Origin of the sequence: Subtercola frigoramans, from assembly GCF_016907385.1 — a bacterium.
In the GTDB taxonomy this organism is placed as follows: domain Bacteria; phylum Actinomycetota; class Actinomycetes; order Actinomycetales; family Microbacteriaceae; genus Subtercola; species Subtercola frigoramans.
In genome coordinates this window covers 284,383-342,053 of record NZ_JAFBBU010000001.1, presented here as the reverse complement: position 1 = coordinate 342,053, position 57,671 = coordinate 284,383, and the positions used below count along the sequence as shown (strand labels likewise).

The window sequence follows — 57,671 nt, the reverse complement described above, 5'->3', positions numbered from 1 at the left end:
AACGTCATGGAGGGCCCCGTGCAGGTGCTCAGGATGTCGAGGAAGGCAGCCGCCCTCCATGCCGGCGACCTGCTCGAACAAGTGGGCCTCGGGGATCGCAGAGACCACTACCCCTCCGAGCTCTCCGGCGGCCAGCAGCAGCGGGTCGCCATCGCGCGAGCCCTGGCCATGAAACCCGAAGTCGTTCTCTTCGACGAACCCACCTCCTCGCTCGACCCCGAGCTGGTCGGCGAAGTGCTCCGCGTGATGAAAGACCTCGCCGAGAGCGGCATGACCATGGTGGTCGTGACGCACGAGATGGGGTTCGCCCGCGAAGTCGCCGACTCGCTGCACTTCATGAGCGATGGGGTACTCGTCGAGTCGGGCAACCCGGCAGAGATGCTCGCGAACCCGCAGAACGAACGCACGAAGTCCTTTCTCTCGAAGGTTCTCTGAGCTGCTCGGTTCCTCCACCCACGAACGCACCCACGAAGTGAAAGCAGCACCATGACGGCATCCGAGCGGATGATCGGCGAGCAACGACCACTCGACGTGATCGACCTCCTGCGGGAGATCGAAGACATCGGGCGCGATACGGTTCGAGGCGGCTACTCCCGCCATGTGTACACCGAAGCCGAACTCGCTCTGCGTGCCTGGTTCCGTGGCATCGCCGAGCAGCTGGGCCTCGAGGTGGAGACCGACCGCAACGGCAACATCTGGGCACACTGGGGTACCCGGGGCCCGAACACGATCGCTGTCGGTTCGCATCTCGACTCGGTGCCCGGAGGCGGGGCCTACGACGGGCCGCTGGGTGTCACCTCGGCTCTCGCGGCCGTGTCACAGCTCATGATCGAGGGTTTCGCCCCCTCACGGCCCATCACCATCGCGGTGTTCGCAGAAGAGGAGGGCTCGCGGTTCGGCGTCGCCTGCCTCGGGTCGAAACTCATGACCGGGGTACTGCCCGCGAGCGCCGCTGCTCACCTCGCCGACCCCGCAGGGATCACCTATGCAGAAGCCTGCCTAGCCGACGGTATCGCTCCGTCGGGGCTCGGCCGCGACGACGCGAGGCTCGCCACCCTAGCGGCGTTCGTCGAACTGCACGTCGAGCAGGGGCGTGGCCTCGTCGACCTCGACGCCCCGGTCGCGGTCGCATCGTCGATTTTGGCCCACGGCCGGTGGAAGCTGGTCTTCTCCGGTGAGGGCAACCACGCGGGGGCCACCCGGATGCTCGACCGGCGTGACCCCGTAGCAGCCATGTCTGCCGCGGTTCTCGCCACCCAGCGCATCGCGACGCAGCACGACCACCCCGCAGACGGCAATGATGCCCGCGCGACCATCGGGCGCCTGGTTCCCGTACCCGGCGGCACGAACGTGATCGCCTCCCGGGTCGACACCTGGCTCGACGTGCGCGGGTCGACCGACGAATCGACCAAGGCACTTCTCGACGAGGTCCTGGCGGCCTGCAGGCAGGCAGCGGCCGAGCAGAACTGCGAGCTCGACGTGGTCGAGGAGTCCTACATCAGCCCGGTCGCCTTCGACGTCGCCCTTCGCGAGCGTCTGGTCACCACGCTGTCGACGGCCCACACGACACCACCCGTGCTTTCCACCGGCGCCGGCCACGACGCGGGGATCCTGGCCGATGAACTACCCACTGCCATGCTCTTCACCCGCAATCCCAGCGGAGTGTCGCATTCGCCGTTCGAGACGGCCACAGACGACGACTGCCGCGCCGGTGCCGCCGCACTCGCCGAGGTGCTGCGCGACCTGGCCGCCGACCCCTCGTGATGACCGACCCGCTCATCTGGGTGCCGTTCCCGGTCGACGGAATTGGTTTGCCGCCAGGGATCCTCGAGCGCGCAGATGTTCAGCGCGTCGATCTCGACGCTCCGGTCGGGGTCACCCCCCTGGCTCCGGAGGGGATCGAGCGTGTCCGATTCTTCGCCGCCCCCTACGGGTTCAACTTCGCGCTCTTCGATCTCGTACAACAGATGACGTCGCTCGAGGTGCTGCAAGTGCAGTTCGCCGGCGTCGAGCGACTTCGGGGGCTCGTACCGGGTTCGGTGACGCTCTGCAGCGGGCGGGGCATCCATGACACCTCGGTGTCGGAGCTCGCTCTCAGTCTCACGCTTGCTGCCCTTCGTGACCTTCCGACGTACGTGCGCGAACAGGACCGCGAGGTGAGTGACCGCAAGTGGCATGCCTCGCTGGCCGGTTCGCGGGTCGTCGTCGTGGGTTCCGGCTCCATCGGTTTCGCCATCAAGAAGCGCATCGAAGTGTTCGAGGCCGAGACCGTCATGGTGGGGCGCGCGGCGCGGCCGGGGGTGCACGCGGCCTCAGAGTTGCCGACACTGCTGCCGCGTGCCGACGTCGTGATCCTCGCGCTCCCCCTGACCCCGGATTCGGCCACGCTGTTCGACGAGAAGACGATCGGACTCATGAAGCCCGGCGCCCTGCTCGTGAACGTCGCGCGCGGCGAGATCGTCGACACCGATGCCCTCGTTGCCGCCTGTTCCGCGGGGCGCATCATCGCCGCGCTCGACGTGACCTCGCCGGAGCCCCTCCCGGCGGGCCACGCCCTGTGGAAGACCCCGGGCATCCTGCTGACGCCGCACATCGGCGGCACCTCGCACGCTTCCACCCCTCGAGCACAGAAGCTTGTCGCGGACCAGATCACACGCTTCGTGCAGGGTGAGCCGCTGCTCAATGTCGTTGCCGGCGAGTACTGATGCGAAGTCCCAGATTTCAGACGCTCCCTGCACCGTCTGCCACATCCAATCGACCCCAGTCGATTGGATGGAACCACCCCGAACCGAGCGAAAGGCGCGTCGCGTGACCGACAAGAAACAGATGGTGCTGAGCGCACTGTTCCAGCCGAATGGGAACGACGCGAAATCGGCCTGGCGCCACCCGAACACAACCCCGGCCAACGCCACCTCGATAACGCACTACACCCAGATGGCCCAGAAGCTCGAAGAGGGGATGTTCGATCTCTTCTTCATCGCAGACACCCCGGCCACGCGCACCGACAACCTCGAGCAGTGGTCGTCGGCGCCCATGTTCATGAACTCGCTCGAACCCCTCACCGTTCTCGCGGCGGTCGCCATGGGCACCACCAGGATCGGCCTCGGCGCCACCGTCTCCTCGAGCTTCTTCGAGCCCTACAACATCGCCCGGCAGTTCGCTTCTCTCGACCACATCTCGGGAGGTCGCGCGGCCTGGAACGTCGTGACCTCGGCCAATGACTACGCCGCCCGAAACTTCGGGCAGGACCGCCTCGCACCCCACGACCAGCGCTACGAAATGGCAGCAGAGAGCCTCGCCGTCGTGCGTGCCTACTGGGACACCTACACCGACGATGCCTTCATCTGGGACAAGGAGAGCGGCCGCAGCTTCAAGACTGAGGACTTCACCGAGGTCGTCTTCAGCGGCAACCACTTCTCGGTGCGCGGCGGCCTGAACATCGCCCGCCCACCCCAGGGTCACCCCATCATCATCCAGGCCGGTGCCTCAGAAGCCGGTAAGGAGTTCGCCGCAGAGACGGCCGACATCGTCTTCGGCACGGGCACGACGATCGAGTCCGCGCAGGCCTTCTACAACGACCTGAAGGGTCGTCTGGCGAAGTTCGGGCGCGAGCGCGACAGCCTGAAAGTGATCTCGGGCTTCAGCGCCACCATCGCCGACACCGAAGAGGATGCCCACCGCATGTATGCCGAACGCCAGGCGCTCGTGCCGATCAAGTCGCGGGTGATGGCCTTGAACACCGACCTCGAAACCGACCTGTTCGACCTGCCCCTCGACGAGCCCGTGCCACTTGACCGCATTCCTGCCAGCTCGAACAACCACCAGGTGTACTTCGCCGAGATCGTCCGTCTGATCACGAGCGGCCTGACACTTCGCGAAGTGGCACTGAAGTTCAACCGTTCGGTGGTCGAGTTCATCGGCACCCCCGAGCAGGCGGCCGACTACATGGAGAAGTGGATAGAGGCAGGTGCCGCAGACGGCTTCATGCTCCCCTTCTCGATCATCCCCGACGACGTCACGTACTTCGTCGACCGGGTGATCCCCCTCCTGCAGGAGCGCGGTCTCGTCAAGACCGAGTACGCGCACGCGACCCTGAGGGAAAACCTCGGCCTCGGACGCCCCTGAACCTCGCGGCCACCGCGCACCGAGGCATGATGAGCAGTCATGAAGTGACCTGACGCCGGTGCCGAGGTAATAGTGTTGAAGAGGCCCGTTCCGCGGTGTGCGGAATCAGCTGGGCACTCACCCTACCGGCGTTCAGGAGAAGCACTGTGACCGAATCCACTCCCGTCGACTCCACCTCGACCGCTGCCTGGGCGAACCTCGCTGCTATCGCTGACGGGTTCTCGCCCGACTTGAGGGCGTGGTTCGCCGCTGACCCGTCGCGGGCATCCCGCTACACCTTCCAGGCAGCCGACCTCACCGTCGACCTGTCGAAGTCGTTCCTCACCGAGGAGATCCTGGGCGAACTGCTGCAGCTTGCCGAAGACACCGGCGTGGCCAGCCGCTACGAGGCGATGATCGCCGGCGAGCACATCAACGTGACCGAAGACCGCGCAGTGCTGCACACCGCACTCCGTCGGCCGAAAGACGGCGCGGGCCTCGTGCCCCCGAAGGGGTTCGTGGTCGACGGCGAAGACATCGATGCCGCCGTGCACGCCACCCTCGACAAGGTCTACGCCTTCGCCGACGACGTGCGATCGGGAGCCTGGACCGGGGTCACCGGCAAGCGCATCGAAACCATCGTGAACATCGGCATCGGCGGCTCGGATCTCGGGCCGGTCATGGTGTACGAGGCTCTGAAGCCCTACGTTCAGGCGGGCATCCAGTGCCGTTTTGTGTCGAACATCGACCCGAGCGACATCTTCGAGAAGACCGCCGGCCTCGACCCCGAGACGACACTGTTCATCGTGGCGTCGAAGACCTTCGGCACGCTCGAGACGCTGACGAACGCGCGTCTGGCCCGCCAGTGGCTGTGGAACGCGCTCACCGAATCAGGCGCCATCTCAGGCAGTGAGGATGACCGCTCGAACGCTGTGGCGAAACACTTCGTCGCCGTGTCGACCGCTCTCGACAAGGTCGCCGCCTTCGGTATCGACCCGCAGAACGCCTTCGGCTTCTGGGACTGGGTGGGGGGCCGGTACTCGGTCGACTCGGCCATCGGCACGGCCGTCGTCGTCGCCGTCGGGCCCGACAACTGGCGGGAATTCCTCGCCGGCTTCCACGCGATCGATGAGCACATGCGCACCGCGCCTCTTGCCGAGAACGTGCCGGTGCTGATGGGGCTGCTGAACGTCTGGTACACGAACTTCCTCAAGGCGCAGAGCCACGCGGTGCTGCCGTACGTGCAGTACCTGCACCGGTTCCCGGCGTACCTGCAGCAGCTGACGATGGAGTCGAACGGCAAGAGCGTCACGTGGGACGGCTCGCCTGTGACAACCGACACCGGCGAGATCTTCTGGGGCGAGCCCGGCACCAACGGCCAGCACGCGTTCTACCAGCTCATCCACCAGGGCACCCGGCTGATCCCGGCCGACTTCATCGCGATCGCGAACCCCGCCCACCCCTTGAAGGACGAGACCGGTGACGGCAATGCGGTGAAGCCAGGGCAGGATGTGCACGACCTCTTCATGGCCAACTTCTTCGCCCAGACGAAGGCTCTGGCGTTCGGCAAGACCGCTGACGAGGTTCGCGCAGAGGGCACCGCTGAGTCGGTCGTGCCTGCACGCGTCTTCACCGGAAACAAGCCCACCACGAGCATCCTGGCCCCGGCCCTCACGCCGAGCGTGGTCGGTCAGCTGATCGCCCTGTACGAGCACATCGTGTTCACCGAAGGCACCATCTGGGGCATCGATTCGTTCGACCAGTGGGGCGTCGAGCTCGGCAAGCAGCTCGCGCTCCAGGTCACGCCGGCCGTCGGTGGCGATGCAGCGGCACTCGGGTCGCAGGATTCGTCAACGAAGTCCCTGATCGAGAAGTACCTCGAACTGCGGGGCTAGTCTCTCCCCAGCCACCAGCGACCGCCAGCGCTAAACTCTCCTCATGTCAGGGCACGTTCTCGCACTCGACGATCCGCAGGCGTTCCTGGGCGGCCTCGTCGAGGCTGTCGAGAGCGTGGTCTCCCGCGAGACCGCCCAGTCAGCGCTGACGGTCGTGCGGAGCAGGTCGTTCGCTGACCGACTTGCGCTCCGCAGCGGGTCGATCACGTCGATCAGCCTCGCCACTCGCGGGTACATCATGGAGCTCACACGCACAGGGCCGAGCTACACCGCGGAGACGCGCCGCGTCGTGCACGGCGTCGTGGTCTCACGCCGCATCCAGACTCTCGGCGAGTGGCTGCAGGCCTTTGCAGGGCGGGTGGCGGTTCTCGCCGGGGTCGCCACAGACGCGTCCTCGGGGCCGGCAGATGCACTGCGATTGCTCGGTATCTCCGTCTCGGGACCGGCGCTCGGCGTCAGTCGAGAGAACATGCTCCCCGACCTGCGCACCCTTCCCTTCAAAGTGCGCGGGCTGGTTCCGCCAGAGGCGTCCCAGACGCTCGATCGTATCGTCGAGTTGCTCCTTGACACCCTGCCGCGAGTGGTCGCGGGGTACGAGCTGAAGACGAACGCCGAACGTACGGCAACGGTCTACCTGCCTGAAACGCTGCAGGCCTACCTCGCCCTGCCTGCTGACTGGGCTCGAACGCATGTCTACGCCGACGGCGCCACACCGCAGAGCGCACTGGCCTCCCAGCTGGCGATGCTCGAGCAGGCGGCCTCCCAGATGCACGACGCCGCCCTTCGCGGCGATGCCGACGTACTGCTGGTGAATGGCCGATTCCTCACCTACAAGTTCGGCGACCTGGCCTGACGAAGGGCGGGCGTAGGGCCAGAACCCCCGCCCTGCGCTCATTCGGGTGCGTACCTACGGTCAATCTGCAGAAGTTCGTTCTACGCTGAGGAACACACGTGCGACGCGCGCACGAAGGGAGAACCGTGTCTGAGCTCGATCTGACCCCGCCCCCGGCCTCTCCAGAGCCCCAACCGCCCACTCCGGTTGTGCTCACCCCGCCCGACGCCGTCGCCGAGGTCACGACCGAACAGGCCGTCGGAATGGTGCCGCTCGCCTCCGACAGTCGCACGAAGCTCGGTGAGACGGCCCAGTCCTTCGTCGCCGGCCTCGCCGAACTCACCCCCGGGAGCCCTGAGTTCGAGGCCAAGGTGGGTGACATCATCCGTATGGGCGAGCGCGAGATCCGCGAGAGCGCAGAGACGTCGAACCGGATGCTCACCCGACCCGCCTCGTCACTCGCCGCCGCCCGCGGCAGGGGCCCGGCAGGTGACCCGCAAGTCGCCGTTGCCCTCACCCTCAACGATCTGCGGGCGACCATCACCCAGCTCGACCCGGCGCGCGCCGACCTCACCGGCGCGAAGCGGCTCTTCAGCCGCCTGCCGGGCGGCAGCAAGTTCACCCAGTACTTCGCCCGGTACCAGTCGGCCCAGAAACAGCTCGACGCCATCATCGAAGCTCTCGTTTCAGGGCAGGACGAACTGCTGAAAGACAACGCGGCCATCGAACAGGAACGTGCGAACCTCTGGGTGACGATGGGCAAGCTCGGTGAATACGCAGCTCTGGCTGCCGCGCTCGACGATGCCGTCTCGGCACGGGCCGCCGAGGTTCGCCCCACCGACCCCCGACTCGCTGATGCCCTCGTCTCCGACGCGCTCTTTCCCATCCGGCAACGCTGGCAAGACCTGACCACGCAGATCGCCGTCTCGGTTCAGGGCTACCTCGCGCTCGACATGATCCGAAAGAACAACCTCGAACTGGTCAAGGGAGTCGAACGTGCGCGCACCACGACCGTCGCCGCTCTCCGCACGGCTGTCATCGTCGCCCAGGCATTGGCGAACCAGAGACTGGTTCTCGACCAGGTCACGGCCCTGAACGACACGACCAACTCGATGATCGAGCGAACCAGCGAGGCGCTGAAGCAGCAGACCGTGATGATCCACGAGCAGGCAGCTTCGTCCGGCGTGAACGTGGAGACTCTCCAGCGCGCCTTCGACAACGTCTTCGCCACGATGGATGCCATCGACGGCTACCGCGCAGCGGCCGTCACGAACATGGCGGTCACCATCACCGCACTCGAGGGCCAGGTGGCCCGTTCGCGCAGCTACCTCGACCGCTCCCGCGCGGGCACCGAGCACGGTTGAATCGTCGTCACCGCGGCCAGGGCGACGGGGCGACGCACGACCGCGGGTGTCAGCCCAGGTGAATGACGGAGTCAGACCCACTGCTCGGCATCAACTCGGACTTCGCCCCACGGATGAAGACGGCCGCGATGACAGCGGCGACCAGCATCGCGATCGCTGAGGCCACGAAGATGGCGGAGTAGCCGGCCGTGAGCGAGGGCAGGCCCGGCGTCGTGATCGCCGCGTTCTCGCTCGTGGAGACATAGATCGCGGTGAAGATGGAGAGCCCGAGCGACCCGCCGATCTGCATCGCCGCGTTCACGGTCGCCGAGGCTGCACCGGCTTCGTGCGGTGCGATGCCGCTCAGGGCGACGTTCTGAAGGGGGATGAAGATGAGCGCCATCCCCATTCCCATCAGCACCATTCCCGGCAGCACCTGGGCGAAATAGTTACCGTCTGCGGTGATGAAGCTCAGGTAGAAGAGGCCGGCCGCCACGATGATCGGGCCGACGATCATGAGGGGCCGCGGGCCGATCGAGGCCAGCAGCCTGGTCGCCAGCGGCGCGACGCCGGTGATCGCGATCGGCAGCGGCAGAGTCGCCAAGCCTGCAGCGAGGGGCGACAGTCCCAGCACGATCTGTAGGTGGAAAGTCAGGTACAGCATCGCTCCGATCATGACGCTGCCGGCGATGGCCTGCATGAGAAAGGCGCCACCGCGAACACGGTTCACCACGACCCGCAGGGGCAACAAGGGTTGCGCAACCTTCGACTCGACAACCACGAAGAGCACGAGCAGGCCCACTCCGGCAGCCAGGAACCCGATGGTCTGGGGCGTACCCCACCCCGTCTCGGCGAGGCTGAAGCCGTACACCAGCGAACCGAGACCGAGGGTGACGGTGATCGCCCCGAGGATGTCGTACCGATTGTCGCCCTCTGCCTTGCTCTCGGCGATGAACAGCAGAGCGCCGACGAGCCCGACGATCACGAAGAAGACGTTCACCAGGAGGCACCAGCGCCAGCTTGCGAACTCGGTGAGCACGCCGCCCAGCACGAGGCCGACTGCTGCGCCCGCACCGGCGACAGTGCCGAAGACGGCGAAGGCGGTGTTGCGCTCCTTGCCGTGCGTGAAGGTCACGGTCAGCAGAGCCAGTGCCGCCGGGGCGAGCATGGCCGCGAATGCGCCCTGAAGACCTCGGGCAATGATGAGTTCGGTACCGCTCTGGGTGAGGCCACCGAGCACTGACGCCGCACCGAAGCCGATCATCCCCACCATGAAGGTGCGACGCCTGCCCCAGTAGTCGGCGATGCGGCCACCGAGCAGCAGCAGCGAGCCGAAGGCCAGAGCGTAGGCGGTGACGACCCACTGGCGTTCGGTGTCGGTCAGGCCGAGATCGAGCTGGGCCTGGGGCAGGGCGATGTTGACGATGGTGCCGTCGAGAACGACCACGAGTTGCGTGAGCGAGAGAACGAACAGGGCCCGCCACCGGTTGGGGTTCGCCTGGGGCTGCGAGGAACTCGACAGCGTGGTCGAGTGCGCGGATGAAGACATGAAAAAAACCTCCGGGTTCTTTTTACGGATGCCGGAGGTTTCAAGCCTCGGATCTCAGGCACGGGGTGCGCTGGGACCACACGAGCCAACGTGGCTGGTCAGGTAGACAAGCGTACCAGCAGATGGTCGACCTCGGGCCGATGCAGCCGGTGCAGTCGGAACGAAACTGCGGCATCATCACCCACTCACTGATGCTTTACTGCGAATTGATCTGATGTATAGACTGGGCCGCGCTCAGCGCATCGGCCATCCGCACGCGTTACCCTGCCCCAAACCGAGCCCCGAAAGGCAAGCATCTTGAACGAAGTGGCACCGCCTGACCCCGCCTCACTGCCCCCTGTGGTCGATGTCTCCGACAACAGCGAGGCTCTCGCCGCCGTGGAGGAGGTCATCGCTCGAGGTCCGTTCCACGACTCCTGGGAATCGCTCAGGTCATACGAGACGCCATTGTGGTACCGGGATGCGAAGTTCGGCATCTTCCTCCACTGGGGGGTCTTCTCCGTTCCGGCATTCGCGAACGAGTGGTATTCCCGCAACATGTACCTGGAGGGCTCTGCGGAATTCCAGCACCACATCGAGACCTACGGGGCCCAGCGCGACTTCGGCTACAAGGACTTCATTCCCAGCTTCACGATGGAGAACTTCAGGCCCGATGAGTGGGCAGCCCTCTTCCGCCGGGCGGGTGCACAGTTCGTCGTACCGGTCGCTGAGCACCATGACGGCTTCGCGATGTACGACACCGGCCGTTCCCGGTGGAGCGCAGCTCAGATGGGCCCCGAACGAGACGTCTTCGGCGACCTCGGATCGGCTGTCGGGCAAGCGTGGATGGTGTTCGGAGCATCGACGCATCGGGCCGAACACTGGTTCTTCATGAATGGAGGCTCCCGGTTCGAGTCCGACGTACTCGAACCGGCCTACCTCGACTTCTACGGCCCCGCCCAGCGGGAGGAGACCGCACCCAACGAACGTTTTCTCGAAGACTGGCTGCTGCGCTGCCTGGAGGTCATCGACCTCTACCGGCCCCAGATCCTCTACTTCGACTGGTGGATAGAGACGCCGGCATTCGAACCGTACGTGCGCATGCTCGCTGCCTACTACTACAACCGCGCGGCCGAGTGGGGTCGCGGCGTCGTGATCAACTACAAATGGAAGGCCTTCGCTGAGGGCAGCGCGGTCTACGACATCGAGCGTGGCTCCATGGGCGGTATTCGCCCAGAAGCGTGGCAGAACGACACGTCGGTCTCACGGTCATCCTGGAGCTGGGTCGAAGACCATGACTACAAGAACGTCGACGATCTCATCGCCGAGCTGATCGATACCGTCTCGAAGAACGGGAACCTCATGCTCAACGTCGGCCCCAAACCAGATGGAACGATCGCTGCCGAGGAACAGGCGCTGCTGGAGGGGGTCGGCCAGTGGCTGGCTCGCAACGGCGAAGCGATCTACGGAACCCGGCCGTGGACCATCCCTGCCGAGGGGCCCACCGAGCTCGTGGTGGGGTCTTTCGTGGATGCCGCCTCCCCCGAATACACCTCGGAAGACATGCGTTTCACGACTCGGTCTGATGTGACGGGTGACTACGTGTATGCCACCCTGCTCACCGAGCCGGGTGACGGCGTGGCGCGGATAAGGTCGTTCGGTTCGGGACTGAGCCTGTTGAACCGGCCCATCCAGGAGGTCACCGTGCTTGGCACGAAGGCACCCGTCGAGTGGTCCCGGAGCACCGGATCGCTCGACGTCGTACTGCCCGACCGCCACCCGCTGCCATGTGGGCCTGTCATCAAGCTGTTCCTCGAACCCGAGCCTCCGCGCCCGCGCACCGACTTCCTCCACGGCTAGCCGCAGGCTCGCACTTCCGAGCTCATTCATATGATGTATTGCCCTGCCGTACACCGACCCGCACGGTCTCTCTGGCGGAGGTCTGGAGCCTTCCACTGAGCGTGTAGAGACAGCTGTTACGGCGAGCCGGCCACAGCTGTGGCTCAGTGGCTGTGCCCGTGCACGAACCAGATTCCCTCGAAGTATTCCGTGCCCACATTGCGAAGAGTGTGGGCGATTCGTGAATCGAACCCGAGCGACTCCCCCTCGCGAAGAACGAAGATCTCCCCGCCGATGGTGATCTCGACCTCGCCAGCCAGCACGTACCCGTACTCGTAGCCCTCGTGCTGCTGCACGCTGCCCGCGTCACTCGACGAGGCTCCCGGCGCATAGGTGACCTTCATGAAGTTGACGGCCTTCTCGGGGGTCGCCGCCAGACGCTCCCACACCACGCCGGCGGCCATGTCGAGGTGCGGCCGATGCGATGGATGCTCGACCGAGATGCGATTGGCGTATTCCGACGGGCGCCATGCCGTGGTGGGGTCGGCCCCCGATGCGACGAACGACGACTCGGCCGGCCGGGACTCCGCGATCGAGGCGCCGTTCTCTGTGCCGAAGAATTCGTCGACCGAGACGTTCAGCAATTGGGCCAGCACATACAACGTCGCCACCGAGGGTTGCGACTTGTCATTCTCGATCTGTGAGATGAACGACGCCGACACATTCGCCTGCCGGGCGAGTTCACGAAGTGACATACCCGTCGAGAGTCTCAGGTCACGCAGTCGGGAGCCCAGATTGTCCACGCCCGACCTGCCCCTCTGTGTTCCGGTGTTCGCTCGTGCCGAGTGCTGTGGTCGTTGTTCCGTGCAGTGCTTCTATACGCCCCGCAACCGCCCCGAAGCCGCGGTTCCATAAATATACACAGATTGGGGGCCGGTATGTCGTAGTGTTAAGTAATACCAAACACTTCGACATACACAGGGGTATGACAACATGGCACAATCCGACACCACCCCGGGGCGCGCACTCATCGTGGGCGCCACCGGAATCATCGGCCAGACGGCCGGCCGCCAGCTCGCCGACCTCGGCTGGCAGACCTTCGGCCTCTCCAGAAGCGGCGCCCTCGCCGTTCCGGGGGTCACCCCCATCGCGGCCGATCTGCTCGACCCCGACGCACTCACCACCGCCCTCGCCGGCACCCGGCCTGAGATCGTCTTCATCACGGCCTGGATGCGCAACGCGACGGAGGCCGAGAACATCCGGGTCAACAGCGCCATGGTGCGCAACGTGCTCGCGGCACTCGAGCCCGAGAACTCGGTGCGCCATGTCGCCCTGCTGACCGGGCTGAAACACTACCTCGGGCCGTTCGACAACTACGCAACCGGCGTGATGGCCGACACGCCGTTCCACGAAGACGAACCTCGCCTCGACTCCCCGAACTTCTACTACGCCCAGGAAGACGAATTGTTCGCTTCGGCGGAGAAAAACGGCTTCACCTGGAGCGTGCACCGCGCCCACACCGTGTTCGGTTACGCCGTCGGCAATGCGATGAACATGGTGCTCACGCTCTCGGTGTACGCCACCATCTGCAAGGAGCTCGGCCTCGTCTTCACCTTCCCCGGTTCCGAGACGCAGTGGAACGGAGTGACCGACGTCACCGACGCCGATCTGCTGGGCGAGCAGCTCATCTGGGCCAGCACCCACGCCGAGGGCGAGAACGAGGCGTTCAACATCGCGAACGGTGACGTGTTCCGCTGGCGCTGGCTCTGGCCCCGCCTCGCCCGCATCTTCGGCGTCGAGTGGGCGGGCTTCGAGAGCGCCCCCCGGCCCCTGACCGTTCAGATGGCGGGCATGGAAGACTCCTGGAAGGTCATCGCAGCGAAGTACGACCTCGTCGAACCAGACCTCACGAAACTCGCCTCGTGGTGGCACAGCGACGGCGACCTCGGGCGCAACATCGAATGCCTCACCGACATGGGTAAGAGCCGCACGGCCGGGTTCCTGAATTTTCGCGTCACCCCAGACAGCTTCGTCGACAAGCTCGAGCGCTACCGGGCTGCGCGCATCCTGCCCTGACCCACACCCTCCAGAGCATGACGAAGCCCCCGCGACCGGATGATCGCGGGGGCTTCGTCATTCGCCCTACCCGGGCAGCGAGACTACTGGGGCAGCGAGCCCGTGAACTGGATGTGCGCCTTGATGGTCGTGGCCGGGTGGTGTGCAGCATCCAGAGCGTCGAGAGCCTCGTCCACGACGAACTGCTGGGTGACGAGCGGGCTCAGGTCGATGCCGGTCTGGGCGAGGAAGCGAAGGGTCTCAGGCCACACCCCCGGCGAGCCGATCGAGCCGGTGATACGCAATTCTTTCGACTGGATCAGGCCCAGCTTCGCCGGCGCCTCCCGCCCGACATCGATGCCGATGTAGGCCACCCTGCCGCGAAAGGCCGCGAGTTCGAGCGCGCGGGCCATGACATCGGGTCGACCGCTCGCCTCGACGACCACGTCGGCGCCTCTCCCTCCCGACCGGAGAGCGAGCGCGGCCTCGATCTCGTCGGGGCCGACAGCCGCGGCCGCTCCGAGGGCAAGCGCGGCGCGCTGGCGTTCGGGCGAGGGCTCGACCACGATCGTGAGTGCTCCGAGAGCCGACGCGGCGGCAGTCACCGCCAGTCCGATCGGGCCGGCACCCAACACCACCAGCACGTCGCTGGCATTGACGTTGCCGACCCGCATCAGCCCGGCGTAGGCCACGCTGAACGGCTCGACGAGGGCGCCATTGGTGAACGAGATGCCGTCGGGCAGATGATGCAGCCACGCCGGTTTGGCTACGAAGAACTCGGCCGCAGCCCCGCTGATCGAGAACCCGAAGTGGTCGTCACCGATGACGCACTCACCCACCACACGGTCGCCGGCAGCGAACTGCGTGACCTTCGACCCCACTCGCACCACTTCGCCCGACCACTCGTGCCCCGGAATGATGGGGTATGAGAACGGGATGATGTACCGCCCCTCGAGTAGGTCGATGTCGGAGTGACAGACGCCCACTGAGCGTGCCGCGACGAGCACCTCGTCGTCGGCGATCTCGGGAACGGCGAGTTCGGAGACCCGCGGTTCGTTCTGGTCGACGTACTGCAATGCCTTCATGGTGTTCCTGTCGATGTTCAGCTCGAAGTTTCAGGGATGCGATGCGTCATCCGCGTGACGTGTCAGCGTGCGTTGACGAGAACCTTCACCTGGTCGCCAGTCGGCGACAGCAGGGTCTCGAAGCCCTTGGCCACGATGTCGTCCATCGAGATCTGGGCGCTCACGACCTTCTCGACCGGGTAACGGCCCCGCGAGATGAGGTCGATGATGCGCGGCCAGTCGGTGACGGGGTAGCACCAGGTGCCCGAGAGCGTGATGTCGTGCTCCGAGAGCACCATCGGGTCGATGGCCGCGGCCCTGGTGTGCAGCCCGGTCTGCGAGATACGGCCCGCCGAGCGCACGGCGGCGATCGCCGTCTGCAGCGCCCGCTCGTTGCCCGAGCACTCGATGACGGCGTCGGCGCCGATGCCGTCCGTGTGGTCCTTCAGCCACGCAGCGACGTCGATCTTCGACGGGTCGAGCACCTCGCCCACATCGAGGCTCACAGCCAGCGCGGCCCGCGTCGGGTTGAGTTCTGAGATGAAGATGTTCGCGCCGAGCGAAGAGGCATAGAGCGCGGCGAGCGCCCCGATCGGGCCCGCGCCGGTGATGAGCACGGTGTCGCCAGCACGCACCTGCGCGGTGTCGACCCCGTAGGCGGCGACGGCACCCGGTTCGACCAGCGCGCCCTGCAGTTCGGTCATCGAGTCGGGCAGAACGCTGACATGCGTAGCGGGTACGACGGCGAGCTCGGCGATGCCTCCCGACTGGTAGCTGAGGCCGACACAGGCCATCGACCGGCACAGGTGATTGAGACCCCTGCGGCAGTAGTAGCACTGGCCACAGTAGAGCAGCGGCATCACCGAGACGCGCTGGCCAACGGTGACGTTCGTCACTCCTGCGCCCAGCTCGACCACTTCAGCCGAGAATTCGTGGCCAAGCACCTGCGGTGCAGTGGCGCCCGTGAGTGGGTGTGGGCTCGACGGGATCACGATCGGCCCCATGGCGTACTCGTGCAGGTCGGTTCCGCAGATACCGCACCAGTAGGGGCGCAGCAGGACCTCGCCAGCCAGGGGCCGCGGTGTGCCGACATCTTCGACGCGGATGTCGTGTGCCCCGTGGAATACTGCTGCCTTCATTTTTCGCTCACCGTTCGTTCTGTTCGTTCGTCTTCTGTGTGGTGGTTGGTGTTGCCAGGTTGTGCTCCGCTGCACGAAGCGTCGGGTCGAACAGCACCTTGCCGTCGAGCCTGCCGGTCGCGAGGCGCTCGAGCTGGGCAGCGAGGTCGTCGAGCGGCAGCACCCCCTCGAGCAACTCGGGGCCGAGGTTCGTCGACGACAGTACGTCAAGCGCCGGCCCGAGGTCGTCGCCGCAGACGTGGGCGAGCGTGGTTCGCACGGTGATCTCGCGCATCACCAGCGCGTGGATGTCGACCGTCTGCTCAGACGACGGCAGCCCCACCTGCAGGATCGTGCCTCCGTTGCGCACGAGGGAGATCGCATGGTTGAGTTGGCCGGGTGCCCCGCTCGCCTCGATCACGACATCGGCGCCGCGCGGGCCGACTGCATCGAGAACGGATGCCCGGGCATCCGGCCCCGCAGCGACCACGCGTGTCGCACCGAGCCTCAGCGCCCGGTCGAGCCGGGGGCCGTCGAAATCGATCACGGTGACGTCGACCTGGGCGAGCGAGGTGACGCCGGCGAGCACGAACGACCCGATCGCTCCCGCGCCGATGATCACCACCGTGTCGCCGTCGACGGCCCCCGAACGCCGGGCAGCGTGCAGGCCAACGGCGAGCGGCTGGGCGAGCCCTGCCAGGTCGAGCGAGAGCCCGGGCGGGAGGGCGACGAGCGCTCGCTCGGGGCAGGAGACGAACTCGGCCATTCCGCCGTCGACGTTCAGGCCCAGCGTGTAGTAGTTCAGGCAGAGGTTGGTGCGGCCCTCCAGACACCGGGCGCACGTTCCGCACGAGATGCCGGCCCCGCTCGCAACGAGGTCGCCGACGGCGAAACGGCTGTCGGCACCCGTCTCGACGATCTCGCCGACGAACTCGTGGCCGGGAATCATCGGCCCGCTGTGGTGGCTCACCGGGTGCTCGAGGCCGATCGGAAAGATGATCGGCCCGGCCTTCCACTCCGTGGCATCGGTGCCGCACATGCCACTACGCAGCACCTTGATGAGGGCCTCACCCTGCTTGCGCTCGGGTGCTGGCACCTCTGCCAGACGAACGTCGTGGTCGCCGTGGTAGACAGCCGCCCTCATGATCCGGCTCCTTCCGTCTGCATCGACTAGACCACCTCGCCGCGCCCGGCGGCCGTGTTCAGGTGCGACTGCGAGTTGCGCAGCAGCGGCAGGGCACCCCCGACACTGTAGTAGCGCTGGCCCGCTACGAGCAGGTCTTCGGCTGGGAACTTCGTGATGACCTCGCAGCCGGTCGCGGTGACGACGAGCTCCTCCTCGATGCGGGCGGCCCCGATGCCGTCGGCTGACGGCCAGTAGGTCTCGAGCGCGAACACCATTCCCTCGACGAGGGTCTCCGGATGATCGAGCGAGACCAGCCGCGAGAAGATCGGTTTCTCCCAGATCGAGAGGCCGACGCCGTGGCCGTACTGCAGCGCGAAAGCCGCCTCCTCGTCGGGAAATCCGAACTCCTGCGCCTTCGGCCAGACGCGCACGATGTCTGCTGTGGTCGCGCCGGGGCGCACCAGCGCGATCGCCTTGTCCATATACTCTCGGGCGATCTTGTAGGCATCATGCTGCGCACTGCTCGCCGAACCGACCGCGAAGGTGCGGTAGTAGCACGTTCGGTACCCCTGGTAGCTGTGCAGGATGTCGAAGAACGCCGGGTCGCCGGGGCGGATCAGCCGATCGGAATAGACATGCGGATGCGGCGAGCAGCGCTCACCCGAGATCGCGTTGACGCCCTCCACGTACTCAGAGCCGAGGTCGTACAACACCTTCGAGACCAGCCCGACGGCCTCGTTCTCCCGCACGCCCGGCCGCAGGAATTCGTAGAGCGACTCGTACGCGGCATCCACCATCGACGCGGCCTGGCTCAGCAGGGCGATCTCGTCGCCCGTCTTGACCGTTCGCGCCCGCAGGAAGACCTGCTGGCCGTCGACCACCGTGATGCCCTCCTTCTGCAGGGCGAAGAGGATGGGCAGCTCGATGACGTCCACGCCGAGCGGCTCGTTCTGCAGGCCGAACTTCTCGAGTTCACGCTTGATCTTCTTGGCCACCCCTTCGGCGATCTCGGCGTCGGGGCTGAAAGCACCGCGCAGGGTCGATATGCCAGCACGCGCGCCCGATTCGAGCCGCGGTTTCACCGCCCCGTGGTGGGGCGCATGGGGGTCTGCGTCGGCCTCGGCCGTCGTCGTCGACAGCCAGGGGTTGTAGAGCTGGTGGTGTTTGGCGGCAGACCCAAAATCCCACACGATGGGGTCGCTGTTGCGCGTGAGAAGCGAGAAACGAATCAGCTTGTCCATGGCCCAGGTGCCGATGTGTGTCGCCGACATGTAGCGGATGTTCGAGAAGTCGAACGCGAGCACCGCACCGAGGTCCGAGGTCTGAAGCTCGGCTTTGAGCTTCGCGAGCCGCTGGGTGCGTAAGCGGTCGAAGTTGATGCGGTCTTCCCAATCGACGGCATTGGTGCCGAAGGTTGCTGTGGTCATGATGAGATTCCCTTCAGGAATACGAGTGTCTGAGGTGAAGCGTGCAGCCATTCAGCCGATCAGCCGATCAGCCGGACATCATGCCGCTGCCTTGCGTCTACGCGAGCGGGCAACCGAGTACACGATCGCTGCAATGAGGATGAGAAGGCCCTGGAAGACGTACTGGAACACGCTGCCGAGCCCCAGAACAGTGGTCGCATTGAGCACCTGGGTGAGCAGGATGGCCCCGAGAAGCGAGCCGATGAACGTGCCGCGGCCGCCCAACAGGCTTGTTCCACCGAGCACCACGGCAGTGATGCTCGTGAGCGTGTAACTCGATCCTGCTGCGGGGTCGCCGATGCCGATCTGGGTCATCAGGATGATCGCACCGAGGAACACGAAGAGCGAGGTCAGCACGTAGCCGAGAATCACCGTGCGGTTGACCGGAACACCGACGCTGCGCGCTGACTCCTCGTTCGAGCCCACGGCCCGTAGGTTCCAGCCCCAGCGGCGCTTGCGCAGAAAGTACTCCGCGAGCAGGGCGATCGCGACCAGAACGATGAAGACCACCGGGATCGGCCCCACTGACGTGGAGAGATTCTTGGTGAAATCGGTGTTGATGTAGCCCCCCTGGGTGTCGCGCAACAGAAAGGCGAACCCGCCCAGCGCGATGTAGAGGGTCAGGGTTGCGGCGATGGGCGTGAATTTGAGGTAGCGAATCAGCACCGCATTGACGAGGCCCACCGTTGCCGCCGTTGCGATCATCAGGAGAAGACCGAGCGCGATCGTCGCCGCAGATGCGCCGTCATTGACGAAGAACGAGGCAATGACGACCAGAAATCCGGCCAGGGGCCCGACCGAGAGGTCGATGCCCCCAAGAAGCAACGGGATGGTCTGACCCAGAGCGATGGCCCCCAGCCCGCAGGCCGTCATCAGCATGGAGAAGATGTTGAAGCTGCCCAGGTACTGCGGGTTCTGCGTCAGCACGTAGCCGCCCAGAACGACGATCACCGCGACCAGGAGCGCCGACGGTGCGTAGTCGCCCTGGAGAAAACGACGGAACCCCGTCGACCGCGCCTTCGTCTTGCCGTCCATGGCGAGCTGGATGGTATGGGTGGTCGAGCTCACTGCGGCCATGACAATGGCCTGTTCGGTGATCTCATCGCCGGAGAGTGTTCTGACGAGGTGGCCACGCGACATGACGATGACCCTGTCGCACAGGCCCTCGAGCTCTTTTGCATCAGACGAGGCGATGATCACCGGGATGCCGTTGGCCGACGCCTCGCGCAGAATGCGATAGATCTCCACCCGCGCACCGACATCGACGCCCTGGGTCGGCTCGTCGGCGATGAGAAGCACCGGATCAGAGAGCAGGGCTCGCGCGATCACGACCTTCTGCTGGTTTCCACCGGAAAGGGCACCGACCGGTGCATCCAGCGACGGTGCCTTGACCGACAGCTCGGTGAGCGACTCGGTCACCGCGTCGAGTTCCTTGCCCCGGCTGAGAAGGTAGGTCGACCGGAACTTCTTGAGCGCTGAGATGGCTGCGTTCTCGCGAACATTCAACGACATCATCAGCCCCTCGCGATGACGGTCGGCCGGCATGAAGGCGGCACGATGCAGCAGTTCACGGGGAGTGTAGGCCGTGCCGCCGATCGTCACTGTGCCGTCAAAGCTCTCGAGCCCTGCGAGTGCCCTGAGCAGTTCGCTCTGGCCGTTGCCGACGACACCGGCCACGCCGATGATCTCGCCTCGGCGGCCGGCGATGCTGACGTCGGCGAACCCCGGGCCAGAGATGCCGGCGACATCGAAGTTGAGCTGGGCATCCATCGGCAGGTCGATCTTTGCCGGAAAAGTCGATTCGAGCGTGCGGCCCACAATCAGGGCCAGCAGTGCATCGTCGGTGATCTCGTCGACGTTCGCGGTGCCGCGCACCTTGCCGTCGCGCAGCACTGTGACGCGATCGGCGAGTTCGCGCACCTCTGCGAGGCGGTGCGTGATGTAGACGACCGAGGTACCGGCGGCCACCGCTTCACGAACACGACCGAAGAGCAGGTCGACGGCCTCGCGGCCGAGCGGGGCGGTTGGTTCGTCGAGGATCAAGAGCGTCGGCTTTCGCGCGAAGGCCTTGGCGATCTCGAGCAGGTGCTTCTGGGCAAGAGTGAGGGTCTCGACGCGGTCTTTCAGGTGAACGTGCAGGCCGACACCGGTGAGAAGCGACTGTGCGACAGCGTCGGAGTCACCCTGGCCCGAGAAGACGGAACTCGGCAAGGCGACCCGCAGGTTCTCTTCGACGGTCATGTCACCAAGCACCGCAGGGTGCTGGTGCACGATCGCCACACCGAGGCTGCCGGCGAGGGTCGGGGTGAGACTGTCGAAGACCTGCCCGCCCATAGCGATCGAACCCGAACTCGGGGGCGTCTGGCCCGATGCGATGTTCATCAGCGTCGACTTGCCTGCACCGTTCTCGCCGAGAATAGCGTGCACCTCGCCGGGGTGGATCTCGACCGAAACGTCTGTCAGCGCCGCGACGCCGGCGTAGTACTTCGAGATTCCCGACATCGCCAGGGTGGCGGGGCGTGTCGGGGTTTCGGTTTCCTGGAAGGTGTTCACGGTTCGCCTTTGAAATGTCGTGGGTGAGAGAGCAGTCGGGCCGGTCGCTTCAGGAGCGACCGGCCCGACCGAGGGCTATCGGTCGATGCAGCGCGGGTGCGCTACTTTCCGAGAGTCGCCTGCTGGGCTCCCGGCATCTGGGCCGAGAGGTAGACGTCGCCAGGAAGGGACTTGTCACACTGCACGCCGTGAGGCTGCTGGCTGACAGAGTCTTCGAAGATCGGGCCCTTGAACGAATCGTCGGTCGGGATCTCGCCGCCGGTCGCTTTCGCGACCGCATAGTCGACTGCCAGGCGAACGTTGTCGTTACCTGTCGCCACCGTCATCAGCTTGAAGTCGGGGTTCGCCGCGTGGTTGTCTTCCCAGAAGCAGCTCAGGGAGTTGCCGTCAGAGGTGGCCAGGGCCGGAATCGAGCGGCCGCTCTGCGGGAACAGAGGAAGCGAACTGACGAGGGTCGGGCCGAAGTCAGAGACGATGACGTCGATCTTCGGGTACTTGGCGATGTCGGCCGTCAGCAGCTGCTGCGTGAGCGTCGGGTCCCAGTTGGTGGGCTGGAACGGGGTCTCACCGATGAAGGTGTACGTGCTACCGAGAACCTTCGACATGGCGTTGTACTCGTCGGTGCTCTGGCTGTTTCCCGCCGGGCCACCGAGGAAGAGGATGTTTCCGCCAGCAGGGACGTTCTTCTGGATCCAGTTCGCCCAGTTCGTGCCGTCGTTCGTGAAGTCGTCACCGATCCACTTGTCGAAATTGACACCGGCCTGTCCACCTGGGTCGACGCGGTACGGCACCGTGACAACACCGGCCGTGTAGGCGGAGGTGAGTGCCGGGAGAACCGCTTTACCGGCATCCGGGAACACGACCATCGCGTTGACGCCACTGGCGACCATGCCCTTGATGTCGGAGCTCGCCTTCTCGGTCGAGCCCTGGCCGTCTGCGTAGGTGAACTTCGTGACGCTCGGGCACTTCGAGGCCTCGTCTTTACCCGAGGCCGTCGTGACGAGACGCCAGCTGTTGCCGCCGAAGCCGTCGAGCAGGGCGAACGAGATGGGCTTGGTGCCGCACCACGAGGGTGCGCCTTCGACGTGGGTGACTGCGCCGGCGGCGGCGCTGCTGCCGCCGCTCGCTGCGCCGCCCGCGGTTCCGCATCCGGTCAGGATGAGGGCCGCTGCCGCTGCCAGGGCGGCAACGGATGCAAATTTGGTGCGAGGTTTCATTTTCTTCCTCCAATGTGGGCGTGACGCCTCTGTCACGCTCCGGCCTGTCGACCGAAGTTCTTAGGTGTTAGATCGCGCCTGCAGGAACAGGTGCGCGGGTAGTGCGTGAGAAACGGGCGAAGACGGCTCTCCAGTTGACGGTGTAGAGCGAGACGCCCACCCCGAGCGCGGCAGCCTGAACAAGGGTCTGGATGGCCGTGGAGACGCCGAGCGTGATGACGAACTGTGTGAGCTGCTGCAGGAACACCGCTGCGATGACCGTTGCGAGCGGAAAGCCCCGCCCGCCGAGGAGCGAGGTACCACCGAGCACGACGACCGCCACAGACGGGAGCAGGAACTTGTCGCCTTCGAAAGCAGAGGGCTGCGCGGTGATGCCAGCGATCATGACCCCGGCCAGGCAGTACAGGAGCTGGGCCCACACGTAGGCGAGCGTGCGATGGCTGCTCACACGCAGCCCGATGGCGCGGCCGGCCTCCGGGTTCGCGCCGACCGCCTCGAAGCGACGGCCGGCCACTGTCTTCTTCACCAACAGTGTGACGACGAGCAGCACTCCGATGGCGAAGAACACCGAATTGGGAATGCCGAGCGTCTGTCCGCCGGAGATCGTCTGCATCAGCTTGGTGGTGATGCGGGGCCTGCCGCCCGAGATCGCGAGGTCTGCACCGTACAACAGCGCATTGGTGCCGAGTGTCGCAATGATCGGGTTGAGACCCAGTCTGCCGATCATGAGACCGTTGGCGAAGCCGGCCAGCACGGCGAATGTCGCCGCGAGCGCGATCGCCGGAATCAGCAGTGCATCGTTGCCGTCGGGATTGTGGGTGACGATCACAGCGGTCAGTGAGATCATGCCCGGCACAGAGAGGTCGATGCCGCCCTGCTGCACCACGAGCATCTGGCCGAGGCCCGCGACCGCGAGCACACAGGCGATCGGGAGCATGCCAGACAGCGAGGTCCCCGAGATGCTCGAAGGCGCAAGAACCCCGCTGATCACGAACAGAAGCACGGTTGCGCTGCCGACGGTGATCAGACCCTTCGAGACGGTGAATCGTGCACTCGTCAGTCGTGGTGCGTCGCGCGTCATTGCGTCAGCCATGATTTCTCCTGGGTTGCCACTCGCCTACTGCGGTGTTCGAGCGAATGTTCACTGTCACTGTACAAAGTCTTCGTCGCGTTCACAAGAGCAGAACGAGAATCATCGGCCAGACGTGATGAGAATCTGCTCATCAGGCAGCAGACGGGGCCAGCACAGCCGTCAGCAGAGCAGCGTTGGCCGGCTGTTCCTTCAGTTCGCCCGCCTCGATCCGCCGGGCGACCTCGACGGTCACGGTGTTCGCCGTGGTGTCGACCCCGAAACGCCGTCCGAGCTCGACGACAAGCCCGTTGATCTCGTGGACTTCACTGCGCCGTCCCTTGATCCAGTCCTGCAACACGGTGGTCTTGGTGTCGGGAAGGGAGTACCGCTCGAGCACCGCATTCAGCAGCGAGTTGCCATAGCTGTGGGAGTCGTTCAGATCGAGATTCTGCAGTCCGAAGATGGGCACGAGCTCGATGCCGGAGGCCACAGCCACGTCAGCGGCTTCACGGCAGACCTGCAGCATGAACTCATGCATGCGCGGAACCTCGACGACGTCGGCCAGGGGCATCCCGAGGATGGCCGACGGCACCAGCTCGCCGGCATTCACGATCAGCTTGCCCCACTTTGCGGCGCGAACCTTCTCGTACACCTGCACGGTGCCCGCGTGACCGAGAACATCGGCGATCTCGTGCTCCCTGCCGCGGGCTGACTCATCGTAGGCACCGAGCGCGAACCACGAACCGCTCGGCGGGGTCTGTCGGTTGACCACACCCGGCTCATACATATTGCCGGCCACCTCGATGACCGCCCCGATGGTTCGCTCCGGGCCGACGATGTCTGCGATGTCGTCGAGCGACATGCCGTTCTGCAGGCCGACCACGAGGCCGTCGGGAGCGACCAGCGGCTTGATCAGCTCGCAGGCCCACCGGGTGTCGTAGGCCTTCACCAGCACAAAGACGATGTCGAAGTGTCGCCGTTGCTGCGCGACCTCGTAGAGGTGGATCGCCGTGACCGGAGTGACGACGGTCTCGGCGGGCATCTGCACGCGGATTCCCTTCGTGCGCATCGCTTCGACGTGGGCCGGCCACTGTTCGATGAACGTCACGTCGAGCCCCGCCCGCGTGAGGTCTGCGGCGATGGCGGCACCGTTCGCACCGGTTCCAACGAAGGCGATTCTCTTGGGGGGCATGCGCGTACTCCTGTGTACTCGATGATGGGCTGTGCGGAACCCGGTCTCAGCCGGAGAGAACCACGGATTTGAATGTATACCAAAGACGCACAGATGTTAAGCTCAACTACACACCGTTATCAAATTGTGTACGTGCAGCCCGAGTTGTCGGCGCGCACTCCCAGCCTCCCCGCTCTTCGAAAGGCACACCCATGGCAGACATCGCATTCCTCGGACTCGGCACCATGGGATCGGTCATGGCGAAGAGGCTCATCGAGGCAGGTCATACCGTCCACGTGTGGAACCGGTCGGCTGCCGCCGTGCACGAGCTTGTCGCCCACGGCGCGGTGGCCGCAGCATCCATTGACGAAGCCCTACAGGCCGGTATCGTGATCTCGATCCTGGCGAACGACGCGGCATGTGAGAGCGTCTTCACCGCGGCAGTGCTCGCAACCGCGCCACCGGATGCCCTGCACATCAACATGGCGACCGTGAGCGTCGAGGCCGCCGACCGTCTCGCCGAGCGGCACGCGAGCGCCTCGGTGGCCTACGTCGCTGCGCCCGTTCTGGGTCGACCGCCCGTCGCAGCGGCGGGGCAGCTCAACATCGTCGCCGGCGGAGCCGAGAAGGACATCAACCGTGCACAGCCCTTCCTCGACGTGCTCGGAAAGACGACGTGGCGCGTGGGGGCCCGGCCGAGCACGGCGAACCTGGTGAAGATCGGGGTCAACTACAACCTCATCCATACCCTGCAGGCCCTGGGTGAATCGATCAACCTCGTCGAACGCGGCGGGGTCGACGGCCAGACCTTCGTGAACATTCTCACCGATGCGGCCTACACCGGCAGCGCCTACACCGGGTATGGCCGGGCCATTGCTGCGCGCGACTACAACCCATCGTTCACCGTCGCGCTCGGGCTCAAAGATCTCAGGCTCACCGAGCAGGCTGCCGCAGGGAATGGGGCATCGCTGCCGACCGCAGCTGTGCTGCACGAGCTCTTCGATGCAGCCCTGGCCGACCCCGAGATCGCCGACCGTGACTGGTCGGCGATCGCCGAGATCACGCGGAGCCGTTCGTCCTGACGCGCCCGGCACGGGGTCGGGCCTGTGCGGCCGGCACGGGAACAAGACCGTGCCGGCCGCACTGCGGTACTCGCGCCCCTCGCAGAGCTAGATGAGGATGCTCAAAGGGTTCTCGATGCGCCGCACGAACGCTGCCAGCCACTGTGCCGCGAGCGCCCCGTCGAGTACTCGGTGATCGGCCGACATCGTGACCGTCATCACCGTGGCAACAGCGAGCTCGCCGTCGACGACGACCGGCAGCGGCCGAGCCCGACCGACGGCCAGGATCGCCGACTGCGGCGGATTGATGATGGCAGAGAACTCCGTGACGCCGTACATGCCGAGGTTCGACACCGCGAAGCTGCCTCCCTCGAGTTCGTGCTGCTTCAATCGCCCCGCGCGGGCGCGTTCGGCGAGCTCGACGACCGTTCTCGACACCTCGCTGAGCGCCATCTTCTCGACCGACCGCAACACCGGCGTGACCAGCCCGCCGTCGATCGACACAGCGACCGACATGTCGACGGTGGAGTACCGCCGTATGGCATTCTCTCCCCAGGTCGCGTTGGCCTCTGGCACGTCGGTGAACGCGGCTGCAGCGGCCTTCAGCACGAAGTCGTTGACCGAGATCTTCACCGGTGACGCCTCATTCACTCGCGCCCGCAGCTCGAGCAGGGCATCCACAGTGCAATCGGCGACGAGGTAGAAGTGCGGCACCGTCGACTTGCTCTCGGTGAGGCGCCTGGCGATGGCCCGGCGCATTCCGGTGTGCGGGATCTCCTCGTACGCCCCGGCCGGTGCAGCTGGCGCTGGTGCAGCCACCACTGGAGCCGCAGGAGCGGGAGTAGCCACGGCGGTAGCAGGGGCGGCGGGCGCAGCAACGACAGCGGCGGGAGCAGCCGGCGCAGCCACAGCGACCGGAAGAGCAACCGCAACCGCAGCCTGTTCAGCACTCGGCTCAGTAACGGCCCCGGCCACGGCGGCGACCTGAGTCGTGGCAAGACCGTCGATGTCGCGGCGTACGATGCGCCCGCCTGGCCCAGACCCTCTGACCTGGGACAGGTCGAGACCGCGTTCCCTCGCGAGACGGCGAACGATGGGACTCACAAAGAGGCGCCCCCCCGCGGCGCCGGGCCTCACCGCAGCATCATCGGCTACTTCGGCAGAGTCGGCTGTCGCCCGGGCATCCGGAGCTGAAGGCGGCAAGACCGTCGGCAGGCCCTCGAGCGCCGGCGTCTCGACCTCTGGAGCGGTCTCGGGCTCGGGTGGTTCAGCTGCCGTGGACGAAGGAGCAGCAGCCGCGGGAGACGAGATTATTGGCGCTGCGGTCGCCGGCTGCTCGCCCACCTCACCCACGACGGCGATCGGCTCACCGACAGCGATCGAGTCACCCTCTGCCACGAGCAGCTCGAGCACGGTGCCGCCGGTCTCAGCCGCATACTCCACGACCGCCTTCTCGGTCTCGACCTCGGCCAGCGGCGACCCGACAGCGATCTGGTCTCCCAGTTTCACCAGCCAGGTCTGAATCGACGCCTCGCTCGTATTGGCCAGAACCTCTGGCATGCGGATGATCGTCGACATCAGTTCGCTCCCATTCCGCGCCGAACACGCTCGAGGCCCTCGACCACTTCTTCGGTGCGCGCGATCGCGGCACGCTCCAACACCCGCGAGATGCTCGGGCTGGCTTCGCCACCGGTCACCCGCTCGATCGGCTGGTCGAGATAGTCGAAGAACCGCCGTTGCAGCTCATCGGCGAGCCAGCCGCCATACGAGGTGCCCTGCGCGCCCTGCTCCACGATCAGCACCGCGTTCGTCTTGCGAATGCTCTCTCCGAGTGTCTCCCAGTCGATGGATGCCCGGTCGAGCCAGCGCAGATCGATCACTTCAGCGTCGATCCCGGTCAGCTCCACCGCTTCGAGTGCATGACGCACCATCGACAGGTAGCTGATGACCGTCACGTCGTTGCCCTCGCGGCGCACACCGGCCTTGCCGAACGGCAGCTGGTAGTCGAGGTCTCCCGCAGGGATCCCGTCGAGCTGCGAGTAGAGGTCGACGTGTTCGATCACGAGCACGGGATCCTGCAGCGCCAGGGCCGCGTTCATCAACCCGATGTAGTCGGCCGCCGTCGAAGGGGCGACGATACGCCAGCCGGGGCTCGTGGCGAAGATGCCCGCCGGGTCCATCAGGTGCTGCGAGCCGTAGCCCGAGCCCATCGCTATCTTGGTCCGCAAGACCAGCGGAACCGGGTTCACCCCGCCGAACATGTGGCGGGCCTTGCCGATCTGATTGAAGACCTGGTCGGCAGCCACCCACATGAAGTCGGGGTACATGAACTCCACCACCGGCCGGTAGCGCCCATCGAGCGCCATTCCCCCGCCGAGACCGGCGAACGCGTTCTCCGAGATGGGGGTGCCGAGCACGCGGTCGTCGAACTCCTTCTTGAGGTTCTTCGTTGCGCCGTTCGTACCTCCGGCGAGCTTGTGCACGTCTTCGCCGAGCACCACGATCCGGTCATCCTGTTCCATGCGCCGGCGCATCACGCCCGAGACGGCATCGACGAATTTCGAGGTCACGAGTTCACCGGTGTAGTCGAGGGGGTCGAGGGTTCGGGCATCCGCCAGCTCACTGGTGTCGCCACGCACGCCCACGTTCACAAAATCGGTGTCGGGCCAGAGTTCCGGCCGGATGCGCCGTTTGCCCTGCGCCTCGGGGTCGGCCTCGACGAGCTCGGCGACAGCCTTCTTCATGGCGGCCTGGGCCTGGGCGCGCACGCTGGCCACGCCGGCCTGGTCGATCTGGCCGAGGGTGATCATCTCCTTCGCGACTCGCTCGAGCGGGTCGCGCGCGCGCCAGGTCGCCTCTTCGTCTTTGGAGCGATACCCGAAGGCACTGCCCGGGTACGGCCCATTCTGATGGAAGAAGCGGTAGACCTCGGCCTCGATCACAGCCGGGCCGCCGCCCGAACGCATGACCTGCTCGGCCATCTGAGTGACGAGGTGAACGGCGAGGGGGTCCATTCCGTCGACGCGGAAGGAGGGGATGCCGAAGCCGAGCCCTCGCGCCGAGAGCCGCGGCTCACCCGTCGACTCGGCCACGCTCGTCGAGACGGCGTACCCGTTGTTCTCGATGAAGAAGGCGAACGGCAGCTTCCACGCCGAGGCGAGGTTCATCGTCTCGAGCACCGAGCCGATGTTCACGGCGCCGTCCCCGAAGTAGCTGATCGTCACGTCGGTGGTCTTCGCGTGCTTCTGCGCCCAGGCATTGCCCGCACCGAGCGGCACGCCACCGCCCACGATCGCGTTGGTGCCGAGCGCGCCCGCTTCGAACCACTGCAGGTGCATCGAGCCACCGCGACCGGCGCAGTAGCCCTGCGCGAGGCCCAGAATCTCGGCGAGCGTCTTCTGCAGCACGGTCTGCACCTCGTCGGTCACGAGGTTCGCGAGATCGAACGAGGAGCCGGTGACGTGCGTCAACGCCTTCGCCAGAAACTGGTGGTGGCCGCGGTGAGAACCGTTGATCGCATCAGTCGAGCGCAGACCCACGATCGAGCCGACCGCCCCGCCCTCCTGGCCGATGCTCGAATGGGCGGGCCCGTGAACGAGGCTCTCGCCCGCGAGCTCGAGCACGGTCTCCTCGAACGCGCGGATGAGATGCAGTTCGGCCAGCATGGCGGCCAGAAGCTGGGGGTCGGCGGCCTTCCAGTCGGCTGCCGTGGTGGTGACCTGAATCCATGGCTGTGCTGGATCCAATCGGCGCTGTTTGGGCATCGTCCCTCTCTCCATTGACTGGGTCTGCGGGCACGCGGCGCCGCAGTACTGAAAGAATACGCACAGATTGAATCCAATTACAACGCCAATTGGACAAATCGCTGGCGAAACATGCGGATATCGGCAAAGATGGATCCAACCACTGACAAAGGAGTCCCGAATGGCACTGCCCGGCCTGCGCGGCACCGAGCACATCGGTTTCACCGTTCCGGACCTCGACGAAGCCGATCGATTCTTCGTCGACATCCTCGGCGCCGAGCGCGTCTACTCCCTCGGCCCGTTCGAGCATGAGCAGGGCGACTGGATGCTCGAACACCTGAACGTGCATCCGCGCACCGTCATGCGCAGGCTCACCTTCTACCGGGTCGGCACGGGCGTGAATTTCGAAGTCTTCGAGTACGAAGCGGCCGACGGCGCCCTGCCGCAGCCGCGCAACAGCGACATCGGCGGGCACCACCTGGCCTTCTACGTCGACGACCTCGACGCCGCCGTCGCCTACCTGCGAGCCAACGGCGTCCGGGTGTTGGGTGATCCGACCGAGTCCCGCAATGCAAGCGAAGGGCAGCGATGGGTGTATTTTCTGAGTCCATGGGGCATGCAGTTCGAGCTGGTGAGCTACCCGAACGGCAAGGCCTACGAACGCGACTCCCCCGTCGTGCTCTGGCACCCCGCCAGGCCGGCCGAATAGCCCGCTCCCTCCACCGACCGCAACCCCGAGAGGCGCACTCATGCCCACAGTCGCACGTGATGGAATCGCCAGCTCCCGCATTGCCGGGTCACTGCGCGAAGCCATTCTGCGCGGTGAGATCACCCCGGGCGAGCGCATTCGCCAGGAACAGATCGCAGCAGACCACGACGCGAGCCGGCTGCCGGTGCGCGAGGCGTTACGGATGCTCGAATCAGAGGGCCTCGTCACCCTGGTCGCCAACACCGGGGCCTGGGTCTCGCACGTGAGCCTCGCCGAGTGCGACGAGCTGTACCAGATGCGCGAGCGCATCGAGCCGCTGCTGCTCGGGTACAGCATCCCGAATCTCGACGAGGCGACGATCGCACACCTCGATGCGCTGGCCGTCGAGATGGCGAGTACGCACGACGTCTCGCAGTTTCTGCAGCTCGACCGCGAGTTTCACCTCACGAGCTATTCGGGCGCATCGACCCTGATGCTCGGTGACACCGTCAACCGGCTGTGGAACATGACCCAGCACTACCGCCGCGCGTACTCGATGCGGCTCGATCGCGACAGCAACCGCATCGTGCACGACGAGCACCACATGATCGTGCGAGCGATCGAACTGCGCGATTCCGATGACGCGGGGCGCGTGCTGCTCGGCCACATCCGTCGCACACGGCTCGAACTCGCCCGGCACCCCGAGATCTTCGAACTCGGCTGAACAGACGCACGGGCATCCGAACTCTCAGCCTTACCCCACGACCGAACAGCCAACACTGACAGCCAGATAAGAGGAACACCATGGCCATCGCAACAATCAACCCCACAACCGGTGTGACCGAGCAGACCTTCGAGCCGCATGACGCCGCCGAGATCGAACGGCGCATCGCCCTCGCCGACGCTGCGTACCGTGCGCTGCGCCTCACCTCTTTCACCCAGCGGGCCGAATGGATGCGCGCCGCCGCCGATCTCATCGAACAGGAGGTCGACGACGTCGCGCGGTTGCTCACGCTCGAGATGGGCAAGCCGCTCGCGCAGGCGAAAGGCGAGACGCTGAAGTGCGCCAAGAACATGCGGTTCTACGCCGACAACGCAGAGGGCTTTCTCGCCTACGAAGCTCTCGAGAACCCGGCCGCGGTGAACGCCTCCCGGGCAGGTGCGCGCTACGAGCCGCTCGGTGTCGTGCTCGCCGTGATGCCCTGGAACTACCCGCTCTGGCAGGTCGTTCGCTTCGCCGCACCCGCCCTGATGGCCGGCAACACCGGTCTGCTCAAGCACGCCTCGAACGTTCCGCAGTCGGCGCTCTACCTCGGCTCGCTCTTCGAACGCGCCGGCTTTCCCGACGGCTCGTTCGCCACCCTGCTGATCGGTTCGGCAGAGGTCGAGGCCGTGCTCGACGACTGGCGCGTCAAGGCCGTCACTCTCACCGGCTCCGAGCCCGCTGGCCGCTCGGTCGCCTCCATCGCCGGCCGCAACATCAAGAAGGCCGTGCTCGAACTCGGCGGCTCCGACCCGTTCATCGTGATGCCGAGCGCCGACCTCGAGAAGGCCGTCGCCACTGCCGTCACCGCGCGCACCCAGAACAACGGGCAGTCCTGCATCGCCGCGAAGAGGTTCATCGTGCACACCGAGATCTATGACGCCTTCACCCGGCTCTTCACCGAGCAGATGGCCGCCCTCGTGATCGGTGATCCGTTCGACGCGGCCACCCAGGTAGGGCCTCTCGCCACCAAGTCGGGGCGCGACGATCTCGCCGAGCTCGTCGATGATGCGAGGATGAACGGGGCGAGCATCCTCACCGGTGGCACCACCCCCGACGGCGCAGGCTGGTTCTACCCGCCGACCGTCATCGCCGACCTGCACGACGGCATGCGGCTCGTGCTCGAGGAGGCGTTCGGCCCCGTCGCAACGCTCTACCGTGCCGACACCCGCGAAGAGGCCGCGCGCATCGCCAACCAGACCACCTTCGGGCTGAGCTCGGCGCTCTGGACGACCGACGCCGACGACGAGCAGTTCTTCGTCGACGAGCTCGACGCGGGCGCCGTGTTCATCAACGGCATGACCGTCTCGTATCCCGAGCTGCCGTTCGGCGGCATCAAGGACTCGGGCTACGGGCGCGAACTGGCGGCGGCGGGCATCCGCGAGTTCTGCAATCTGAAGACGGTCTGGAAGGCATAGGCCGGGGTTACCAGGAATAGCTACCGGCGAGTCGACGCCCTTTCACTCGGGGCTGTTTCGTACCGGACGTGTAGCCGAGCATTCGCAATTTGAGCCGCAATCGCTTTCACGATCAGTGCCCAGGCCCTGTCAGGACGTAGTAGATCACGTGCATCGATGGGCCTCTGTGGGATGCTGTGGGGTTGCGAAACTCTTTCGGTTTTTGCAGCGGAACCCGGTTCGGGAGCGAAGATTGTTGGACACGTTTTCCAACGAAAGGGGCGCGCAATGAGGCGGCCGTACACTCGCATTTCTCATCCATCGATCGGAGGCCCGTCTCCCATCGGCTCTCCTCGTCTCCTGGCACAGAAGGTTGTGACGATCTTCGGGTTGGGGGCGGCTCTCGTCAGCATCGCTCTCGTGGGAGCTCCATCTGCACAGGCCTACGCTCCAACACCAGGGATTGTCTATTCGCCGAGTGCGGCGGAGGCCGCTCAGGCGAATAAGGGCAACGCTGTTGTCTATCCGAAGGCGGCATCGCTTCCCAGTGGGCGCCTCGTCGCGGCATTCGAACGAAGCATCGGTGACCCTGTGGGCCAAACCATGCCGATCTACAAGAGTGATGACTTCGGTACGTCGTGGCAGAAGCTGACGGATCTCGCATCGCCGGCGACGTTGACAAAGGGAACACCCAGAGAATCCGCGTTTGCGAAGTACACCAGCAACTGGACCAATCCATATCTCTATGTCCTCCCCCAGGATCTCGGTTCCCTGAAGGCGGGAACGCTCCTTCTTGCAAGCGTCGTCTCCGGCGATGACGCCTACTACAGGGAGCAGAAGGCCGCGAACCCGAACTGGACTCCCACACAGGACGGCGACCGCAAAGACGTCGCAATCGCGTTGTACGCAGACACGTCAGGCTCGGGATCGTCCTGGCAATTCCTCAACATCATCGCAACCGGCGGGTGGGAAGGGTCCTATGGCTCCCTGCACGCAAATGAGAACACGTACGCGCAGAACGATCCCGTGTGGGAGCCGTACTTGATGGTCTACAACAGCCAGCTCATTGCCTACTATTCCGATGAGAACGAGTATGCGAGCTACGACACCACTACCGGAAAGCTGACCGCCGACCCCACGAATGCTACCGCTACAGACCCCGTCACCCAGATTCTCGTACACAAGACTTGGTCCGGTGGTACGACTGATGCGTGGAGTGAAGCGACCGTGGATGTGGCCGACAAGGTCGCCGGAAGCTCTTCCGCTGGTCGCCCCGGCATGACGACCGTGGTTCCTACAACCGACGGAAAATGGCTCATGACCTTCGAGCAGGGCGGTGCGCGGGTTTCGGACAGTCCTCTCAGATTCTGGGACAAACCGAACATCGCCCTGCGGACTGCGGCAGGACAATCGATCCATAACGGTGGCTCACCGGTTCTCATCAGTGTTCCGCGGCCGAACGGCACATGGGAGATCGTGTTCAACAACGACGAAAACGCCAATGGAGGTGACGTGTACGTGAACGAGACCGGATCCAGCACTGGCGCCTGGACGCGTATGCGAACGTCTATAGGTCAGGGCTACAGCAGGAATCTGACCTACGTTCCCCAGACCGGGAGAGTCGCGATCCTTCGCGGCACCTTCGGTTACGCACAACCCATCGGATTCGGGGAAGTCGATCTCGGCAACTCGGTCGGCCTGTACTACCAACTCGTAAACCGGAAGACGGGCGATGTTCTCGGCACGGCGAACACGTCGCAGGACAGCGATTTCAGTGGGGCACGGGTGGTCAGCGAGGCGTCCGGCTCAGCGACGAACTCGAACACCCAATTTTGGCACCTCACCGACAAGGGCAACGGAAAGACCACGCTGCTCAACAAGTCGGGAGGCAGAGCGCTCGGAATCTGGCAAAACAGCACATCCGCCGGCGCGGAACTCGCGCTATGGAACGATGACAACAACGGTGACAAACTCTGGAACGTTCTCGACAACGCAGACGGCACGATCCGGCTCCAGTCCTCGACCAACACCACCCTCTACGCGGGCGCCGGAGTCCGCGGAACGACGCTCACGCTGCAGGCAGCGACGAGCGACGGATCCGAGGATTGGAAGCTGGTCCCTCTCGAAAGCCCATCGACGTTCAAAGGCGCCGCATCGGGGCGTTGCCTTGACGTTCCAAATGGCGCGACAGGGTCGCAGGTGCAGGTCTACGACTGTGTCGGCAATGCGAACCAGGTCATCACACCGACCCGCAGCGGCGAACTCCGCGTTGCCGGCGGATGCCTCGGGGCCGAGGCCGACAGTACCTCGCCCGGCACACGGGTGATTCTCTGGAGCTGCAACGGGAACGCCAGCCAGAAGTGGGATCTTCGAGCCGACGGTTCGATAGCAAGCCGGCTGAGCGGGCTCGTTCTGAATGCGAGTGGAACGACAAACGGTGCGTCGGTGAGTCTCGCCCTCACCACGAGCGCATCAAACCAACTCTGGAGTCGCAACTGACTTTCGGGACCACGATTGCGCTGTCCTCGACGGGTCACGACGGGGGCAGCGCACCTTTCTCACGAGTAGTCACGGAGATAGGCTCGGTGACGGAGGCGGCCGGTCCGCTGACTAGTGGAAGTCGAAATGTCAATCCTTACTCATATAACGAGCTGGTCATTCGACGGGTTGGGTAGAGGTTTGATCCGCGAAGTCGAAACACAATCGCACACGTGGGCCCGTTGATTCGATCTCGACCCTTGTCGAGTTAGTTTGTGAAGCGTGCGGGGTGGTGCGCAGGTTGCCGGCTCTCGGCATGAGCAACACTGTGGTTGATGGCCTCAGCCAGGCAGCCTCTGACCGCAGTTCGACGTCGCAGCTCAGGGTGCTCGGTGACCAGCGTAGTTCGTGAATGACAGCTCCGCCTCGGGCTGTAAGCCCATTAGCGGCTCCCGCCTCCCACAGCAATGGCAGCGCCGGTAGGAGGTGGATGGTCGAAGTCGTAGAGGCGACGAGCATTGCAGCGATTACAGCGGGTAATGCTCCTGACGCATCGAGATTGAAGATCGATCCTGCGTCGTGGGTTGACACCATGGCGTGTGTGAAATGATCGAGCGCGAGCCAGTACGCGCATTGGGCGGCTGTCTCGCCATCGCCGAGTGCCGCTGCGGCGAGGGCGATTGAGCTGAGTCCGAAAGCCATTTCTTGGTGGCCCGGGGGGCCATGCGGGGCCTCGGCTCGCCAGGCGGCTTTCGCTCGCACTGTAGCCTGTGCCGCCGCGCGTAGTTCCGGGCGCTCGAATGCTTCATCCGGTTCATGCCAGAGGCCATGCAGCTGTGAGGCATGGCGGTGCTCGAGGCGCTCAGGCACAGAGGCCCCCCATTCGGCGAGCGTCGCGTCGCCAGCGATCCGGTACGGGGGCAGGGCTGATCTGGCCGATGTCCATTGCTCTGCACGTTGCTCGTCCCCGCGTAGTCCCGCCAGCCATGCTCCGACGCGGAGACCGTCGCGGAGAGCGCCGATGTCGGCGGTCGAGTCAATGGACAGCGGGTTATCGCTTCCCCCCGGTGTGTTCTCAGGTGAGTAAGAGGGCGAAAGATGTCCGTCGCCGTCCGCGACCACAGCGAGACCGAAGGTCAGGATCTCGACGGCGTATTCCCATAGCCACTCGTCGATAATCGATCGGTCGCCTGTAACTTGGACGTAGTCTGCCGCCATGCGCAACAACCAGTTGCCGTGACCGATCCAGAACTGGTGTGGAAAGTCGCGGTTAAAGTGGTTTGCGTGCCCGTGGGTGCTCAGTCTGGCTGGAAGCATCATTCCGGGTACGCCGTAGATTGCGCGCGCGTTGGAGCGAAAATCTTCCGGGAATTGCCGGATCATTCGGAACAGCGATCGCATCAGGGAGGGATTTCCGGTCCACAACACACTCGCCAGCGTGCCGAGCTGAACGTTGCCGTTCATAGTGTAGTCGGCAGACCAGGCGGGTGACCACGTGCCCTGCCATACTCCCTGAAGGGTGGGAGGCAGTGCTCCGCACGACGCGATGATATTGCGTCGCCCTGCCGCGTACCCGAGCTCGAGCATTTGGTGCACTGCGGCCCTCACGCCTGCATGCGCATCGCCGAAGACCGACTCGACATGATCGCAGGTGCTCGCCCCGAGCAGGCTGAACGACGATGAAGCAAGCGACTCCGTGGACACAGGGTCGACGTATCGTGGGCCTGCCCCATCTGTCGTCACGTCAACGCGGAACGAGAGCCGTTCTCCCGGGTCGAGGGTGACCCGCCAGCCGGTCCCGGTGGGCGCCAATCGACGCGTCGAGGTGACTTCAACGCGCGCGGTGATATCGGTCTCGGGTGCGTAACCGGCGGCCGAGATGGCAGCCGAGAGAGATGTCGAGCTTACTGAGCATGTCGTAGCCACAAAGCGGGAGTAGTCGAGGGTTTCCACCGTGTCCGCTCCCGCACGACGCTCCGAAACCTGTTCCAGAGTCAGGATGCCCGTCAGAGCGGTGTCGCTGGAAAGTTCGATATCGAAAAATTCGGCACCATGTGTGGCGTCGACGCGGATACCTGTCCACCCTGAACCTGATTTCCAGCGGATCTCCGCGCCGAGGTCGTCGGTGCGGAGGACTCGTTGGTAGTCGGAGAAGCCGGACAGGTCGGGTTGCCAGCTCAGCTGGGCAATCGGGCCGAGCGGGTCAGTCCAGACGAGTTCTTCCGGGTTCATCCCCAACTCGACGAGGCGCTGCTCGATTGCGTCTGCGGCTGCTTTCTCATCTCCTTCTGCCAGCGCGAGACGCGCTTGGGGCAGAGCCGGCGCGAGGTCCGGCGCTGGCCGGCGGGAATTTGCGGGCACGAAGAAGCGTTCGTGACTGAGAACAATGACATGCCGGGACGGTTCTCCGTAGACCAGTGCACCGACGACTCCGGTGCCCGCGATGGCCCCCGTTTCCCAACTGGACGCCAGCGTGGAGCTCCAGACCGTCAAAGGGATTCTGCCAACACCGTCGATGTGGCCGTTGTCGACATGGTTCGGGTGTGGTCAACGAATCGGGTAGGCCCAGTGAGCTGCACGACTGCCGCCTCACGTGAATCGCCGGCGTTCTCAGCCACGAGGAGCAGCACCTCGCCGGGATCGATCCGGCGCCGCAGATCCCGTCCGGTGTAGGCGAACAGATCTGAGCTGACGACGAATTGGATCTCAGAAGACGCTCCCGCTTCAAGTGCCACCCTCGTGAAGCCGATCAGCTGGCGCACCGGCCGAGTGACCTCCGCGACCGGGTCGCTCATGTAGAGCTGGGGAACAGCGACGGCGTGACGGCTTCCGGTGTTCCGCACGATGGCGGACACGATGACCTCGCCATGGGTCGCGATAACCGCGGCTGACACGGTGGTCGACGAGATTTCCATCGTTGAGTAACTCAGCCCGAATCCGAACGGGAAGGCGGGTGTGGGATCGATGTTGCTGACTCCGTCGCTTCGGAGAGCGAGGGGCGGGGCCAGGTAAGTGCCCGGCTGCGCCGATGCGTCTCCGGGGATCTGCACGGGAAGGCGCCCACTCGGGTTAACCCTGCCTGACAGGACACCGGCGATCGCGCCGGCTCCCTCCTGGCCGGGCAGGAACGCTTGAACAGCAGCCTTCGATCTCTCGACGTACCCTCCGATCGCATACGGGCGTCCGGAGAGTGTCACTAGAACGACCTTGGTGCCAGTCGCGAGGATTCGGTCGACAAGCACACTCTGCACTCCTGGGAGATCCAGGCTGGTGACGTCGCAGCCCTCGCCCGAGGTACCGTGGCCGAACATTCCCGAACGATCGCCCACAGCGAGGATGACGATGTCTGCGGAACGGGCAGTCGCCTCGGCGTCGGCGATTCCCGACTCATCTGGTTCAAGAACGGGGACACCAGGGGCAAAGTCGACGTGGGCGCCAGGAAACTCGGTGCGTATTGCATCAAGCAGCGTTGGTGCTTCCAGTCCCAGGCCTGCCTCTGGAAAGTTCGGCAGTACGTGGTTCGGAAAGGCGTAGCACCCGAAAAGGCTCGCGCTTTCGTTAGCGACAGGGCCGATGACAGCGATCCGTAGGGGTGATTGCAACGGGAGGATACCCTGCGGATTGTGGAGAAGAACAACAGACTCTTCGGCGACTGCGCGGGCGACGAGGCGGTTGTGATCGGAGTCCAATGAGACCCAGGCCGCTTCCGCCGCAGCCCAGTCGGGATCGAGAAGCCCAAGTTCAACCTTCTGGGTGAGTACGCGAAGAACTGCCCTGTCGACCACGTCCCGACCGGCGAGCTCGGCGGCCTCGGCGGTGAAGCCGACCGTGTGGGGCAGTTCGACGTCGATTCCTGCGGTGAGTGCCAGGGCCCCGGCCTCTGCGTTTGTCGCGACGATGCGGTGCATCGAGAGGAGGAAGGGAACGGCCCAATAGTCGGAGACCACGGTTCCAGCGAATCCCCACTCGTTGCGGAGGAGGTCCGTGAAGAGCGCGGAATCGCTTGCGGCAGGAACGCCGTCGAGATCTGTATACGAGTTCATCACCGAACAGGCGCCGGCATGCACGATGGCTTGTTCGAATGGCCGGAGCAGGACATCCCTCAGTTCGCGCTGCCCGACAGAAACGGGCGCGTGATTTCGGCCGCCGCGCGATGCCGCGTAACCGACGAAATGCTTCAGGGTTGCAATGACACCCTCCGATTGGAGCCCGGTGACGTAGGATGCCGCGATCTGTGAGACGAGATACGGATCCTCTCCCATCGTCTCTTCCACCCGGCCCCAGCGATAGTCGCGCACGACATCGAGAACGGGTGAGAGGCCCTGGTGGACCCCGACGGCGTGCATGTCCCGACCGATGTTCTGCGCCATGCGTTCGACGATTCCCGGGTCGAAGGTTGCAGCCCAAGCGAGTGATGTGGGGTAAATCGTCGCCTTCCAAGCGGTGAACCCGGTCAGGCACTCCTCGTGAACAATCGCTGGGATTCCGAATCGATTGGCCGAGACGACTTGGCGCTGAAGGTCGGCGAGTCGCAGCATGCCGTCGTGGGGTTCGATCGGTGCCGTGCCGAAGGGCCGGGTGAGGTGTCCGATCCCGTCGACGATTGCTTCATCGAAAGGTGCTGCAAGTTGGTGGCTATCCTGGAGTGGCGCAACCGCCTCCTCGAGGTTCTCCGAACCGGGCCACGTGCTGCCAAGCTGCTGAAGCTTCTCGGGGAAAGTCATCTGCGAAAGCAGTGCTGAAGCACGGTCGTGGGCAGTGAGCCCGCGGTCGTGCCAAACCTCACTGGGCGCAATTTGATCGTCGATGCTGGTCATTTGTTGCCTTTCAGTGGAACAGCGGCGGTGGACTCTCGAATCACCAGGGAGGTCGCCATCTCGATCCGCTTCGTAGCCAGGGACTCTCCTCCGGCGAGCCGGAACAGCGTCGATACGGCTTGTCGCCCGATGTCCGCGATCGGCTGGTGCACTGTGGTGAGAGGAGGAGACGAAGCGGCAGCCAGCACAGTGTCATCGAATCCCACCACGCTGAGCTGAGTCGGTACATGTATCCCGGCCTGCCGGGCCGCCTCGATGACGCCCATCGCAGTGATGTCGCTCCCTGCGAATATCGCAGTCGGGCGAGGCGATTGGCTCAGGAGCTGGGTGGCCGCTTGCAACCCGTGCGCATACGTGTAGGAGTGTTTGAGCACTGACCGAACGTCGACGACGATTCCCTCCTCGGCCATAGCTGCTGACCAACCGTGGATCCGGACGTTGTCACAAGCAGCGCCGACCGGGCCACCGATGTAGGCGATACGTCGGTGGCCCAGGTCCAGCAGATGGCGGGTTGCGGCGTAACCGCCCGCCCAGTTCGTCGCGCCGATACTGGGCGTCGAAGTGCGGGGGACGTCAATCGGATCGACGAGCACCATAGGAAGACCCACTCCTCGGAGTGCGAGCTCGCGTGCCTGCGAGTACCCGCTGGTCAGCTCAATCACGCCCGTACGACCAGCCTTCGCCAGTGATCTGGCCCACTCGCGCTCCGAATCGCGGGGGATCTCGACCGATCGGATCACGAGCCCGGCTCCGAGTAGGCCAGCCGACTCGAGAGCTCCGCCGAGAAAAGTTGCGAGGTACGGATTGGACACGTCTGCCGGTTGCACCAGCAACTCGATAGATACCTCAGCACCGGCGTGCTGTGCGGCCTGCCTTTGTCCCATGCTTACGTAACCAAGCCGGTCGATGGCCTCGCGCACCCGAGTTCTCGTCTCGTCGCCAATACCCGCACGATCGTTCAGCACTTTGGAGACCGTCCCAACGGAGACTCCGCTCACTTTGGCGACCGCATTCATCGTTGTGCGGTGGCCGCCCCCCGGTTCAGCCATCGATGCCGCAGCTGTCTGCACTGAGGATTCCCTGTTGCTGGGAAAACTTCATTGTCAATCCAGTCCTCACTGATCTGGCCCATTCACGAAAGATCGTGAATGTCGCGAAACTTTTACTTTTTGGAGTCTGTGTAGTGAAGGATCCAGACTGCCCATCGGACATGCTCATTTCGACCACATCCCCAGAAATATATATCCCGCCGACTCCAGATGGGGTCAATATGCTCACGAAAAAGTTTCGGTGAAACAGGGAGTGTTATTGAGGCGAGCGCGAGCTATGTTCGTCGAGGATCGTTCCACCACGGAGTGATTCTCTGCACCAAAAGTTGCCGCCCACAATTGCTCTGTCCTTTCGGCGGCGTCGCAGTTACAGTCAAATTCGATATTCGAAAGGCGTTCAATGAAGAACTCATCAAGGCGCGGCATGCGTCTTCTCAGCGCAACGGCCATCGTGGCCGCAGCAGCGGTTCTCGCTGGCTGCTCGGCCGGGGGCGCGCCATCCAGCAGTGCCACACCGAAGCCGAACCTCAGCCGTCCCGCAAACGAGATCCATATCTACGCGCTCGGCGACGCCGCAGCAGCGGTTGAGCAGGCCGCAGCCGATCGCTTCAACAAGACCTCCGAAGTCAAAGTCATCGTAGACAAGGGCAGCAGCGCCGGCGTGGACTATGCCGCGAATGTCCGCTCCAGTCTCGGAACCTCCACCGCCCCCGACATTTTCATGTCGTACGGGGCTGCGGGGATCAAGCCCTACATTTCAGCAAACGCACTGTACCCCCTCGATGACTTCATCGCCCAGGATCCGAAGCTTAAGAGCTCGTTCCTGCCCTCGGTGTTCAACGAGGAGGTCGTCGACGGAAAATCGTACGGCGTCCCTATGCGCGGTGTCGGCCCGGTCGTTCTCTACTACAACAAGACCGTTCTCGATCAAGCAGGACTGAAGCCCCCGACCACCTACAACGACCTGCTCGGTCAGATCGACAAGCTGAAGTCAGCAGGCGTGACGCCGATCGCCCTCGGCGGCGCTGACAAGTGGCCGACTCTGATGTGGTACGAGTATTTCTACACGCGGGAAGTCGGCAACGCAGACGTCTCCAAGGCGTTGGCCGGCGACAGCTCCATCTGGGGGAGCGATGCTTCCAAGAAGGCCCTCGCAGATATTCGTGGCCTGGTCGACAGTGGAGCCTTCGGCACCAATTACCAATCGGTACACTACGCGAACGACGGGTCCCCGAAACTGCTTAGTTCAGGCAAGGCGGCGTACGAGCTGATGGGCAACTGGAACTACGGCACCATCGCAGGCGATGACCCCGGTTTTGCAACGACCAACCTCGGTTGGACGACATTCCCCACCGTCGGCGGGAGCAATGTAGACGACCTCGCTGGAAACCTGAGCAACTACTACAACGTGGCTGCAGATACCCGGTACCCCGACACGGTTGCTAAGTTCTTGGCCGCGCTCTATGGTGACGACTTCGTCAAGGGCGAACTCGCCATCGGCAACCTGCCCCCCACTACGAGCGCAGGATCGCTGATCGACAGCACTCCGGGACTGACCCCGTCAGCGCAGTCTTTCCTGCAGTTCCAGCTGGGCATCATCACCAAAGCGCCGAGCTTTCAGTTGTCGTGGGACCAGTCCGTGTCCACGGCGTCAGCAGCTCCAATGCTGAATGCGATGACGTCGTACTTCAGTGGCGACTCTGACGAGGCGTCATTCATCTCAGCGATGCAGGCGCTCAAGAACTGACCGCCAAGCAAACACCGTAACAATGATTCAAAAATGAAAGGTGGTCGAAGATGACCAGTTCATCCGTCGTCGAGAAATTGGCGGTGACTCGGGCACCTTCACGACCCCGGCGCCGGGGTGGCCTGCCACAGGTGGGCCGCCCCGGAATCGGGTGGGCGATGCCGGCGTTCCTGTTCTTCGGGCTATTCGCTCTGGTTCCGTTGGCATTCGGCGTCTATCTCTCGTTCACGTCCTACGAGGGAATCCGGCTCGTGCCCCCGACCTGGATTGGCCTGGACAACTGGGTCAGGCTATTCAAGGATCCGCAGGTTCTTCAGAGCCTGACGGTGACCCTGATTCTGGTGCTACTTGCCGTCGTTACACAGACCCCGCTGTCGATCCTCATCGGAGTCTGGGCAGCTGGGAACCAGCGCGGTCGTGCGATCGTCGTTGCGATCTACTTCGTCCCGCTTCTCATGTCCACGGCCGCCGTCACGGTACTCTGGGCGTCGATGCTCGACCCCAACTTCGGCATCCCGGCCGCTCTGCCCTGGTTGTTCGGTGATGGCAACCTGCTCGGCAACCAATGGAGCGCACTCGGTGTGATCGCATTCATCTACCTCTGGGGCGCCACCCCTCTCCACACCCTCATCTACCAAGGCGCAGCGAGATCCATTCCGCGTACGATCTACCAGGCGGCAGAAATAGATGGTGCAGGCACGGTACGCCAGTTCTTCAGCATCACTCTTCCCCAGCTGAGGGCGACGATCGTGACCGACGTGATACTCATCGTGGTGGGCACATTCACCACCTTCGACCTCATCTTCATTCTGACCGGGGGTGGCCCGAACCAGAAGACGGCGATCCTTCCGTTCTTCATGTACGAACAGGGCTTCCAGGCCTTTGATATCGGCTACGGCAGCGCCGTCGCTATCGTGCTCGTCGTGATCTGTGGGGTCGTCTCCATCGCCATGGTGCGATTGACAGGATTCGAGAAAATGGAAAGCTCCCAGGAAGGCGTCTGATGCGCACCAAACCAAACTATTTCGCCGGCATTTTCGCCGGGATATGGCTGGCGATCATCATTTTGCCCGTCTACTTGATGCTCCGTGCGGCATTCGAAAGTAAGGCTGCATACGCGGGCGAAGGGCCTATCGGACTTCCGACGATGTTCACTCTTCAGAACTTCGCCGATGCCATCGGTCTCGGGTTCGGCAAATTCCTGCTCAACGCCGGAATCATCACCTTTGGAACAGTGGTCATTGTGTGCTTGGTGGTGCCGCCTCTAGCGTTCGCCATCGTGCGCAGCCGCAGTCGGCTCATCCGAACTGTATTCCGCACGATGCTCGTTGGACTGGCCATCCCCGCACAAGTCGTGGTACTGCCGGTGTACTACCTCATCTACCAGGTGGGTCTGTACGACACCTACCTCGGTGTGATCCTTCCGACGGCAGCTTTTGCGATCCCGATCTCGACCCTCATCCTTACTGGCGCGATGCGTGAAATATCGGGCGAGCTCTACGAAGCGATGGCGATCGACGGTGCAAACTCGTTCCGCACATTCGCCCGGCTGGTGATTCCGCTCTCACGCGGGGGGATAGCCACTATCATCGTCTTCACCATGTTGAACGCGTGGAACGGATTCCTGCTCCCGCTTGTGCTCACCCGCTCGCAGGACGTCATGGTCGCCACGGTAGGGCTGAGTCTGTTCCGACAGAATTACAGCACGAACATTCCGGGTCTGATGGCGGCGATCGTCCTGACCATCATCCCGATCTTCCTCGTCTACCTCTTCGCACGTCGATCGCTCATCTCCGGTCTCATGGGTGTGGGCGGAAAGTAGGGCTGACCCTCAACTTTCCGCCCGCCACGGGTGTGGCCAGATCAATCCGCGATGCTGCGAACTTCTCCTGTGCCTATCTGTTTTCGGCTACTTTGAGGTCACCCTCCCCACTCCGTACCTCATTCGCACGGGGTGGGGAGGGTCGGGTACGCGGCTTGGTGGCTGGATTCAGCGGTCACCACCTGCTTACGGGGCCCAGGGGGTGCTTACGATAAAGCTCACGTCATTGGCCCACTGGGTTGCTGTATCCCAGGGGTTTGCTCCACCGTTGCTTGCAATGTATATCTTTCCGTTGTAATGGCGGAGAAACTTGCCGGGATAGTTGTAAGACTGGAACGAGGTGCCCTGGCCATTCTGACCAGCTACCGGGCAGAAGGTGGCGTCAGCTCTGAATACGATGCTGCCGTCCATCGGTTGCCGCTGCACTGCGAAATTGTAGTGTCGAAGGAAGTCGCCGGGGAAGTATCGCGACTCGAGTGAGATGCACGATCCGCTCGCAAGCCCGGGCCGGACGATCCACGTGCTGTCGCTCTTGTCCAGGGCCGAACTCGTTGACGTGATGGGGGAGATGACGGCGACGTCGGCCAGGTGTCTGACGTAGTTGTCGGTGAATCCAGGCGTTGTCGCGCGGAGGGACATTTCTGAGTTGTTTGCAAGCGATCCCGAGACTCCAGTCGATGCGCCGTAACCGACAGCGACCACGTTCGACTGCACCGCGTTGTCGGCGGCGTCAGTGGGGTAGCCAGAAGTCATCACTCCTTCGAAGAACGAGCCGATCGATCCGTTGGAGTTGTCTCCACCGGTGCCGAGCACGATCCCGCCTTCCTGATGCATCGGGCTGTAGCCGGTAGCCGTGGGAAGGGCCCCGTTGTAGATGGTAGTGAGCGGTCCGGTCTGAGCGTTGCCGTCTTTCAGAGCGAAGCGGGTCTGTCCGTTGTTTTTTAGCAGAGCGGTGACGAATGGTGATGCGTCGCCGGTGTACGACCGATTCGTGGAATATCCGGCGCCTGAGGAGAAGAGACCGTTCTCGAGATCCGCTTGAACCCACGGACCGGGTCCGTTCTGCGCAAACCATGGTTCGGTGCCAAAGTTGATCGCGTCCATGTGACCGTTGCCCGTGTCTTTGTTGACGCGTTCAGTGTTTCCGTAGTCGAAGCAGCACGCCCCGTTCACGTGTGTGCCAGATGTCACCATGTACGCCCCTTCGGCGGCCCCGTTCTCTGCTGTGCCCGTGGCTGCATTATTGCGGTAGCCCATCTGTCCCGAGAACGACAGCCCGTACACCGCGTGTCCTCCCGCGATAACTGGCAGCGCGCCTGCGGGCACGCCCCGGTTGGCCGGCCCCGCGTCGCCGGCGGCCTCGATGGTCAAATCGTTGTGGCGCGTCGTCTGGTCATAGATCTTCGTGACTGTGCAGGTGGTGTTGCCGCAGAACGAATCTTGCACTGCGGCGTTGGCGTACCCTCCCGCGGCGAGAAGGCCAATGTCAGCGAGTGTGTTGTCGGATGCCCGCTGAACTTGGTAAAGCGGTCCGTTGTAGGTTCCGAACAGGGCGCGGGTGCTGCTGTGTGCAGCCACGCATGGAGTTCCGGCGTTGGCGTAGATGTCGCAAGGTAGCGAGGTAGCGGCCTGGGACGCCGCGGGTGCAATCGTTGCCAGCGCCCCAAACAAACCGACAATAGCCGCGACGGCAAAGACCCGTCGCGCCAGCCAACCGCGCCGAGGTGCGGAACGAGAGGGAACAATATCCATTTCATCTCTATTCTTCATTGAATGTGAGCGATCACTTTGAACAATCCTCTCGAAACGGATTTCTGTCAAGACCCGAAACAAATCGAGCGACTAGCAGGACAAATCAAGCCTGCCGTGATCAAATTGTTATCTTTAAGATCTTGTGCCACGGAATGTTAGCGTTCACAGTTAGTGAGCCAAAGGGCACCAACCGTGGCGGAGACGCCACCTAGACGAAGAGGTTTAGAAATGAAGAAGTTTGTAGGAATGCTGGCGTTGGCTGGTGCGGTAGCGCTGGTTCTCACGGGGTGCGCCAGCGGAGGGACCACCGTCGGCGGCGGGTCCACCGCAGGTTCCGGTTCTGGGTCGGACAGTTCCCCGGTCAAGGTCGGGTTCTCTCAGGTCGGCGCAGAGAGTGGCTGGCGATCGGCCAACACGACGTCGCTGAAGAATTCGCTCGACGACGCGAATGGGTTCAAGCTGACGTTCTCCGACGCACAGCAGAAGCAAGAGAATCAAATCGCAGCCATCCGGAGTTTTATCACGCAGGGTGTGGGTGCGATCGTGTTCGCACCGGTTGTCGAGACCGGATGGGATGACGTGCTGAAGGAAGCTAAAGATGCCAAGATCCCCGTCATTCTCGAAGACCGTTCGGTCGACTCCGATCCCAATCTCTACACCACCCGCGTGGGCGACGACTTCGAAAAGGAAGGGGAGACTGCTGGAAAGTGGGTTGCTGACACGTTCAATGGCAAGAAGGCGAACCTCGTCGTTCTCGAAGGGACGACCGGTTCATCCGCAGCCAACGACCGCACGACAGGCTTCAACAAGGCGATTGTGGGCAGCGATGTCAAGGTTCTCGATTCGCAGACCGGCAACTTCACGCGCAGCGAAGGAAAAACGGTCATGGAGGGCTTTCTGCAGAAGTACGGAAAGACCATCAACGTCTTGTTCGCCCAGAACGATGACATGGGATTGGGTGCGCTCGACGCCATCAAGGCCGCCGGCCTCACTCCGGGCAAGGACATTCAGATCGTGACGATCGACGGCACGAAAGATGGCTTGACGGCGCTGTCGAATGGGGCATTCAACTACGTCGTCGAATGCAACCCGCTGCTCGGCGATCAGGTCGCCGCCATCGTCAAGAAGGTGGTCGCCGGTGAAACCGTCGACAAGCTCTACCTGGCGAAGGATCAGGCATTCGACCAGGCGCAGGCAACCGCTGCCCTTCCCACGCGCCAGTACTGACAACCCGAACGGTTAGGGGTGCGAGCCGAGATATCGGCCCGCACCCCTAACCGAAGTAGTAAGGAGAGAGATGTCTGCCCCAGAAGTCGTTGTTGAGGTTCGCGACGTGTCGATTGAGTTTCCTGGCGTCAAGGCTCTGCAGAATGTCGGACTCAGCCTTCGAGCCGGCGAGGTGCACTCGTTGATGGGAGAGAACGGTGCCGGCAAATCTACGCTCATCAAGGCGTTGACGGGTGTATATGCCGTCGATTCTGGCACGATCGTCGTCCTCGGGGTTGAACGTGATTTCAATGGAACCGCGGATGCTCAGGCGGCGGGCATCTCAACTGTCTATCAGGAGGTCAACCTCTGTATCAACCTGACGGTCGGCGAGAATGTGATGCTGGGTCATGAGAAGCGAGGGTTCTGGGGTATCAACTGGTCTGCTACTCACGACGCCGCAGCCCAACACCTGCGGCGTCTCAATCTTGACATCGACCCTCGCTCGCCGCTTGCTAGCCACTCCCTCGCCGTGCAGCAGCTCATCGCCATCAGCCGGGCGATGGTGATCAACTCGTCTGTCTTGATTCTTGACGAGCCGACGTCGAGCCTTGACCAGTCTGAGGTGGAGAAGCTCTTCGACGTGATGCGCGCTCTGAAAGCCGAGGGAGTCGCCATCTTGTTCGTCTCCCACTTCCTGGATCAGGTGTACGAGATCTCTGACCGGCTGACCGTTCTGCGCAACGGGGAGCTGGTCGGGGAATATGTGCCGGCCGAGCTCGATCGCCTCGGCCTTGTGGCGAAGATGCTCGGACGCGAATTCAGCGAATTGGAGTCGCTGGGCGAGCAAGTCGCACACGAGAGGCGCCCCCGTGAGACCGATCCGGTTCTGGCTGTTTCGGCCCTTACGCGAAAGGGCAGCGTCGAACCCGCGGACCTCGCCCTGTTCTCGGGCGAGGTCGTCGGGTTGGCCGGGCTCCTTGGGTCTGGCCGCACGGAATTGGCTCGAACGATCTACGGAGCAGACCGGGCCGACTCGGGTCGAACGTTCGTCAATGGAGAACCCGTGCGGCTTGCCACACCGCGTGACTCGGTCGATCAGCGCATCGCGTTTTCATCGGAGGACCGGCGAGCGGAGGGCATCGTCGGTGACCTGACGATCCGGGAGAACATTGCGCTCGGCGTTCAAGCCAAGCGTGGATGGGCCAGACCGATGACCCGGCAGGCGCAGGATGAACTCGCGCTGAAGTACATCGCAGCGCTGAACATCAGGCCCGCCGATCCGGAAGCGCTTATTCGCAATCTCTCCGGGGGCAACCAGCAGAAAGTGTTGCTCGCACGCTGGCTTGCCACGGCGCCGCAAGTGCTCATTCTTGACGAGCCGACGCGCGGAATAGACGTGGGGGCGAAAGCCGAAATCCAGAGGCTCATCACCGAACTCGCTGCAGACGGCATGGCCGTGCTGTTCATTTCATCGGAACTCGACGAGGTCGTCCGTCTGTCGCAACGCATCTGCGTGTTGCGGGACCACAAAATAGTGGCAGAGATCACAAACAGGGAAGGCATCAACGTGGATGACATCGTGGCACTCATCGCTATCGGAGGTGGCGAATGAAAACCGTTGCCCGCCACCGACTCTTCTGGCCCGTCGTCGCACTCATCGCGTTGATCCTGATCAATACCGTCAGCCGCCCGAGCTTTCTGAGCATTACGGTCAACGACGGCGAACTCTACGGGTCGTTGATCGACATCCTCCGAAACAGCGCCCCCCTCATGCTCGTCGGTGTCGGCATGACACTCGTGATCGCGACTCGGGGCATCGACCTCTCCGTCGGCGCCATCATCGCTATCTCCGGCGCAGTATCCCTGAGCTTCATAGCGAACTCGGGGTCACCCGAATCCCCGGTGACAGTCGGTGTCGGTATCGGCCTCGGCGTCGGCGTCTCGCTCATTTTGGGCCTCTGGAACGGCTTTCTCGTCTCTGTCGTCGGTATCCAGCCCATCATCGCGACGTTGGTGCTCATGCTCGCCGGCCGAGGTATCGCAATGCTCATTACCCAGGGCCAGATCGCCACCATCACAAGCGCACCGTACTCCTTTATCGCCTCCGGCTACATCTTCGGATTACCCGTACCGTTTTACGTCTCCCTCTTCGCCGTGGCGACAGCCGCTCTTCTCGTTCGCCGCTCGGCGTTCGGTGTTCTTCTCGAGGCTGTCGGTATCAACCCGACGGCGAGCAGACTGGCCGGCATCAAGTCCAGGAGCATCATCTGGATCGTGTATGGGTTCAGCGGTCTCCTGGCGGGTGTCGCCGGCATTATCTACAGCTCGAACATCATGGCCGCTGACGCCAACAACGCAGGGCTCAACGTCGAGGTCGATGCGATCCTCGCAGTTGTGATCGGCGGAACCTCCCTCGCTGGGGGAAAATTCATGCTCTCTGGAACAGTGGTCGGAGTGCTGATCATCCAGACGCTCACAGCCACCGTAACCTTCCTCGGGGTTCCCCCCGCTGTGACCCCACTCTTCAAAGCGATGGTAGTCATCGCGGTTTGTCTGCTGCAGTCCCGAAGAGTCAGGGTGCTGTTGACGAACCGGCGTACGACGACTCCCCTCACCGTGCACCCCGATTCTGTGAAAGTGAGCGCCACCGTATGACCGCCGCACCCGTCATCGACACCGTGCCACCACGCGCGCGATTCCAGCGACGCGTACCCCGATGGAAGCTGAGGCTCTCGGCATGGCTGCCGGTGCTAACCACGTCGGTGATTCTGCTTTCAATGTTCATTGCAGGCCAGACAATCTTTGGCAATTTCTTCACGAGTCGCCTCATCTCATCGTTGTTCCTCGATAACGCCTACCTGATCGTGCTGGCCGTTGGCATGACCTATGTGATCCTGACCGGGGGCATAGACCTGTCCGTCGGAGCGGTCGTCGCGTTCAGCGGTATCTTCGGAGCTGAGCTTCTGCAAACAGGGTGGCCGGCCATCATCGTGATCCCCGCCATCGTACTGAGCGGCAGCGTGATCGGGGCGCTTGTGGGGGTGCTGGTGCAAATTTTCGAGATCCAGGCCTTCATCGCTTCGCTGGCCGCCATGTTCCTCGCTCGTGGGCTCGCGTACGTTGTCAGCCTGCAGTCGATTCCGATCACGGACCCGGCGGTCATCTGGCTCGAACGAACCCGGTTTCAGATCGGAGGCGGCTGGTTCGTGACACCCACTGTCATCATCGCCCTCGTCACCGTGCTGGTGTCGGTGTGGATTCTGCAGTACACCCGGTTCGGGCGAAGCGTCTACGCGATAGGCGGGAACGAACAATCAGCCCGCCTTATGGGCCTTCAGGTGGCCAAGACACGTATTGCGGTATATATCATCAGCGGAACCTGCGCCGGGATCGCCGGGCTCATCTTCGCGGCATATACCGGCTCGGGTTACAGCCTCACCGGCATCGGAATGGAACTCGACGCCATCGCGGCGGTAGTCATCGGTGGCACCATTCTCACGGGCGGCAGCGGATACATCATCGGGTCGCTCTTCGGCGTCATGGTCTATGGTCTGATTGAGATCAGTATCACCTATATCGGTGTCGATTCCTGGTGGACGAAAATCGTTGTAGGCGGCTTGTTGCTGGTTTTCGTTGTTCTGCAGCGGGTTTTGGTCGCTCGACCCAAAAGATAGAAGCGAGAGAGTCGATGCGGACTGACACCCCGGTACTTGAACTCCGTGATGCCACCGTCGAATTCGGTGGGGTCCGCGCTCTGGACAACGTGTCTTTTCGCCTGTTCGCGGGTGAGATCCATTCTCTGATCGGCGAGAATGGGGCCGGCAAATCAACATTGGTCAAGGCGCTCACCGGGGTTCACTCCCTCGCCGCCGGAAGCATGATGGTTCGGGGAATCGGAGTGTCTTTCAGATCACCGTCTGATGCGCAACGCGCCGGCATTCAGGCCGTCCATCAGGAGATAGAGCTTCTGACGAATCTCAGCGTTGCGGAGAACATCATGCTGGGACGAGAGCATCACAAGGCCCTCGGCATCGACTGGAGGCGGCTGCGTCGCGATGCGAACCGCTCCCTCCGCGAACTTGGGCTCGATATCGACCCGAGATCACCGCTGGGTGCGCACTCTTTGGCCGAGCAGCAGCTGGTCGCGATAGCACGCGCTCTTGCCGGGAAAGCCGACATCCTCATCCTCGACGAACCGACCTCGGGCCTCGACCAGAATGAGGTGTCCGAATTGTTCCGGGTGCTTCACGCCCTGCGTCGAAGTGGCGTCGCCGTGCTCTTCATCTCTCATTTCCTGGAGCAGGTTTACGAGGTCGCCGACAGACTGACGATCCTCAGAGACGGACGAAGCGTCGGCGAGTTCCTCACCAGCGACATCCTGCGTATCGACGTCGTCGAGAAGATGACCGGCGTTCGTTCGCACCCTCCTCGGGCCCTGGTGGCCGAAAGTTCAGGTGAAAACATGGAGGGTATGCAGGGCGCGCCTGAGCCCTTCTTCCGCGCCCGCCGCATCGGCATGAAGGGTGTCGTCTCACCCTTCGACTTGTTTGTCGCCGAAGGTGAAGTTGTGGGAATCGCTGGTCTGCTCGGATCGGGACGGTCGGAACTTGCCCGACTGATCGCCGGTATAGAGAAAGCCGACTGCGGCCAGATCGAGATAGACGATCGGCGGGCACTGCTGAATACACCCTCCCGCGCCCTGTCACGCGGCGTCGCCTACTCGTCAGACAACCGCGCTCTCGATGGCATCATCGGCGAACTGTCGGTTGGCGACAACATCCTGCTGGCGCTGCAGGCCGAACGCGGTTCGCTCCATCGGCTTCCCAGAAGGCATCGCGATGAGCTCGTGATGAGCTACATCGCCGCCTTAGACATTCGCCCACGGGATCCGGCCGCCAAAGCGTCGACCCTTTCAGGCGGCAACCAACAGAAAGTTCTCCTGGCGCGCCTCCTCGCTCTCGCTCCGCGATTGCTCGTTCTCGATGAACCCACCCGTGGAGTGGACATGGCCTCGAGAGCCGAGATCCAACGCCTCGTCACTGAGCTCGCGGCGAACGGGATGTCGGTGATCCTGATCTCCGCTGAGTTTCGGGAGTTGATCGGGGTCAGCGACCGTATCGGGGTGATGAAAGCAGGAAAGCTAGAAGCAATGCTCGAAAATGACGACCTTTCGGAGGATCGGTTGCTCGAGATCATCGCGTACGGCGCAGCAGAATAGGTACGCCTTACTGTTCAGATGCGACGCCTCGGCATAATGGGGAATACACACACAGCTTGATCAGGAAGGAGAATGGTGGCTGAGCAAAGCGGTCGGGCCAGGTCAGCCACCATCTTCGACGTCGCGCGTCTGGCCGGTGTCTCCCATCAGACCGTCTCGCGAGTGATCAACGACCTCCCCAACGTCCGACCCGCCACTCGGGTGAAAATCGAGGAGGCGATAAGGCAACTCGGCTACACACCATCCCCGGCGGCCCGCGCCATGGTTACCCGACGCTCCCGCATCATCGGAGTCATCACGATAGGGGCTGCTGACTACGGACCCTCCTCCACAACGTTGCACGTCAACGAGGCCGCCCAGGAAGCCCGCTACTCCGTTCTGATGGTCAGCATCCTCTCCGCCACCAACGTTCGGGTCAGGGAGGCGATTGAGTCGCTGCTGCGCCAGAATGTCGAGGCGATCGTCATAATCTCAACGCACCGCAGCATCCTTGACACGGCCTACCAGCTCGAGATCGGAGTGCCCCTCATCACCGTCGACCCGAGCGCACCACCCGGCCGCGACAGCGTCTCGATAGATCAGTTCTCCGGCGCCCGCGGCGCTGTACGCCACCTCATCGAACTCGGACACCACGAAATCGGCCACATCGCAGGTCCGAGCGATTCACCGGATGCCCTCGAGCGAGTTAGAGGCTGGCGTTCAGAACTCGCCGAGCATTCCCTTGTCGCGCGCGACCCGGCCATCGGTGACTGGACGGCCCTGAGCGGGTACCACATTGGCTTGTCGATCCCGGATCACGCACTCACAACGGCGTATTTCGTGTCCAACGACCAAATGGCACTTGGGCTCATCCACGCTCTCATCGAACGAGGCAGCCGGGTGCCGGAGGATATCAGCGTCGTCGGTTTCGACGACATTCCCGAAGCGGAACACTTCCAACCTCCCCTGACCACCGTTCGACAAGACTTTGAGGCTCTCGGGCACCTCATCATGAATCGGGTGCTGAAGACTCTGACAAACACGGACTTCACCAGCGAAAACCCCATCGTCGCGCCCCTCATCACCCGGAGCTCAACTGCGCAACTGAAATCCCTCACGCGCTTCAAAGCCCGGACGGCGTAAGACCACTCGTGAACGCGGGCGTATCCCTTCGTCTCGTCGACTGTGCACTCGCCTCTGCCACCCGATAGCAGCGGCTTGAGTGTCACTCAGACCTTCCCGCTGGGGCGTCGCGCGCATTTGGCCCCGCACGTCACTTCGCCAAGGCGCCTGCAAAGAGTGCAGTCGCGGCGAAGTCGATTCCCCACGAACTGGTCCAGGTATCGCCCGGAGCGATCCAGTGCACGCTGTCGCTCGTGTTCAAGGCATCGGGTGGCGCCGTTGTTGGCTCCACAGTCAGTGCCCAACCCACGCCGTCTGCCGTCGGAAAGAATGTTGTTGTGAACACCTGAGCCTGGTTGTAGTTCTCGTCGCCCCAAAGCTCGACGCGGCGACCGTCGGGTGCGGCAATTGTGTGCCGGAAACGCCCATCTGCGTCACATGTGAGATCGAAATAGGCCGTATCGAGGTCGAGCTCACCCACGACCGCTCCGTGAGAGAGATCGTACCGAGTCCCCGAGACGGCCTCCGTTCCCGTCGGGTTCAGCCGATCATCCACGGTGACCCGCGAGGCCGCACGCACGGTGACCGTCAACTGCTCGGTAGGAACGTCCCCTATGCGAAAGTACGGGTGCGCACCGATAGCGACTGGGGCGTCTCTTTGGCCCGTGTTGGTGATGGCGTGGGTGGTCGTCAGCACGGGCTGTGCTTTACCGGACGCGGGCGAGTCGCCCGCGAACTCGCTCGCTTCTACCCCTGGTCCGACCTCACTGAGAGGGCCAGATGACGAACCAATGGTGAATGTCGTGTCGACCCTGAGGTCGAACGGATACGCTTCGCTCGAATCGATGAGCGCGCGCAGAGTGATCGAAGAATCACTGCGTCGCACGACCGTGTGTACGAGGTCAAAGAGAAAGCCGTGCAGTGCATTGCCTCGGTCAGGTTCGGTCAGCGGAAGTTGACGCTCGATAGGGCCGTCGAACCAGAGCCCGTCGCGCTCGCGATTGGGCCACGGGATCAGCATCCAGCCAGCGCAGTACTCCGGATATACACCGGCATCGAACCCCTCGATGAGAGCAACACCGTCAACCTCGAGAACGCGCAGCATGGCTCCGAGTTCAGTGACAACCGCAGTCATACGGCCGTTCGCACCTCGCAACTCGAACTGCTGCCCAGTGGGTTTAGGCCTGTCGGCGGGAGTGGTCATCGGGTTACACCTTTTCATTGTTGCGCCGTCAATTGGTCTATTCAACAAAGGAGGATATAGGACGAAGCGACGTGCGAAGTCTCGAGAAGACCGGCCTCGACTTTCCGTGAAGTGCACCTGGGCAGGGAACAACCCTGCCAGACCACGCCGGTGTACCCCAGCAATCAGATCGTACGGCTTTCGGGGTGCCCGGAATGGGCTCACGGTATTCCGCGTTCTTCATTGATTGAGTTCGCCCCGTCGACGACCAAGACCTGTCCACTGATGTACGACGCCCCATCGCTGGACAGAAAGGTAATAGCATCTGCGACCTAGTCAGGCCGACCCGGGCGGCCCATGGGCCAAAACCCGTTGACCTCATCAGCCCGACCACTCACTGAAGCCACCCCACCCGAAGTCGTCAGATCAGCGACCACGACGACTGCATCCACGCCAAGCGCGCTAAGCTCGGCAACACGCTCAAAGATCCTTTCGCTCGTGGACGTAACGACAACGTGAACTCCTCCGATACCCAGCTGACGCGCAGCAGCGAAGCCAATCCCCCCCGGGGCTCCCCACACCCGTGATAATCGCGACTCGCGACGAAACCATACTCACTTCAATACCCTCCAGGTCCGCAGTCACAAAAGACCATGCACCACGCAATTAGAACGCGTTCGACGCACCCTGTCGTAGTTGTCGAAAGAGTCTGTGACGAGTCCGACGGAATCCACTCCGATCGACGTGAGATACAGATCCAACAACACCATGATCGGCGGCTTCGCGCCGAGAATGATTGCTTTTCGCCTTGAGGCATATTGCCGATAGGCCCGCGTGTTCGAGGCGCGGGAGTTGGATTCTATGTGGATTGGATTACGAGGTCACCCTGATGGCGAAGGCAATAGCCCGATCGAACAGTGCGGCTGTTGCGTCATCGTCGGCGCCTTTCCAGAAGTGCCCGGCTCCGGGCTCCAGGTGTAATTCCACGTCGACCCCGACCGCTCGAAGCGCGTCGGCCAATAGCTCGCTCTGCACTGGGGGCACCTCGGTGTCTGCGCTGCCGTGCGCGATGTGGAACGGCGGCAAACCAGCCGCCGCCTGGCGGGCCGGGCTGGCGGCGGCTGCACGATCGGGTATGGAAAGAACGGGTGCACCCAGCCAGAGATCTTCTCGGGACGTTCCCGCACCATCAACCCCTTTCTGGGCAGTGAACGCCGCCATCTCGAACAGGTCTGCCGGCCCGTACCAATCGATGACCCCTCGAACAGCCTGCGGTCGCCGCATCGCAGCGAGCGCCGCAAGTGTCGCCCCTGCTGATCCTCCCCAAAGCACGACGCGGGAGGCGTCGAGCCCGAATTCCTCTGCGTGCATGTCGATCCAGTCAAGCGCGGCAAGCACATCGTCAACCTGCGCCGGGAAGTGCGCCTCACCACTCAGGCGATAGTCGGCAGCGACGACCGCGAAGCCAGCGGCGACGATCCTGTCGAACGAGCGCTCCTTAGAGACGAGCGGCGTAAAGACAGCCCGGCTCCCGACGCGCCACCCGCCGCCGTGAAGCTCGAGCACAACGGGTACCGCCCGCGCGTCAGCCGGCAGATGCAGATCGAGAGACACGGGTCGATAGCCCGGGTGCACGCTGAATGGCACATCGCGAATCTCTCGTGCTAGGCCTTGCGGGTGAGCTGACTGTGTCACTCGAATCGAAAGTCTGGCATGAAGACCGTGCCGAACGTGCGGCCGGCCGCAAGCATCTGCTCTATCGGGGTGATGTAGGGCACGCGCGGTGGACCCATCGCGTCTGCCGGTGCAGGTGTGCCCATGTCGAGGAAGAACCTTTCGAAACCTCCCGTGTTGACTCCGAGAATGCGAGTGGTCGCTTCCATGCGAAAGGCGTGAACAGTGTTGAGAGGCACGAAACCGAAGTCACCGGTGGCGAGCGTGCGCTTTCCCTCAAAGCCCTTCTGGTCGTTCATCCAGACGGTGATGGAGCCGTCGACGACGTAGAAGATCTCGTGCGCAGTGGTGTGCAGATGCGGCGGAATCATCTCTCCCTTCGGTGCATCGACGGTGAATACACCGTATTGCCCTTCGGTCTCGTCGCCCGAGAGCAGGATCGTGAAGAGCTGGTCGAAGACGATCGACTTCTCCCCCTCGCCGTTAGCGAGGTAGAAAGGAGCCGGCGCTCCTGGGAGAACACTCCCGGGTGGTTTTGACACGCTATGCGAATCTGTTTGCGCTATCGACATGGTGCTACCTCCTTGTAAACATGTGCCTCAAGTCTTGCCCATGCCTCACGATTGCACCAGCACGAATGTCCTAAGCATCGTTAGTCTCGGCCTAATATTGAGCCATGGAAGTCCCCATCCACGTCATCAAGTACTTCTGCACGCTTGCCGATGAGCTGCACTTCGGCAAAGCTGCTGCGTCCCTCGGCATTGCTACACCCTCGCTAAGCCAGCAGGTTTCGAAGCTTGAAGCCTCGCTGGGGACCAAGCTGTTCGAGCGCAACTCCCGGCAAGTCTCTTTGACGTCTGCGGGCCTAGAGCTTCTTCCCCTCGCCCGGCGTGTCCGCGATGATCACGATCACCTGCTCGCGTGGGCGGACAGGCAGCAGCGAAACGTTGACGGCAGGCTTCTGCGTATCGGAATGGTTGCTGCGGGCGCTGGCCCCCTGACCACCAGGATCCTCGCGGCAGCAGTCGACAAGCTTCCTGCCATGCGAATCGAGATGAGGCGAATAGGGTTCTTCGACACCAGTAATGAGTTGCTGGAGGGTCGTGTCGATGTCGTTTTCGCGCCCGCCCCCATGCATATGGATGATCGGATACTCGCCGAGCCGCTCTGGCGGGAGCCCCGAGTTCTCGTGGTTCCCGATGGGCACCGCTTGGCAGCCAGGGAGTCGATAGGGATCATGGAGTGTGCCGAAGACGTCTTTGTGAGCGCTTCAGGTGGCGCACCCGACATCATCGACTGGTGGCTCGCCGACCCGCGCCCCGACGGCTCGCATCCGCTGCGAGGCCCGGTGGCAGACGACTTCGAAGGCTTGATAGAGCTTGTCGCTGCTAGGGTCGGCGTCAACATAGCATCATTCGGAGCTTCGCAGCAATTCCGGCGGGACGGTGTGAGCTTCGTTCGCATCACCGACATTGAACCGGCGACGATTCTGCTCTGTTGCCTCAAGCGCCAAGTGAACCCCGAGGTTGCCGCGTTCATGGCGTTGGGCGCCGAACTCGCACGTGCTTTTGCGTCGAGCCGCATCG

At 63.6% G+C, this 57,671-nt stretch carries 43 protein-coding genes and 1 pseudogene (2 of these 44 only partly in view); 24 read left to right on the top strand and 20 right to left on the bottom strand.

Annotated elements, in window-relative coordinates; translation table 11 throughout:
- The 7 genes and pseudogenes from JOE66_RS01660 to JOE66_RS01630 all read left to right on the top strand — a co-directional run.
- Positions 1 to 435: pseudogene (locus JOE66_RS01660) on the top strand (amino acid ABC transporter ATP-binding protein); it begins 319 nt to the left of the window's first position.
- 51 nt (positions 436 to 486) lie between these two features.
- Positions 487 to 1,764: an allantoate amidohydrolase gene (locus JOE66_RS01655; protein ID WP_239518186.1), complete on the top strand. Its 1,278-nt coding sequence runs from the start codon at positions 487 to 489 to the stop codon at positions 1,762 to 1,764.
- Positions 1,764 to 2,705: an NAD(P)-dependent oxidoreductase gene (locus tag JOE66_RS01650; protein WP_205106416.1), complete on the top strand. Its 942-nt coding sequence runs from the start codon at positions 1,764 to 1,766 to the stop codon at positions 2,703 to 2,705. The genes JOE66_RS01655 and JOE66_RS01650 overlap by 1 nt, the downstream gene beginning before the upstream one ends.
- A gap of 103 nt (positions 2,706 to 2,808) precedes the next feature.
- The gene (locus tag JOE66_RS01645) at positions 2,809 to 4,125 is read left to right on the top strand and encodes an NtaA/DmoA family FMN-dependent monooxygenase (protein WP_205106415.1); all 1,317 of its coding nucleotides are present in this window, start codon (positions 2,809 to 2,811) and stop codon (positions 4,123 to 4,125) included.
- Between the two features lie 146 nt (positions 4,126 to 4,271).
- Positions 4,272 to 5,999, top strand: a complete 1,728-nt coding sequence (gene pgi / locus JOE66_RS01640; protein WP_205106414.1) for a glucose-6-phosphate isomerase — start codon at positions 4,272 to 4,274, stop codon at positions 5,997 to 5,999.
- Positions 6,000 to 6,042: 43 nt separating this feature from the next.
- Positions 6,043 to 6,852: a hypothetical protein gene (locus tag JOE66_RS01635; RefSeq protein WP_205106413.1), complete on the top strand. Its 810-nt coding sequence runs from the start codon at positions 6,043 to 6,045 to the stop codon at positions 6,850 to 6,852.
- Between the two features lie 125 nt (positions 6,853 to 6,977).
- Positions 6,978 to 8,195, top strand: coding sequence for a toxic anion resistance protein (locus JOE66_RS01630; RefSeq protein WP_307827000.1), 1,218 nt, complete (start codon positions 6,978 to 6,980; stop codon positions 8,193 to 8,195).
- A gap of 49 nt (positions 8,196 to 8,244) precedes the next feature.
- Here the strand turns inward: JOE66_RS01630 and JOE66_RS01625 are convergent, their stop codons facing one another.
- Positions 8,245 to 9,723, bottom strand: coding sequence for an MFS transporter (locus JOE66_RS01625; protein ID WP_205106412.1), 1,479 nt, complete (start codon positions 9,721 to 9,723; stop codon positions 8,245 to 8,247).
- Between the two features lie 306 nt (positions 9,724 to 10,029).
- On the opposite strand from JOE66_RS01625, the gene JOE66_RS01620 reads away from it, so the two are divergent.
- Complete coding sequence (locus tag JOE66_RS01620) at positions 10,030 to 11,562, top strand: alpha-L-fucosidase (RefSeq protein WP_307827273.1); 1,533 nt, start codon at positions 10,030 to 10,032, stop codon at positions 11,560 to 11,562.
- A gap of 143 nt (positions 11,563 to 11,705) precedes the next feature.
- Here the strand turns inward: JOE66_RS01620 and JOE66_RS01615 are convergent, their stop codons facing one another.
- Complete coding sequence (locus tag JOE66_RS01615; RefSeq protein ID WP_307826999.1) at positions 11,706 to 12,344, bottom strand: helix-turn-helix domain-containing protein; 639 nt, start codon at positions 12,342 to 12,344, stop codon at positions 11,706 to 11,708.
- A 190-nt stretch (positions 12,345 to 12,534) separates the two neighbouring features.
- Between JOE66_RS01615 and JOE66_RS01610 the strand changes: the two genes are divergently transcribed.
- Positions 12,535 to 13,617 carry an SDR family oxidoreductase gene (locus JOE66_RS01610; protein WP_205106410.1) on the top strand — a complete coding sequence of 361 codons (1,083 nt, stop codon included), beginning with the start codon at positions 12,535 to 12,537 and terminating at the stop codon, positions 13,615 to 13,617.
- An 83-nt stretch (positions 13,618 to 13,700) separates the two neighbouring features.
- On the opposite strand, the gene JOE66_RS01605 is transcribed toward JOE66_RS01610, so the two are convergent.
- The 8 genes from JOE66_RS01605 to JOE66_RS01570 all read right to left on the bottom strand — a co-directional run bounded on the left by JOE66_RS01605 (position 13,701) and on the right by JOE66_RS01570 (position 24,404).
- Positions 13,701 to 14,681 (bottom strand): zinc-dependent alcohol dehydrogenase, encoded by a 981-nt coding sequence (locus JOE66_RS01605; RefSeq protein WP_205106409.1) that lies wholly within the window; start codon positions 14,679 to 14,681, stop codon positions 13,701 to 13,703.
- A gap of 62 nt (positions 14,682 to 14,743) precedes the next feature.
- Positions 14,744 to 15,799 (bottom strand): 2,3-butanediol dehydrogenase, encoded by a 1,056-nt coding sequence (locus JOE66_RS01600; protein ID WP_205106408.1) that lies wholly within the window; start codon positions 15,797 to 15,799, stop codon positions 14,744 to 14,746.
- A gap of 7 nt (positions 15,800 to 15,806) precedes the next feature.
- On the bottom strand, positions 15,807 to 16,922 hold the full coding sequence (locus JOE66_RS01595; protein ID WP_205106407.1) for a zinc-dependent alcohol dehydrogenase: 1,116 nt from the start codon (positions 16,920 to 16,922) through the stop codon (positions 15,807 to 15,809).
- Between the two features lie 26 nt (positions 16,923 to 16,948).
- Positions 16,949 to 18,331: a M24 family metallopeptidase gene (locus tag JOE66_RS01590; protein WP_205106406.1), complete on the bottom strand. Its 1,383-nt coding sequence runs from the start codon at positions 18,329 to 18,331 to the stop codon at positions 16,949 to 16,951.
- 78 nt (positions 18,332 to 18,409) lie between these two features.
- Positions 18,410 to 20,923, bottom strand: a complete 2,514-nt coding sequence (locus JOE66_RS01585; protein ID WP_307826998.1) for an ATP-binding cassette domain-containing protein — start codon at positions 20,921 to 20,923, stop codon at positions 18,410 to 18,412.
- Positions 20,924 to 21,024: 101 nt separating this feature from the next.
- Complete coding sequence (locus JOE66_RS01580; protein ID WP_205106405.1) at positions 21,025 to 22,140, bottom strand: substrate-binding domain-containing protein; 1,116 nt, start codon at positions 22,138 to 22,140, stop codon at positions 21,025 to 21,027.
- A 67-nt stretch (positions 22,141 to 22,207) separates the two neighbouring features.
- Positions 22,208 to 23,233, bottom strand: coding sequence for an ABC transporter permease (locus tag JOE66_RS01575; protein WP_239518184.1), 1,026 nt, complete (start codon positions 23,231 to 23,233; stop codon positions 22,208 to 22,210).
- A 130-nt stretch (positions 23,234 to 23,363) separates the two neighbouring features.
- Complete coding sequence (locus JOE66_RS01570; RefSeq protein WP_205106404.1) at positions 23,364 to 24,404, bottom strand: ketopantoate reductase family protein; 1,041 nt, start codon at positions 24,402 to 24,404, stop codon at positions 23,364 to 23,366.
- A gap of 68 nt (positions 24,405 to 24,472) precedes the next feature.
- Here JOE66_RS01570 and JOE66_RS01565 point away from each other — a divergent pair, with 68 nt between their 5' ends.
- Positions 24,473 to 25,465 (top strand): NAD(P)-dependent oxidoreductase, encoded by a 993-nt coding sequence (locus tag JOE66_RS01565; protein WP_275576805.1) that lies wholly within the window; start codon positions 24,473 to 24,475, stop codon positions 25,463 to 25,465.
- An 87-nt stretch (positions 25,466 to 25,552) separates the two neighbouring features.
- Here the strand turns inward: JOE66_RS01565 and JOE66_RS01560 are convergent, their stop codons facing one another.
- Positions 25,553 to 27,022, bottom strand: a complete 1,470-nt coding sequence (locus tag JOE66_RS01560) for a dihydrolipoamide acetyltransferase family protein (RefSeq protein ID WP_205106402.1) — start codon at positions 27,020 to 27,022, stop codon at positions 25,553 to 25,555.
- Positions 27,022 to 29,208, bottom strand: a complete 2,187-nt coding sequence (locus JOE66_RS01555; protein ID WP_205106401.1) for an alpha-ketoacid dehydrogenase subunit alpha/beta — start codon at positions 29,206 to 29,208, stop codon at positions 27,022 to 27,024. The genes JOE66_RS01560 and JOE66_RS01555 overlap by 1 nt, the downstream gene beginning before the upstream one ends.
- Positions 29,209 to 29,368: 160 nt before the next feature.
- Here JOE66_RS01555 and JOE66_RS01550 point away from each other — a divergent pair, with 160 nt between their 5' ends.
- From JOE66_RS01550 to JOE66_RS01535, 4 genes are all read left to right on the top strand, one after another.
- Positions 29,369 to 29,896 (top strand): VOC family protein, encoded by a 528-nt coding sequence (locus JOE66_RS01550; RefSeq protein WP_205106400.1) that lies wholly within the window; start codon positions 29,369 to 29,371, stop codon positions 29,894 to 29,896.
- A 40-nt stretch (positions 29,897 to 29,936) separates the two neighbouring features.
- Positions 29,937 to 30,599, top strand: a complete 663-nt coding sequence (locus JOE66_RS01545; protein ID WP_205106399.1) for a GntR family transcriptional regulator — start codon at positions 29,937 to 29,939, stop codon at positions 30,597 to 30,599.
- 80 nt (positions 30,600 to 30,679) lie between these two features.
- On the top strand, positions 30,680 to 32,056 hold the full coding sequence (locus JOE66_RS01540) for an NADP-dependent succinic semialdehyde dehydrogenase (RefSeq protein WP_205106398.1): 1,377 nt from the start codon (positions 30,680 to 30,682) through the stop codon (positions 32,054 to 32,056).
- Between the two features lie 267 nt (positions 32,057 to 32,323).
- Positions 32,324 to 34,534: an RICIN domain-containing protein gene (locus JOE66_RS01535; RefSeq protein WP_205106397.1), complete on the top strand. Its 2,211-nt coding sequence runs from the start codon at positions 32,324 to 32,326 to the stop codon at positions 34,532 to 34,534.
- 156 nt (positions 34,535 to 34,690) lie between these two features.
- On the opposite strand, the gene JOE66_RS01530 is transcribed toward JOE66_RS01535, so the two are convergent.
- From JOE66_RS01530 to JOE66_RS01520, 3 genes are read right to left on the bottom strand one after another with little or no spacing between them, the layout of a single operon-like run.
- The gene (locus tag JOE66_RS01530; RefSeq protein WP_205106396.1) at positions 34,691 to 37,006 is read right to left on the bottom strand and encodes a glycosyl hydrolase family 95 catalytic domain-containing protein; all 2,316 of its coding nucleotides are present in this window, start codon (positions 37,004 to 37,006) and stop codon (positions 34,691 to 34,693) included.
- Positions 37,003 to 39,330, bottom strand: a complete 2,328-nt coding sequence (locus tag JOE66_RS01525; protein WP_205106395.1) for a beta-glucosidase family protein — start codon at positions 39,328 to 39,330, stop codon at positions 37,003 to 37,005. Before JOE66_RS01525 ends, JOE66_RS01530 begins: the two co-directional genes overlap by 4 nt.
- Positions 39,327 to 40,400 carry a LacI family DNA-binding transcriptional regulator gene (locus JOE66_RS01520; protein WP_205106394.1) on the bottom strand — a complete coding sequence of 358 codons (1,074 nt, stop codon included), beginning with the start codon at positions 40,398 to 40,400 and terminating at the stop codon, positions 39,327 to 39,329. Before JOE66_RS01520 ends, JOE66_RS01525 begins: the two co-directional genes overlap by 4 nt.
- A 379-nt stretch (positions 40,401 to 40,779) precedes the next feature.
- Here JOE66_RS01520 and JOE66_RS01515 point away from each other — a divergent pair, with 379 nt between their 5' ends.
- The 3 genes from JOE66_RS01515 to JOE66_RS01505 are packed head-to-tail and all read left to right on the top strand — an operon-like array spanning position 40,780 to position 43,948.
- On the top strand, positions 40,780 to 42,126 hold the full coding sequence (locus tag JOE66_RS01515; RefSeq protein ID WP_205106393.1) for an ABC transporter substrate-binding protein: 1,347 nt from the start codon (positions 40,780 to 40,782) through the stop codon (positions 42,124 to 42,126).
- 50 nt (positions 42,127 to 42,176) lie between these two features.
- On the top strand, positions 42,177 to 43,130 hold the full coding sequence (locus JOE66_RS01510; RefSeq protein WP_205106392.1) for a carbohydrate ABC transporter permease: 954 nt from the start codon (positions 42,177 to 42,179) through the stop codon (positions 43,128 to 43,130).
- A complete protein-coding gene (locus JOE66_RS01505; protein WP_205106391.1) occupies positions 43,130 to 43,948 on the top strand; it encodes a carbohydrate ABC transporter permease in 819 nt (272 codons plus the stop codon). Before JOE66_RS01510 ends, JOE66_RS01505 begins: the two co-directional genes overlap by 1 nt.
- A gap of 186 nt (positions 43,949 to 44,134) precedes the next feature.
- On the opposite strand, the gene JOE66_RS01500 is transcribed toward JOE66_RS01505, so the two are convergent.
- Positions 44,135 to 45,769: an alpha-L-arabinofuranosidase B gene (locus JOE66_RS01500; RefSeq protein WP_205106390.1), complete on the bottom strand. Its 1,635-nt coding sequence runs from the start codon at positions 45,767 to 45,769 to the stop codon at positions 44,135 to 44,137.
- Positions 45,770 to 45,928: 159 nt separating this feature from the next.
- On the opposite strand from JOE66_RS01500, the gene JOE66_RS01495 reads away from it, so the two are divergent.
- The 6 genes from JOE66_RS01495 to JOE66_RS01470 all read left to right on the top strand — a co-directional run bounded on the left by JOE66_RS01495 (position 45,929) and on the right by JOE66_RS01470 (position 53,249).
- The gene (locus tag JOE66_RS01495; RefSeq protein WP_205106389.1) at positions 45,929 to 46,927 is read left to right on the top strand and encodes an ABC transporter substrate-binding protein; all 999 of its coding nucleotides are present in this window, start codon (positions 45,929 to 45,931) and stop codon (positions 46,925 to 46,927) included.
- 70 nt (positions 46,928 to 46,997) lie between these two features.
- A complete protein-coding gene (locus JOE66_RS01490) occupies positions 46,998 to 48,521 on the top strand; it encodes a sugar ABC transporter ATP-binding protein (protein WP_205106388.1) in 1,524 nt (507 codons plus the stop codon).
- Entirely contained in the window at positions 48,518 to 49,564 is a 1,047-nt protein-coding gene (locus JOE66_RS01485) for an ABC transporter permease (RefSeq protein WP_205106387.1), read from the top strand. Before JOE66_RS01490 ends, JOE66_RS01485 begins: the two co-directional genes overlap by 4 nt.
- Positions 49,561 to 50,583: an ABC transporter permease subunit gene (locus JOE66_RS01480; RefSeq protein WP_205106386.1), complete on the top strand. Its 1,023-nt coding sequence runs from the start codon at positions 49,561 to 49,563 to the stop codon at positions 50,581 to 50,583. The genes JOE66_RS01485 and JOE66_RS01480 overlap by 4 nt, the downstream gene beginning before the upstream one ends.
- Positions 50,584 to 50,597: 14 nt before the next feature.
- On the top strand, positions 50,598 to 52,127 hold the full coding sequence (locus JOE66_RS01475) for a sugar ABC transporter ATP-binding protein (protein WP_205106385.1): 1,530 nt from the start codon (positions 50,598 to 50,600) through the stop codon (positions 52,125 to 52,127).
- Positions 52,128 to 52,199: 72 nt separating this feature from the next.
- Positions 52,200 to 53,249: a LacI family DNA-binding transcriptional regulator gene (locus tag JOE66_RS01470; protein WP_205106384.1), complete on the top strand. Its 1,050-nt coding sequence runs from the start codon at positions 52,200 to 52,202 to the stop codon at positions 53,247 to 53,249.
- 130 nt (positions 53,250 to 53,379) lie between these two features.
- On the opposite strand, the gene JOE66_RS01465 is transcribed toward JOE66_RS01470, so the two are convergent.
- The 4 genes from JOE66_RS01465 to JOE66_RS17425 form a co-directional block, all read right to left on the bottom strand.
- The gene (locus JOE66_RS01465; protein WP_205106383.1) at positions 53,380 to 54,432 is read right to left on the bottom strand and encodes an aldose 1-epimerase family protein; all 1,053 of its coding nucleotides are present in this window, start codon (positions 54,430 to 54,432) and stop codon (positions 53,380 to 53,382) included.
- 311 nt (positions 54,433 to 54,743) lie between these two features.
- On the bottom strand, positions 54,744 to 54,992 hold the full coding sequence (locus JOE66_RS17025; RefSeq protein WP_307826997.1) for an SDR family NAD(P)-dependent oxidoreductase: 249 nt from the start codon (positions 54,990 to 54,992) through the stop codon (positions 54,744 to 54,746).
- Positions 54,993 to 55,284: 292 nt separating this feature from the next.
- Positions 55,285 to 56,025: an alpha/beta hydrolase gene (locus tag JOE66_RS01455; RefSeq protein ID WP_205106382.1), complete on the bottom strand. Its 741-nt coding sequence runs from the start codon at positions 56,023 to 56,025 to the stop codon at positions 55,285 to 55,287.
- Positions 56,026 to 56,102: 77 nt separating this feature from the next.
- A complete protein-coding gene (locus JOE66_RS17425; RefSeq protein ID WP_205106381.1) occupies positions 56,103 to 56,627 on the bottom strand; it encodes a quercetin 2,3-dioxygenase in 525 nt (174 codons plus the stop codon).
- A 134-nt stretch (positions 56,628 to 56,761) separates the two neighbouring features.
- Here JOE66_RS17425 and JOE66_RS01445 point away from each other — a divergent pair, with 134 nt between their 5' ends.
- Positions 56,762 to 57,671: the 5' portion of a LysR family transcriptional regulator gene (locus tag JOE66_RS01445; protein ID WP_205106380.1), read on the top strand. Its footprint extends 17 nt past the window's final position; the window shows 910 of its 927 coding nt (coding positions 1–910); it begins with the start codon at positions 56,762 to 56,764; its stop codon lies beyond the right edge, outside the window.

What these genes read in the sequence shown, in the direction of transcription:
- JOE66_RS01635 (WP_205106413.1), top strand. Translation starts at nt 6,043, where the DNA reads ATGTCAGGGCACGTTCTCGCACTCGACGATCCGCAGGCGTTCCTGGGC.
- JOE66_RS01610 (WP_205106410.1), top strand. Translation starts at nt 12,535, where the DNA reads ATGGCACAATCCGACACCACCCCGGGGCGCGCACTCATCGTGGGCGCC.
- JOE66_RS01525 (WP_205106395.1), bottom strand. Translation starts at nt 39,330, where the DNA reads ATGACCAGCATCGACGATCAAATTGCGCCCAGTGAGGTTTGGCACGAC.
- JOE66_RS01575 (WP_239518184.1), bottom strand. Translation starts at nt 23,233, where the DNA reads ATGGCTGACGCAATGACGCGCGACGCACCACGACTGACGAGTGCACGA.
- JOE66_RS01515 (WP_205106393.1), top strand. Translation starts at nt 40,780, where the DNA reads ATGAAGAACTCATCAAGGCGCGGCATGCGTCTTCTCAGCGCAACGGCC.
- JOE66_RS01655 (WP_239518186.1), top strand. Translation starts at nt 487, where the DNA reads ATGACGGCATCCGAGCGGATGATCGGCGAGCAACGACCACTCGACGTG.
- JOE66_RS01480 (WP_205106386.1), top strand. Translation starts at nt 49,561, where the DNA reads ATGACCGCCGCACCCGTCATCGACACCGTGCCACCACGCGCGCGATTC.
- JOE66_RS01545 (WP_205106399.1), top strand. Translation starts at nt 29,937, where the DNA reads ATGCCCACAGTCGCACGTGATGGAATCGCCAGCTCCCGCATTGCCGGG.
- JOE66_RS01625 (WP_205106412.1), bottom strand. Translation starts at nt 9,723, where the DNA reads ATGTCTTCATCCGCGCACTCGACCACGCTGTCGAGTTCCTCGCAGCCC.
- JOE66_RS01550 (WP_205106400.1), top strand. Translation starts at nt 29,369, where the DNA reads ATGGCACTGCCCGGCCTGCGCGGCACCGAGCACATCGGTTTCACCGTT.
- JOE66_RS01465 (WP_205106383.1), bottom strand. Translation starts at nt 54,432, where the DNA reads ATGACCACTCCCGCCGACAGGCCTAAACCCACTGGGCAGCAGTTCGAG.
- JOE66_RS01540 (WP_205106398.1), top strand. Translation starts at nt 30,680, where the DNA reads ATGGCCATCGCAACAATCAACCCCACAACCGGTGTGACCGAGCAGACC.
- JOE66_RS01590 (WP_205106406.1), bottom strand. Translation starts at nt 18,331, where the DNA reads ATGACCACAGCAACCTTCGGCACCAATGCCGTCGATTGGGAAGACCGC.
- JOE66_RS01605 (WP_205106409.1), bottom strand. Translation starts at nt 14,681, where the DNA reads ATGAAGGCATTGCAGTACGTCGACCAGAACGAACCGCGGGTCTCCGAA.
- JOE66_RS01555 (WP_205106401.1), bottom strand. Translation starts at nt 29,208, where the DNA reads ATGCCCAAACAGCGCCGATTGGATCCAGCACAGCCATGGATTCAGGTC.
- JOE66_RS01570 (WP_205106404.1), bottom strand. Translation starts at nt 24,404, where the DNA reads ATGCCCCCCAAGAGAATCGCCTTCGTTGGAACCGGTGCGAACGGTGCC.
- JOE66_RS01470 (WP_205106384.1), top strand. Translation starts at nt 52,200, where the DNA reads ATGGTGGCTGAGCAAAGCGGTCGGGCCAGGTCAGCCACCATCTTCGAC.
- JOE66_RS01560 (WP_205106402.1), bottom strand. Translation starts at nt 27,022, where the DNA reads ATGTCGACGATCATCCGCATGCCAGAGGTTCTGGCCAATACGAGCGAG.
- JOE66_RS01595 (WP_205106407.1), bottom strand. Translation starts at nt 16,922, where the DNA reads ATGAGGGCGGCTGTCTACCACGGCGACCACGACGTTCGTCTGGCAGAG.
- JOE66_RS01580 (WP_205106405.1), bottom strand. Translation starts at nt 22,140, where the DNA reads ATGAAACCTCGCACCAAATTTGCATCCGTTGCCGCCCTGGCAGCGGCA.
- JOE66_RS01535 (WP_205106397.1), top strand. Translation starts at nt 32,324, where the DNA reads ATGAGGCGGCCGTACACTCGCATTTCTCATCCATCGATCGGAGGCCCG.
- JOE66_RS01600 (WP_205106408.1), bottom strand. Translation starts at nt 15,799, where the DNA reads ATGAAGGCAGCAGTATTCCACGGGGCACACGACATCCGCGTCGAAGAT.
- JOE66_RS01650 (WP_205106416.1), top strand. Translation starts at nt 1,764, where the DNA reads ATGACCGACCCGCTCATCTGGGTGCCGTTCCCGGTCGACGGAATTGGT.
- JOE66_RS01485 (WP_205106387.1), top strand. Translation starts at nt 48,518, where the DNA reads ATGAAAACCGTTGCCCGCCACCGACTCTTCTGGCCCGTCGTCGCACTC.
- JOE66_RS01505 (WP_205106391.1), top strand. Translation starts at nt 43,130, where the DNA reads ATGCGCACCAAACCAAACTATTTCGCCGGCATTTTCGCCGGGATATGG.
- JOE66_RS01490 (WP_205106388.1), top strand. Translation starts at nt 46,998, where the DNA reads ATGTCTGCCCCAGAAGTCGTTGTTGAGGTTCGCGACGTGTCGATTGAG.
- JOE66_RS01475 (WP_205106385.1), top strand. Translation starts at nt 50,598, where the DNA reads ATGCGGACTGACACCCCGGTACTTGAACTCCGTGATGCCACCGTCGAA.
- JOE66_RS01495 (WP_205106389.1), top strand. Translation starts at nt 45,929, where the DNA reads ATGAAGAAGTTTGTAGGAATGCTGGCGTTGGCTGGTGCGGTAGCGCTG.
- JOE66_RS01510 (WP_205106392.1), top strand. Translation starts at nt 42,177, where the DNA reads ATGACCAGTTCATCCGTCGTCGAGAAATTGGCGGTGACTCGGGCACCT.